This window comes from Actinomadura harenae, assembly GCF_003696215.1.
Taxonomy (GTDB): domain Bacteria; phylum Actinomycetota; class Actinomycetes; order Streptosporangiales; family Streptosporangiaceae; genus Spirillospora; species Spirillospora harenae.
In genome coordinates, this window is sequence record NZ_RFFG01000062.1 from 1 (window position 1) to 48,346 (window position 48,346).

Below are 48,346 nucleotides of genomic sequence, written 5' to 3' on the forward strand. Positions count from 1 at the left end.
CGTGAGGCCGCCGCCGCCCCGGCTCCGGCCGCCGCGCCGTCCGTCGCGGGCCAGGCCCGTCCGGCGGCCCCGGCCCCGGTGTCGTTCGCGGCTCCGGCCGAGCAGCTCGCGCTGCGCGGCAAGACCGAGAAGATGTCCCGGATCCGGCAGACCATCGCCCGCCGCATGGTCGAGTCGCTCCAGGTGTCGGCGCAGCTCACCACGGTCGTCGAGGTCGACGTCACGAAGGTCGCGCGGCTGCGCGCGCTCGCGAAGGCCGACTTCGAGTCGCGCGAGGGCGTGAAGCTCACCTTCATGCCGTTCTTCGCGCTGGCCGCCATCGAGGCGCTCAAGCAGCACCCGAAGGTGAACGCCGTCATCAACGGCGACGAGGTCACCTACCACGACGTGGAGAACCTCGGCTTCGCCGTGGACGTCCCGGAGCGCGGCCTGATGGTCCCGGTCATCCACAACGCGGGCCAGCTGAACCTGGGCGGCCTCGCGCAGCGGATCGCCGACCTGGCCGACCGCACCCGCACCAACCGGGTGAGCCCGGACGAGCTGTCCGGCGGCACGTTCACGCTGACCAACACCGGCAGCCGGGGCGCGCTGTTCGACACGCCGATCCTGAACCAGCCGCAGGTCGGCATGCTCGGCACCGGCGCCGTCGTGAAGCGCCCGGCCGTCATCGACGACCCGGAGCTGGGCGAGGTCATCGCCGTCCGGTCCATCGCCTACCTGGCGCTGACCTACGACCACCGCCTCATCGACGGCGCGGACGCGGCCCGCTTCCTGGGCACCGTCAAGCACCGTCTGGAGGAGGGCAACTTCGAGGCCGAGCTCGGTCTCTGACGCCCCTCTCCCGCCTCACGGCGGGTGCGAAGCCCGCCGTCCCGCTCCCCGGGACGGCGGGCTTCGCCGTTTCCCGGACCCTCGGAACGCCATATAGGTTGCGATCCTAACTAGGTGGCCATATCGTCTAGGTGGCATCGACGACCCCCAGGGAGCGACCATGAACCGACCGTCCGCCGGAAACCGGCCCCCGAACGCCGCGAGCGCGGCCCTGCTGCCGCTGCTGGGCTTCTGGATCGTCCTCGGCGCCACGCTGTTCCACGGCCCGGTCGCCGCGGTGGTCACGGGCGGGGGGACGCTGGCGGCGGCGGTCGTCCTCCACCGGACGGTCCGGAGCGCGCACGAGCCGCTGCGGGGGAGCGTCCGGCGCGGCGCCCTCCGCGCGTCCATGGCGGGCCTCGCGGCGCTCGCGGCCGCCGGGATCGTCTACGCGGCCGGGAGGGCGACCGGCGGGGGCGACGGGTCCGCGACCGCCTCCGGCGTGCTCGCCGGGATCGGCGCGGCCGTGAGCGTCGTCGCCGCCACGCTCGTCGCGGCGACCCGGACCGGACGCCGCTGATGGCGGCCGACCGGCGCGCGAACTGGCTGAAGGGCGTGCTCGACCTGGCCGTCCTGGCGTGCCTGCGGTCCGGCGAGAGCTACGGCTACGAGCTCGCCAAGGCCCTGGACGGGGCGGGGCTGGGCCAGATCAAGGGGGGCACCCTCTACCCGGTCCTGAACCGGCTGGAGGAGGCCGGTCTGGTCGAGGCCGAGTACAGAGCGGCCGAACGGGGCCCCGGACGCCGCTACTACCGCCTGACGGACGCGGGGCGGGCGGCCCTCGCCGAGCAGGGCGAGTCCTGGCTGGACTTCCACCGTGCCGTCCGGACGCTGATCACGGGAGGCGGGGCATGACGTACTTCGAGGAGCTGGCGGACGCCCTGCGGAGTCACGGCGTCGCCGCGGACCGGATCGGCCCGCTGGTCGACGAGCTGTCCGGGCACGCCGCCGAGTCGGGCGCGGACCCGGAGGACGAGTTCGGCCCGGCCGCGCGCTTCGCGGCCGAGTTCGCCGAGGGCACGGGAGCGGAAGCGTCACATGATGGCCCGCCGGCGGACGCCGAGCACTGGGTCTGGTCCGCGGACGCGTCGGTCGACGAGGCGATGATGAACCGCTTCGGGGCGCAGGGCTGGGAGATCGAGCGCGTCGACCACCTCGGACGCTTCGTGAGCCGCCGCGACCTGGCGTCCCCCACGCAGTGGCGGTACCGCCGGGACGTCGTGGGACGCCGCGAACGCGCCGCGCACGCCGAGGCGCTCGCGCCGGACGGCTGGGAGCCCTGCGGCCACTGGCTGTTCCTGGCCTACTCCAAGCGCCCGCTCGCCGCCGTCGCCGGGCCCGCCGCCGACATCGGCGCCCCGGCCGGGCGTCCCGGGCGCAGCTACTACTTCACCCGCGAGCTGTGGATCCCGCTGGCCGTCCTCGTCGCGTCCCTGGTCGTCGCGGGGGTCCTCCTGATCGCCGGGTTCGCCGGCGGCCATGGGGGCGGCGCGCTCCGGGGCCTCCTGTTCGGCCTGCCCGTGGGACTGCTTCTGGGCGCCATCGGAGCGTTCATGGCGTACCGGAAGAAGCGCGCACAGTTCGCGCGCGCTCCCCAGCCCCCGTCCGACGGCGCCTGACCCACGCGAGGGCCGTGGCGCCGGGTGGGGTCAGTGCTTGCGGTCGGAGAGGGCGTAGGCGGACCCGGCCGATACCGCGGCGACGGTCAGGACGGACGGCCACGCGCCGATCTTCTTGGCCAGCGGGTGGGAGCCGCCGAAGCCCGCCAGGTAGACGGTGAGGAGCGCCGCCGTGCCCTTGGGACCGGCGGTCTTGTGCCACTCGCGCGCGCAGTAGGCGCCCGCGGCGGCGAGGACGGCGCCACCGAGCGGACGGCGGTGGGTGAAGCGGGCGGCGGCGTAACCGCCGACGAGACCGGTGGCGGCCACGGCCGCGGTGGGGATCTTTGCCATGGCACGGAGGCTATCGCCGTCCGGAGCGCGCCGGAGACCTAGGGTGGGGACATGAAGATCGCGGTGACGGGCTCTTCGGGATTCGTGGGCTCCGCCCTCGTCCGCTCGCTGGCGGACGACGGGCACGCGGTGGTCCGGCTGGTGCGGCGCGCGCCGTCCGGCCCGGACGAGCGGCGATGGGACCCGTCCGGCGGGCCCGTGGACCTGGCGGGCGTCGACGCGGTCGTCCACCTCGCGGGCGCGGGCGTCGGAGACCGGCCCTGGACGCCGCGCTACCGCCGCACGCTGCTGCTGAGCCGCGTGCAGGGCACCTCGACGATCGCCCAGGCCGTCGCCGCCGCCGAGGTCCCCGTCCTGGTGTCGGGGTCGGCGATCGGGTTCTACGGCGACACGGGCGACCGCGAGGTGGACGAGAACACGCCCAGCGGCACGGGCTTCCTCGCCGGGCTCGCCCGGTCCTGGGAGGACGCCACGTCCCCCGCCTCCCGCGCGGGCGCGCGAGTGGCCATCGCGCGCACGGCGCACGTCCTGGGCGCGGGCGGCGGACTGCTCGGCAAGCTCCTGCCGCTCTACCGGCTCGGCCTGGGCGGACGCCTCGGATCGGGCCGCCAGTACTGGAGCTGGATCTCCCTCACGGACGAGGTTGCCGCGCTCCGCTTCCTGGTCGACGGGGACCTGTCCGGGCCGGTGAACCTGGCGTCGCCGAACCCGGTCACCAACGCCGAGTTCACCCGGACGCTCGGGCGGGCCCTGCACCGGCCCACTCCCCTGCCCGTCCCTGCGTTCGCCCTGCGCGCGGTGCTGCCGGGCTTCGCGGACGAGGCGATCCTCCCCGGGCAGCGGGTCGTGCCGCGGCGGCTGGCCGACGCCGGTTTCCGTCACACCGACCCCGAACTGGGCGCGGCCTTCTCAAGAATCTTCAAAAACACGTCCCGCGACGATCGCGGGCCTTACGGTGATCGTTGACGCGCGTCCATTTGGGAGGGGCAGCAGATGAGCACCGACGGCCAGCCGCACATCCTCGCGATCGGCGGAGGAAGCTTCGTCCGGGACGACCGGGGCGGCATCACGCCGAGCCCGCTGCTCCGCTACGCCTGTGACCTCACCGGGCAGGACCGGCCGCGGCTGTGCTTCCTGACCACCGCGATGGGCGACTCGGCGGAGATCGTCTCCCGGTTCTACGCGGCGTTCTCGACACTGGACGCCGAGGTCAGCCACCTGGCCGTGTTCCCGATGCCCAACGTCGCGGACATGCGCGAGCACCTGCTCTCCCAGGACCTGATCTACGTCAGCGGCGGCAGCGTGGCGAACCTCATGGCCCTGTGGCAGGTCCACGGCATCGGCGAGATCATGCGCGAGGCGTGGCACGAGGGCGTGGTGCTGTCCGGGCAGAGCGCCGGGGCGCTGTGCTGGCACATGGGCGGCAACACCGACTCCTACGGGCCCGAGCTCCAGGCGTTCACGGGCGGGCTCGGCCTGCTCCCGTACTCCTGCGGCGTCCACTACGACAGCGAGCCGCAGCGCCGTCCCCTGCTCCAGCGGCTCGTCGGGGAGGGCGCCCTGCCCGGCGGCTACGCGGCGGACGAGGACACGGCGCTGCACTACGTCGGCACCGAGTTCGTCCAGGCCGTCACCTTCACCGACGGCAAGGGCGCCTACCGGATCGACGCGGACGGCCCGGGCCGGGTCAAGGAGACCCCGATCGACCCCCGGCTCCTCACCCGCGACTGAGGACGTAGGCTGGCCGTCGTGAGCGATGTTGACGTACGTGGCGCGACCCATGACCGTCCCGCCGGAGAGCGTCCCGCCGACGACGCCGCCAGGGAGCGTCCCGCGCCGCCCCTCCCCGCCTTCGACATCGACGCGCTGACCGTCGTCCACGCCGGGTTCGGCACCGCGGCCGTGGACTACGAGGCGGGCTGGGACCTCCAGCGCCGCACCCACGCGCGCCGCGCGGACGACGAGATCGGCGACACCGTCCTGCTGCTCGAGCACACGCCGGTGTACACCGCCGGGAAGCGCACCGAGCCCCTGGACCGCCCGCTCGGCGACCCCGGCGCGCCGGTCGTCGAGGTCGACCGCGGCGGCAAGATCACCTGGCACGGGCCGGGGCAGCTGACCGGGTACCCGATCCTGCGGCTGCCCGACCCGGTGGACGTCGTCGCCTACGTCCGGCTGCTCGAGCGCATGATGATGGACGTCTGCGCCGAGTTCGGCCTGGCCACCACCACCGTCGAGGGACGCAGCGGGCTGTGGGTCCGCGGCGTCCCGGACCGCAAGATCGGCTCGATCGGGATCCGGGTGTCGCGCGGCGTCACCATGCACGGCTTCATGCTCAACTGCGAGAACGACCTGTCCTGGTTCGACCGGATCGTCGCGTGCGGGATCCGGGACGTCGGCTCCACCAGCCTCAGCGCCGAACTCGGCCGCCCGGTCACCGTCGCCGAGGTCGTCCCGCTGGTCGAACGGCACCTGGGCGCCCTGCTCGGCGCGGACGAGGTGCTCCACCGCACCACCGCCCAGCTCGCGATCCAGAACGCCTGAGCCGCCGGGCCGCGACGGTCGCCAGGGCCCGGACGGTCGTTAGGGTCCGGACGGTCGCTAGGGCCGGTTCCGCAGGACCTTGAAGACCGCCTGGCCCTCGCCCGCCGCCGCCCGGAAGAAATCGGACAGGTGGGCGCAGGCGGGCCGCAACCTCGCCGCGGGGTCCGGGACGTCGGCGTCCTGGACGCCCGCCGCCCGCATCGCCGCGACGTCCAACCGGCCCTGCAGGGCCGCGAACCCGAGGTCGTCCAGGTACGCGGCCGCCGCCTTCACCCGCTCCGGCGCGAGATAGATCACGTCCGCGCCGGTCGCGTCGGCGCCGTCCTCGGTGAGCAGCCGTCCGCCGCACACCACGTCCGCCTCCGGCTGCTGGCCCTCCCAGGCGTCGCCGGTCAGAGCCCAGTGCAATACCTGCCAGTCGCCACCGAGATCGAGGGCGTGAACGTTCCGGCCGCCCGGCGCGCCGAACAGCGCGGCCGCGATCCGCGCGGGGTCGCTCTCCCCTTCGACCACGGGCGGCACCCTCAGATACGACAACGCGAGACCCACGGCGGTCCTACTCTCTCCACGTGCGATTCGTGCGACAACAGGCAGTCACCTTAAGAGATCCACAGCTACACAGGGTGGAAACACGGAGAATCCGCTTGAGGTGAGCCCACGCGCCCTTCTCCGCCGTTCCACCGCCCCGGCGCGGCCCCGGGGCGGGTGGCCAGGGTGCGGGTCCTGGAGATCGGCACGTACCCTGTGGGGGTGACGACGGCGACTCCCGAGGGGCGCAAGCTCCTCCGCATCGAGGTACGGAACAGCCAGACGCCCATCGAGCGCAAGCCGGACTGGATCAAGACCCGGCTGAAGATGGGCCCGCAGTACCGTGAGCTGACCCAGCTGGTGAAATCCGAGGGCCTGCACACGGTCTGCCAGGAGGCGGGCTGTCCCAACATCTTCGAATGCTGGGAGGACCGCGAGGCCACCTTCCTCATCGGCGGCGACCAGTGCACGCGGCGCTGCGACTTCTGCCAGATCGACACCGGCAAGCCCGCCGAGTTCGACCGGGACGAGCCGCGCCGGGTCGCCGAGTCCGTGGCGACCATGGAGCTGCGGTACGCGACCGTCACCGGCGTCGCCCGGGACGACCTCGAGGACGGCGGGGCCTGGCTGTACGCCGAGACCGTCCGGCAGATCCACGCGGCCGTCCCCGGCTGCGGCGTCGAGCTGCTGATCCCCGACTTCAACGCCGACCCGGACCAGCTCGCCGAGGTGTTCTCGTCGCGGCCCGAGGTGCTGGCCCACAACGTCGAGACCGTCCCGCGGATCTTCAAGCGGATCCGCCCCGGGTTCCGGTACGAGCGGTCGCTCGAGGTCATCACGCGGGCGCGCGAGGCGGGCCTGGTGACCAAGTCCAACCTCATCCTCGGCATGGGCGAGACCCGCGAGGAGGTCTCCGAGGCCCTGCGCGACCTGCACGCGGCGGGTTGCGAGCTGATCACGATCACGCAGTACCTGCGTCCGTCGCCGCGGCACCACCCGGTCGAGCGCTGGGTCAAGCCGGAGGAGTTCGTCGAGCTGTCCGCCGAGGCGGAGGAGATCGGGTTCGCCGGAGTCATGTCCGGCCCGCTCGTCCGGTCGAGCTACCGGGCCGGCCGGCTGTACAAGCAGGCCATCGAGGCGCGAGAGCGCTGACGGCGACCATTATCCTTAGGAACATGTCGAAGAAGCCCACGGACGGGGCGCAGGAGCGTCCGGGCCGCCTCAAGCAGATCCGCATGGTCGCCCAGGTCCTCCACCAGGCGAACCCCAAGGCCCTCCCGATCGTGTTCGCCTCGGCGCTCGGGACGCTGGTCGTCGTCATCGCCATCGGGTGGGTCGTCGGCAGCCTGTGGTTCTTCATCCCGCTGGCCGTCCTGGCGGCGGTCGCGGTCGGCATGATCGTGTTCGGCCAGCTCGCGCAGCGCGCCCAGTACTCGGTGATCGCCGGGCAGCCGGGCGCGGCCGCGGCGGTGCTGAAGAACGTGCGCGGCGGCTGGACGGTCACCGAGGCCGTGTCCGGCAACCGCAACCTGGACATGGTGCACCGGGCGGTCGGCCGCCCGGGCGTCGTGATCGTCTCGGAGGGCCCGCGCAGCCGCGTCGGCCAGCTGCTCGGCGCGGAGAAGAAGCGCATCTCGCGCGCCGTGCCGTCCGTGCCGATCTATGACATCCAGGTCGGGGACGAAGAGGGCCAGATCCCGGTGGACAAGCTCCAGCGGCACCTGATGAAGCTGCCCCGCAACCTGACCAAGGCGCAGGTCAACGACGTGAACAGCCGTCTGGCGGCGCTCCCCCGCGCGATGCAGATGCCGAAGGGCCCGATGCCCAAGGGCGCCCGCATGCCGCGCGGCCCGAAGCCGAAGACGCGCTGACCCGAAGACGCGCTGACCCTCCGCCGGCCGTCCTGCCCACGGCCGCGGAAACGTGACGGGAGGGCTCCCCAGCCGGGGAGCCCTCCCGTTTTCCGTGTTCGTTCCGTGCTGCCCGCCGTCACGTCCGGCGTGGAGCCGTGCGGTCAGGCGCGGACGACGACGGTGTTGGAGGCGCGGTCGTGGAGGCCGCGGTGGTCGCGGTCCCAGATCAGGGCGGGGATGACCAGGACGAGCAGCAGCGTCCGGGCCAGGGACCAGCCGAAACCGATCGGGCGGCCGTCGATCCGGACGACGCGCAGCCCCGCCAGGCGCTTGCCGATGGTGGTGCCGAGCGTGGCGGTCAGCAGCCACACCATGACCGCGAAGACGGCGGTGTTGGCGAGCGACCGGGTCGCGGGGCTCCAGTGCAGGGCCGAGGCGAGCGCGGCGCCGACCAGGGCTCCGACGAGCAGGTCCAGCAGGAGGGCGACGATGCGCCGTCCGTACGTCGCGACCGAACCGGGACCGTCCTTGGGCAGCCCCAGCCGGGCCCCCGGCGTGCCGAGGTCGACCCCGGCGGACGCCGCGCCGCCGAGCCACGTCTGCGTCCACCTGGGGCCGGTGGACTCCCGCTGCTCACCACTTGCCATGGCTCTACGCTATCCGGTTCCCGGACCCGCCCGGATGCGGGTCGGAGTGGGCGTTCTAGAGTGACGTGACGGACATCACCCAGTGATGCGTAACACAGTCGAAACACATGGGACACGGCCGGGAAACGGCCCCCTGAGACCCTTCCGGAAGCTCGAGAGCACCCCCAAGGAGGCTGGATGTTCGGCAGCGCCAAAGAGGTCCTGGACTTCATCGACAGCGAGGGCGTCCGCTTCGTGGACTGCCGGTTCGTCGACCTGCCCGGCAAGATGCAGCACTTCACCTTCCCGGTGGAGAGCTTCGGCGAGAACGTCTTCACCGACGGGCTGATGTTCGACGGTTCGTCGGTGCGGGGCTTCCAGGAGATCCACGAGTCCGACATGCTGCTGCTCCCGGACCCGGGCACGGCCGTCCTCGACCCGTTCCGGCAGCACAAGACCCTCGTCCTCAACTTCTTCGTGCACGACCCGCTGACCGGCGAGCCGTACAGCCGCGACCCGCGCAACGTGGCGCGGAAGGCGCAGGACTACCTGCGCGGCACCGGCATCGCCGACACCTGCTACTTCGGGCCCGAGGCCGAGTTCTACATCTTCGACGACGTCCGGTTCGAGACCAGGCCGAACGCGGGCTACTACTACCTCGACTCGATCGAGGGCGCCTGGAACACGGGGCGCGAGGAGCCGGCGGGCAACCTGGGCGCCAAACCCCCCTACAAGGGCGGCTACTTCCCCGTCCCGCCGATGGACCACTACACCGACCTGCGGTCGGAGATGGTGGAGCAGCTGCTGGGGTCGGGCATCCACGTGGAGATGCAGCACCACGAGGTCGGCACGGCGGGCCAGGCGGAGATCGACTTCCGCTTCGACACGCTGCTGAAGACCGCCGACAACCTGATGCTCTACAAGTACATCGTGAAGAGCGTCGCGCGGGCGGCGGGCAAGACCGTCACGTTCATGCCGAAGCCCATCTTCGGCGACAACGGCTCGGGCATGCACTGCCACCAGTCGCTGTGGAAGGACGGGGCGCCGCTGTTCTACGACGAGGTCGGCTACGCGGGACTGTCCGACAACGCCCGGCACTACATCGGCGGCCTGCTCCGGCACGCGCCGTCCCTGCTGGCCTTCACCAACCCGACGGTGAACTCCTTCCACCGGCTGGTGCCGGGGTTCGAGGCCCCGGTGAACCTGGTGTACTCCCAGCGCAACCGGTCCGCGTGCATCCGCATCCCGATCACCGGGTCGAACCCGAAGGCCAAGCGCGTCGAGTTCCGCGTGCCCGACCCGTCCTGCAACCCGTACCTGGCGTTCTCCGCGATGCTCATGGCGGGGCTGGACGGCATCAAGAACAAGATCGAGCCGCCCGAGCCGGTGGACAAGGACCTCTACGAGCTCCCGCCGGAGGAGGCCCGCGCGATCCCGCAGGTCCCGGGCTCGCTGGAGGACGTCCTGGCCGCACTGGAGGCCGACCACGAGTACCTCCTGGAGGGCGGCGTCTTCACGCCGGACCTCATCGAGACCTACGTCGCGATGAAGCACGAGCACGAGATCGACCCGATCCGGCTCCGCCCCCACCCGCACGAGTTCGAGCTGTACTACGACGTGTAGCCGGATGAGCGCGCCCGGTGCCGGAGAGTGCGGCGAGCTCGACATCGGCGTCTGATTCGTCATAGTTCTTCCGTACGGAGCGCCCCCGGGAACTTCTCGGGGGCGCTCCGTGTTGGGATGGACGAACGGTGAGACGATCAAGGAGAACGCCATGGCCGAGGTGCGGGTCGAGCGGACGGCGGACGGCGGCTTCGCCGGGACGAACGGGCGCGGCGCGTCCGTGCCGATCGGGAGCGCCGACCAGGACGGGGTGTTCACGCCGGTCGAGCTGCTGCTGACGGCGCTGGCCGGGTGCGAGCTCGTCACGGTCGAGCCGCTGACCGCCAAGCGGGGCCACCAGATGGTGAGGCTGGCCGCGGACGTGAAGGCCGACAAGATCGAGACCAGCCGGCTCGGCACGATCACGATCACCTATGACGTCGAGCTGCCCGAGGGCGACGACGAGGCCGCCGAGGTGCTGCGGGCCGTCGCCAAGCGGGTGCACGAGAAGTACTGCACGGTCGGCAACGCGCTCAAGGAGCCGATGACCGTGGAGCAGATCGTCCCGGTCGAATAGCCACCCGGGATGAGTGAACGCCCATGGGCGGGCGGCGCGAGCCACCGTCCATGGGCGTTCCTCATTCCAGGTGGGGTCGGAGCGGGCGGGTTCCCGTCAGGTGCAGCGGGTGCCGTTCTCGGGGACCTTGCCGTCCAGGAGGTAGGCGTTCACGGTGTCCACGATGCAGCGGTTTCCGGTGAGATACGCGGTGTGTCCCTGCCCGTGGAGGCTGAGGAGGACGGCCTTGCCGCCGATCTCGCGGGTGAGCGCGGGGGCCCACGCGTACGGGGTGGCCGGGTCGCCCTCGTTGCCGACGACGACGATGGGCGCGGCGGACGGCGCCGACACCTCCTTCCCCGCGTCGTCGCCCTTGAACGGCCAGCCGGTGCAGGTGAGCAGGCCCCACGCGAGCTCCGGGCCGAAGAGCGGCGAGGCGTTCCGGAACCGGGGCAGCTCGCGCCGGACGTCCGCCTCGGTCGGGCGCTCGGTGGTGTCGGCGCAGCTGATGGCGGTGTTGGCGGCGAGGAAGTTGGAGTAGTGGCCCTGCTCGTCGCGGCCGTTCTGGATGTCGGCGAGGGCGAGCAGCAGCGTGCCGTCGCCCTTGCCGGCGTCGGCGAGCCCCAGCACGAGCGTCTTCCAGGTGGCCTGGTCGTAGAGGGCGGCGGCGATGCCGGTCAGGCCGAGGCTCTGGGTGAGCGGCCGGCCCTGCTGGTCGGTCTTGACAGGGTGCGCGTCCAGGCCGTCGGCGAACTTCTGGACGGACGCGACGACCGCGTCCTTGCTGCGGCCCATCGGGCACTGGGCGGCCCCGAGTCCGGCGCAGTACGCGGCGAAGTTCCCGAGGGCGCGCTGGAACCCTGCGGCCTGCTGGAGCGAGAGGTCCACGGTGCTGATCTTGGTGTCCACGGCTCCGTCCAGGACGGACCGCCCGACGTTCCCGGGGAGCTGGTGGGCGTTGTTCGCGCCGAGCTGGGTTCCGTAGGAGAGGCCGAAGTAGTGCAGCTTGGAGTCGCCGAGGGCGCTCCGGATGACGTCCATGTCGCGGGCGGCCGAGACCGTCCCGACGTGCGGCAGGAGGTCGCCGCTGTTCTGCCGGCACGCGCGCACGTAGGCGGCGTCCGCGTCCGCGACGGCCTTCTCCTCGGCGGCGTTGTCGGGCGTGGAGTCGAGCGCGAGGTACTTGTCGAGCGCGGCGCCGTCCAGGCAGGTCACGGCCGTGCTCTCGCCGACGCCGCGCGGGTCGAACCCGATCAGGTCGTAGCGCTTGGCGAGGCCCTGGAACTCCCCGGCGAACCCGGACAGCCCCTCGGTGCCGCTGGCGCCGGGGCCGCCGAAGTTGAACAGCAGCGACCCGATGCGGTGCGCGGGGTCGGTCGCGGGGAAGCGGAGGAGGGCGAGGTCGATGGTCCTGCCGTCCGGTTTCGCGTAGTCGAGCGGCACCTTGATGCGCGTGCACTCCGGGGTGCCGGTCTGGCCGGTGGTGACGGCCGGGTTCGCGGGCAGGCCGGTGCATGGTCCCCAAGAGGGATGCTGGCGGGTGATCGAGGCGGGCAGCCCCGGGACGGACGTCGCACCGGACGTCATACCTGAGTCCGTCCTGGAGGACGTTCCAGGCGGCGTTCCGGACGAGCCGCCACCACCGCACGCGACAGGTCCGGAAACGGTCAGAGTCAGGGCGATTGCCACCCTGGCATGCCCCAGTCGACCCTTCTGCAACATTCGTCCCCCCTGCGGATGCGCGGGGGGCGATCCATGATCTACCCGGGGCCTCCTATGCTGACTCCCGATCACGCCGAGTTCACGCCATCTCCGGGTGCCACGGGTTCTCACCCTGAAGTCCGGATTTCCCCGCCGGGGCGTACTACTCAAGGCTGAGATGAAGACCATTCGTCGCGGTGATCTCAAACAGGTGGCCGCGCGGCAAAGATAGGTAGCATGGCCCAAACCGCCCCAGCAGCTCCCCGCGGCCAGACCGAGGAGACCGCCGCCCCCACCGGGCACGTCCCCCTGCCCCGACAGGGATCGGCGGACGACGACCACCGTCCCTCCGGCCTCGCCCCCCGGTTCGCACGCCTCGCACGGGTCGCGCGCGCCGTCCGAACGTACTCCGGCTCCGTCCACGCTCCGCCGCTCTGGCGCGAGCTCGCGCTGATCGCCCTGTTCTACACGGCCTACACCCTGACCCGGATCATCCTGGTCCAGGACGGCACGGGCCCGGCGTTCCAGCACGCGAAGGACATCCTGTCACTCGAGCGGACGCTCGGCGTCGACGTGGAGCTGGACCTCAACCGGTGGCTGCTGGACGTCACGTGGCTGGCCAAGGCCGCGAACATCTTCTACGCGAGCATGCACTTCGTGGTGACCACCGCCCTGGTGGTGTGGCTGTACCGGTACCGGCCGCAGGAGTACCGGTGGCTGCGCGCGGCGGTGATGATCGCGACCGGGCTGGCGCTGATCGGGTTCTGGCTGTACCCGCTGGCGCCGCCGCGCTTCCTCGGCAGCGCCGGGTTCGTCGACCCGGTGACCGCGCTGCACTCCTGGGGCCTGTACTCCGGCGACTCGACCGGGACCATGACCAACCAGTACGCGGCGATGCCGTCGATGCACGCGGGCTGGTCGCTGTGGTGCGGGTTCGTCCTGGTCCGGCTGGGCACGCAGAGGTGGGTCAAGGCGCTGGGCGTCGCCTACCCCGTGACCACCGTCCTGGTGATCCTCTCCACCGCGAACCACTACATCCTGGACGCGGTGATCGGAATCGGGCTGATCATCGGATCGCTGGCGCTGTCGTGGCTCTTCTACCGGCGCACCCCGCAGCCCCTCCAGCGGGCGCGGGAACGGGTGGGGAGCAGGGTGCGGACGGGTCGCACGAAAGTAATGGTTCGTATTCGGACCGTGGCCGGTACCAGGTCCGCGGAGCGCGTCTGAGATGCTCGGTCCATGGCCAGGACTGCGGACCTCTCCGGAACCGGTCCCGGCCCGGCCGGAGCCCCCGGCCCGGGCGCCGGGGCCGACCGGCCGCGCCTGTGGTCCGAGCTCGCGATCGTCCTGATCTGCTACTTCGCCTACGAGTTCATCCGCAACCTGGTCCCCACCGAGCGCGCGCTGGCCCTCCAGCACGGCCATGAGCTGCTGAACGCCGAGTCCAAGGGCGGCGTGGACGTCGAGTACTCGCTGAACCGGCTGTTCGTCGACCACGCCTGGCTCGCCGTCCCGGCGAACTACTTCTACTCGACCATGATCTTCGTCATGACGATCGGGGTGCTGGTCTGGCTCTACTGGCGCCGCCCGGCCGCCTACCGCGTGTACCGCACGGCGCTGTTCTTCCTGACCCTGATCGGGCTGCTCGGGTTCTGGCTCTACCCGCTGGCGCCGCCGCGGATGCTCGCGGGCTTCACCGACACCGTGATCACCTTCGGCACCTGGGGCATCTACACCACCGGCCCGACGGCCTCGGTCTCCAACCAGTACGCGGCGATGCCGTCCATGCACACCGCCTGGTCCCTGTGGTGCGCCGCCGCGATCATCGCCGTCGCCCGCCGCCGCTGGGTGGTCGTCCTCGCCGCGCTCTACCCGGTCGCCACCATCCTCGTGATCATGGGCACCGCGAACCACTACCTGCTGGACGCCGTCGGCGGCGTCACGGTGGCGGCCCTCGGCCTCGTCCTGGCCTACGGCGGCGCCCGCGTCCTGGTCCCCTGGTTCCGGCGCTCCCCCGCCCGGGAGAGCCCCTACGGCTGGCCCGGCCCCCGCCTCTGAGGCCGCACGCCCTCTGGCCTTCGGCGGGCGCGGGGTCAGGACGCGCCGTAGAAGGCGCGTTCCACGACGGCGCGGGCCCGGCGGGCGTGGCGGTGGTAGTCCTCCAGGAGGTCCCCCGCCGCCGGGTAGCCGAGGACCTGTGCGACGGCGCTGCGCTCGAGATGGTGGTCGGTCGGCAGCAGGTCGGACGGACGGCCCCTGACCAGCACGATCGCGGCGCGGATCCGGGTCGCCAGGCGCCACGCCTCGGCCAGCTCGGTGGCGTCCGACGGGTCGAGGAGGCGGGCGCCGACGGCGGCGTCCAGCGCGGCGAGGGTGCGGGTGGTGCGCAGGGCCGGGATCTCGTGGGCGTGCCGCAGCTGGATCAGCTGGGCCACCCACTCCACGTCGGAGAGGCCGCCGGGGCCGAGCTTGAGGTGGAGGCGGCGGTCCACGCCGCGCGGCAGCCGCTCGGACTCCATCCGGGCCTTGAGCCGCCGGATCTGCCGGACGGCGTCCTCGTGCACGCCGTCCTCGGGCCACCGGACGGGGTCGATCACCTCGCGGAACCGGTCCCGCAGGGCGGGGTCGCCGACGAGCGGGTCGGCGCGCAGCAGGGCCTGGCTCTCCCAGGGCTCCGACCAGCGCGCGTAGTAGGCGGCGTAGGACGCGAGGCTGCGGACGAGCGGCCCGGCCTTGCCCTCGGGACGCAGGTCCGGGTCGACCGCGAGGGGCGGGTCGGCGGCGGGCAGGGCGAGCAGCCGCCGGAGTTCCTCGGCGACGGCCGACGCGGCGGACGCGGCGTCCCGCTCGTCCGCGCCGGGCAGCGGGTCGTGCACGAACATCACGTCCGCGTCGCTGCCGTAGCCGAGCTCGTGCCCGCCGAACCGTCCCATCGCGACGATCGCCATCGCCGTCGGCAGCGGGCCGCGCCGCTCCGCCTCGACCTTCCCGGCCGCCGCGTCCAGGGCGGCCTCGATGGTCACGGCGGTGATGTCGGTGAGCGCCTCCCCGACCGCGCCCGGGTCGAGCGTGCCGAGCAGGTCGGCGACCGACACGCGGAACAGCTCCCGCCGCCGGACGGCGCGGACCGCCGACACCGCGTCCTCCGCCGACACCCCGCCGGTGCGGCGGCGGACGGCGGCCAGCGCCTCGGTGCGCAGCGCCTCCACCGGACGCGGCCGCAGCTCGCTGTCGCGGCCGAGCATCGCGACGGCCTCCGGGGCGCGGAGCAGCAGGTCGGTGGCGTACCGGCTGGCCCCGAGGACGTGCGCCATGCGGTCGGCGACGGTCACGTCGTCGCGGAGCAGCCGCAGGTACCAGGGGGTGGTGCCGAGGGCGTCGCTGACCTGGCGGAAGCCGAGCAGGCCGCCGTCCGGGTCGGGGGCGTCGGCGAACCAGCCGAGCATGACCGGGAGCAGCGTCCGCTGGATCGCGGCGCGGCGGGACATCCCGGCGGTCAGGGCCTGGAGGTGCCGGAGCGCGCCCGCCGGGTCGCGGTAGCCGAGCGCCACCAGGCGCGCGCGGGCGGCGTCCGGGGTGAGGCGGGCCTCCTCCTCGGGCAGCCGGGCGACGGCGCGCAGCAGCGGCCGGTAGAACAGCTTCTCGTGGATGCGGCGGACCTCCCGGGCATGCCGCCGCCACAGCGCGGTGAACTCCCCCACCGGGTCGGTGCGCAGGCCGAGGGCCCGGCCGAGACGGCGCAGGTCGGCGGGGTCGTCCGGGACCAGGTGCGTGCGGCGCAGCCGGTGCAGCTGGACGAGGTGCTCGACGCGGCGCAGGAACCGGTAGGCGGACGCGAGCGCGGCGGCGTCGTCGCGTCCGACGTAGCCGCCGTGGGAGAGGGCGGCGAGCGCGTCCAGGGTGCCGCGGGCGCGCAGCGACTCGTCCGACCGGCCGTGGACGAGCTGGAGCAGCTGGACGGCGAACTCGACGTCCCGCAGCCCGCCCGGGCCGAGCTTGAGCTGCCGTCCGGCCTCGGCGGTGCGGCGGTTCAGGTCCGCCTCGACGCGGCGGCGCATGGCCTGGACGTCCTCGACGAAGCTCACGCCCTCGGCGGCGTGCCACACGATCGGCCCCATCGATGCGGTGTACCGGGTGCCGAGCTCGGCGTCCCCGGCGACCGGACGGGCCTTCAGCAGCGCCTGGTACTCCCAGGTCTTGGCCCAGCGCTCGTAGTAGGCGCGGTGGCTGGCGAGGGTGCGGACCAGCGGCCCGGCCTTGCCCTCGGGACGGAGCGCCGCGTCCACCTCCCACAGCGCGCCCTCGGGGGTGCTCGCCGAGCACGCCCGCATGGTCGCGGCGGCGAGCCGGGTGGCGGCGCGCAGCGCGGCGTCCTCCGGGCGGCCGTCGCGCGCCTCGGCCACGAAGATCACGTCGACGTCGCTGACGTAGTTCAGTTCGCGTCCGCCGCACTTGCCCATGCCGATCACGGCCAGGCGGCACGTCTCGTGGCCCGGGACCTCGGCGCGGGCCACGGCCAGCCCGGCCGTGAGCGCCGCGGACGCCAGGTCGGCGAGGGTGGCCGCGACCTCGGCGACGTCCAGTTCGCCGGTGAGGTCGCGTCCGGCGAGCATGAGCACCCGCCTGCGGTAGGCGACCCGCAGCGCCACCAGGGTGGCCGTCGACGCGTCCCGGGCCACCGGTTCGTCCGCGTCCGGATCCGCGCCCACCGCCCGCAGCAGCTCGCCCCGCGCCGCGTCCCCGGCCCCACCCGGCACGGCGTCCGTCAGCGCGGCGTCCGCCAGCGCCGCGTCCGTCAGCGCCGCGTCCGTCAGCGCCGCGTCCGTCAGCGCCGCGTCCGGCCCCGCAGGGGGCCTCGCCTCCGTGTTCGCGGTCTTCACGTCGGCGGGTTCCGTGCCCGACGCGACCCGTGGTGCGGGGGCGGCGTCGGGCGGGGTATCGGGGGGCGGTTTCGGGTCGTCCGACTCGGCGCGGAGGGCCCGCCAGTGGGACGGGTGGCGGGCGAGGTGGTCGGCGAGCGCGGACGAGACGCCGAGGACGGCGAGCAGGCGTTCGCGGACGGTCGGATCCGTGGCCAGCGCGGTGGCGAGGGCGGCGGCCTCGCCCTCGTGCTCGGCGCCGGTGATGAGCGCGAGCAGGCCGCGGAGCGCGAGGCCCGGATCGGCGGTGGTGCCCAGGTCGTCCAGGAGCTCGGCGGTGACGGCGGGACCGGCCTCGGCGAGCAGGCGCTCGGCGCCGGCGGGGTCGTCGAACCCCAGCCTGGCCAGCCTCGTCGGCAGCGAGGGTGAGGGACGGCGGTCGCGTGCGCTCGGCGTGCTCACCCGACCACCGTAATCCGCCGGGGCCGCCTGGGCACGGAGAGCGATCCGAGATCACGAAACGGCCACGGCCCGAACCCGAGTCGATCTTGCGTCGACTCACGGTACGGGGGAGGAGTGCCGCTCCCCCGCGATCCCCCCGCATTCAGGAGTCTCCGCGTATGAGAAGACGCACTCTGGCAGCGATCGGTTCGGTCGCCGCGGGAGCCGTGGCGGCGGGTTCCGCCGTGGCCCTCACCCTGGCGGACGACCTCCATGTCACCGCGGCGCGGGTCACGGGCGCCACGGCGCGGGTCACGGACGCCACGGCGCGCAGGCCCGCCGGGCCCGGAGACTTCAACGGCGACGGACGCCGCGACCTCGTCCTGCCCAACCCGGACGAACGCGACGCCGACCACCATCACGGACGCGTCGTCATCGTGCCCGGTTCGCCGCGGGGACCGGTCGCCGGCCGCCGGGACGTCGTGACCCGCGGTCGTGCGGGGCTGCCCGTCCAGGAGGTCGAGCACTTCGGCGACCACGAGGCCGGCGCCGACTTCGACGGCGACGGCTACGCCGACCTCGCCCTCACCGACGACGCCGGGAGTTCGAGCACCATCATGGTGCTCTACGGCGGGCCGCAGGGCCTCACCGGACGGCACGTCCTGCTTCCGGGCTCCCCGCGCGGCGTCATGGCGATCGTCGCGGCCGACTTCGACGGCGACGGCAGGCCGGACCTGGTCACCGTCGACAGTGTGTCCTCCAAGGACCACTACCTCTACTTCCGGAGGTACTCCAACTTCGGGGCGTCCCCGGTGAAGCCGACGGCCACGAGGATCACCCGGTCGGTGGGCGACGAGGAGTGGGTCAAGGCGGCGGCGGCCGACTTCGACGGGGACGGCAAGGCCGACCTCGCGCTGACCTTCACCTCGACCATGGCCGGCAAGAAGGTGCGCAAGACCGGGTTCGGCGAGGTCCGGTACGGCGGCGCCAAGGGGTTCGGCGCTCCGCGGCGCTTCGGCACCTGGGCGGACCGGCCGATGGCCGCCGGGGACATCAACGGCGACGGACGCGCGGACCTGGTCGTCCGGCGCTACCGGCCCGGGAAGGTCGGGCAGGTCAGCGTCCTCTACGGCGGCAAGGCGGGGCTCGGCGAGCCCGTCACCTTCTCCAAGGACACCCCGGGCGTGCCGGGGACGGGCGCGGCGGCGGACCGGTTCGGCGAGTCGATCGCGGTCGGCGACCTCAACGGCGACGGCCTCGCGGACGTGGCCGTCGGCGCCCCCGGCACCAAGATCGGCACCACGGTGAAGGCCGGCGCGGTCACCGTCCTGTTCGGGACGCACAAGGGCCTGACCGCCAAGGGCTCCCGCTCGGTCAACCTCTCCCTCACGGGTTCTCCGGCCCGTCCGCAGAAGAACGCGATGTTCGGCGGGCCCGTCGTCATCCAGGACCTGAACGGCGACGGGAAGGGCGACCTGGTCGTCGGCGAGTACGACCGCGCGTACCCCGGCAGGCCGGTCCCCTTCGGGGCGGTCTACTCCTACCCCGGGAGCGGGGGCGGCCCGCTGGTCAAGGGGGCCGTCATGATCACCCCGTCGGCCCTGAAGGTCCCGCACTTCTGGCGGATCGCCGAGCAGATCATGCCGTGACCCGGCCCTGAGACCACGACGGCCGGGAGCCCGGACGGGGCTCCCGGCCATCGCGCGGTCCACGGCCCGGCGTCCTACAGGACGGGCATCAGGCGTTTGCGTTCGAACTCGGTGACCTGGCGGCGGTACTCCTCCCACTCCTGGCGCTTGTTGCGCAGGAAGAAGTCGAAGACGTGCTCGCCGAGGACGTCCGCCATCAGCTCGCTGCGCTCCATCGCGCGGACGGCCTCGTCCAGGCTCTGCGGGAGCGGCTCGATGCCCATCGCGCGGCGCTCGGCCGAGGTCAGGGCCCACACGTCGTCCTCGGCGCCGGGGGGAAGCTCGTACCCCTCCTCGATGCCCTTGAGGCCCGCGCCGAGGATCGCCGCGAACGCCAGGTAGGGGTTGGCGGCGGTGTCGAGGGAGCGGAACTCGATGCGGGTCGAGTGGCCCTTGGCGGGCTTGTACATCGGGACGCGGATCAGCGCGGACCGGTTGTTGTGGCCCCAGCAGATGTAGGACGGGGCCTCGCCGCCCGCGCCCGCCGAGAACCCGACGCCGCCCCACAGCCGCTTGTAGGAGTTCACCCACTGGTTGCAGACGGCGGTGATCTCGGCCGAGTGCCGCAGGACGCCCGCGATGAACGCCCGCCCGACCTTGGAGAGCTGGAACTCGGCGCCGGGCTCGTAGAAGGCGTTCCTGTCGCCCTCGAACAGCGACATGTGGGTGTGCATGCCGGAGCCGGGGTGCTCGGTGAACGGCTTGGGCATGAACGAGGCGTACACCCCCTGTTCGAGGGCGACCTCCTTCATGACCAGGCGGAACGTCATGATGTTGTCGGCGGTGGTGAGCGCGTCGGCGTACCGCAGGTCGATCTCCTGCTGGCCGGGGGCGCCCTCGTGGTGGCTGAACTCCACCGAGATGCCCATCGACTCCAGCATCATGATCGCGTTGCGGCGGAAGTCGTGCGCGGCGCTGTGCGGGGTGTGGTCGAAGTAGCCGCCCTGGTCGACCGGCACGGGCTCCCGGCCGTCCTCCGGACGGTTCTGGAGCAGGAAGAACTCGATCTCGGGGTGGGTGTAGAAGGTGAACCCGAGGTCGGCGGCGCGGGCCAGCGCCCGCTTGAGGACGAAGCGCGGGTCGGCGAAGCTCGGCGTGCCGTCCGGCATGAGGATGTCGCAGAACATGCGCCCGGCGCCGGGCGTCTCGCTGCGCCAGGGCAGCACCTGGAAGGTGGACGGATCGGGCTTGGCGATCATGTCCGCCTCGTAGACCCGCGCGAAGCCCTCGATCGCCGACCCGTCGAAGCCGATGCCCTCGCCGAAGGCGCCCTCCAGTTCGGCGGGCGCGACGGCGACGGACTTCAGGAAGCCGAGCACGTCGGTGAACCACAGCCGGATGAAGCGGATGTCCCGCTCCTCCAGGGTGCGGAGCACGAACTCCTGCTGTCGGTCCAAAGCCCTCTCCCTCGTGCGACGCCGTCCCGGCGGGCGCGGCGTTCCGCCGTCCCCGGCACGTCGTGGCGCCGGGTCCGGCATTTGCAGTATGACCGGCCGCTGTTACCGCGACGTTACGTCGCGGGTGCGCGCCCCGGTGGCGGTTTGTCCAGCGGAAACGCCACCGATGCGAGCATTCTCGAGCGTCACGGACATGGTTCCCCGCGTCGCCAACTCTGCCACATCGGGGACGAACAGGACACGATGACGTCTCCGCACCCCAGGCTTACCCGCGCTTACCTGACGCTTACCCTAGGTCCCCGGCCGATGCCCAGGTCGGGGGCCCTTTTCGCAGGGGTTCGTCCGCCGAACGCCGGATCCGCCGACCTCGTTATCCGTCGACCTCGCCGACCCGGGCGGCCGCCGGGTCCAGGACGCGGGCGAGGAACGTCCGGGTGCGCTCGTGCTCCGGGTTCGCGATCACGCGGTCCGGCGCGCCCTGCTCGACGACGACGCCGCCGTCCATGAACACCACCCGGTCGGCGACCTCGCGGGCGAAGCTCATCTCGTGCGTCACCACGACCATGGTCATGCCCTCGTCGGCGAGGCCGCGCATGACCCCGAGGACGTCCCCGACCAGCTCGGGGTCCAGCGCGGACGTCGGCTCGTCGAACAGCATGACGCGCGGGTCCATGGCGAGCGCGCGGGCGATCGCCACGCGCTGCTGCTGGCCGCCCGACAGCTTCTCCGGGTAGGAGTCCACCTTGTCGGCCAGGCCGACCCGCTCCAGGTTCGCGCGGGCGACCCGCTCGGCCTCGGCCTTGTCGCGCTTCAGGACCTTGCGCTGCGCGACCGTGACGTTCCCGAGGACGGTCAGGTGCGGGAACAGGTTGAACGACTGGAACACCATGCCGATGCGCCGACGCGCGGCGTCGATGTCGACGTCCGGGTCGGTGAGCTCGACGCCGTCCACCGTGACCGTCCCGCCGGACGGCTCCTCCAGCAGGTTCACGCAGCGCAGCAGGGTGGACTTGCCCGAGCCGGACGGCCCGATCACGCACACCACCTCGCCGGACTCGACGTCCAGGTCGATCCCGCTGAGCACCTCCAGCGTCCCGAAGGTCTTGCGGAGTCCCCGGATCTCGATCGCGCTCATCGCCGTCCCCGCTTCTGCCGTGCCTCCAGCCGCCGGGCCAGGTAGCCGAGCGGGATCGTGATCAGCAGGTAGCACAGGCCCGCGACCAGGATCGGGGTCGTGTTGCCCTGCTGGCTGGCCAGGTCCCGGCCGAACTTGGTGAGCTCCCGCTGGGTCAGGGACACGCCGATGAACAGCGCCAGCGACGAGTCCTTGAACAGCAGCACCAGCTCGTTGGTGAGCGGCGGGATGACGACCCGGAACGCCTGCGGGACGACGATCGTCCGCATCGCCCGGAACCGCGACATGCCGAGCGAGCGCGCCGCCTCGGCCTGCCCGGGCGGCACGGCCTCGAGGCCCGCCCGGATCGTCTCGGCCATGTACGCCGCCGACACCAGGCCGAGCGCGGCCGCCGCCTGCCCGTACACGCCGCCGGGAAGCTCGGTGCCCGGGAACGCGAGCGGGATGCCGGTCCCGACGAAGATGAAGATCAGCAGCGCGGGCAGGCCGCGGAAGACCTCGATGTAGGCCATCGCGAACCAGCGGTACGGCAGCACCGACGACAGGCGCATCAGCGCCAGCAGCAGCCCGCCGACCAGGCCGAGCGCGAAACCGGTCACCGTGTAGATGACGGTGTTGCGCAGCCCGACCGTGATGATGTCCGGGAACAGGCCCTTCGCGACCGACCAGTTGAAGAAGTTGACGTGCAGCGAGTGCCAGTCGGCCAGCGCGACCACGAGGACGACGGCCGCGACGAAGATCCCGTACTCGCCGCCGAGCACGAGCCGCCTGCGCCGCCGGCGCGTCAGTCCCCTGCCGCCCGTGGTGGCGGCGGGCCCTGGCGTGGCGGGCCCTGGCGTGGCGGGCCCTGGCGTGGCGGGCCCTGGCGTGGCGGGCCCTGGCGTGGCGGGTCCTGGAGTGGCGGACTCTGAGGTGGACGCCACGTCAGTGTCCCTCGGGCATGGGACCGATCCACTTCTCGTAGATCGTCTTGTAGGAGCCGTCCGTGCGGGCCTGGGCGATGACGGCGTCGATCACGTCCTTCAGCCCGGCGTTCTTGTCCTTGCGGACGGCGAATCCGTACTGCTCGCCGGTGTTGTACTGGCCGCCGACGGCGTAGGCGGAGTTCGCCGGGTCCTTCAGCCAGCCCTGGACGACCGGGTAGTCCTCGACGATGACGTCGACCTTGCCGGTGCGCAGGCCGTTGAGCAGCGCCGCCGAGTCGTCGAACGACACCGAGTCGATCTTCGCGCCGTGCACGAAGTCCTCGCCGGTCGTGGACGCCTGGGTGCCGACCTTGGCCTTCTTCAGGTCGTCGGCCGAGGCGAACGCGGCGCCCTTCTTCGACATCGCGGCCTGGGTGGCGTCGAAGTACGGCTTGGTGAAGTCGATGAACTTCGCGCGGTCGGCGCGGATGGTCATGCCCGCCGCGGCGACGTCGCACTTGCCAGCGTTCAGGGCGGCGCCGGTCTTGATGGTCTCGAACGGGGTGTCCACGACCTTCTGGGTGACGCCGAGCTTCTTGGCGACCAGGTCCATCAGGTCGACGTCGAAGCCGACGACCTTGCCGTCCTTCTCGAACTGGAACGGCGGGTAGGGCAGGTGCGTGCAGGTCGTGAGCTGGCCCTTCTTGACCAGCTTGGCGCCCTGCACGGTGACCTGCGCGTCACCGCCGCCGCAGGCCGAGGCCGCGCCGAGCACCAGCGCGGCGGCGGCTGCGAGCGCCGAAAGTCGGGAAATGCGTCCGGACACGTGATCCTCCAGGGGGTCAGTGATTCACGTGGAGACGATTTCTACCATGGTCATCACCGCCGGACGGACGGTGACAGGCCGATCCACTTCGCGTAGATGCGCTGGTAGGAGCCGTCCGCGCGGGCGGCGTCAAGGGTCTGGTCGACCGCCTGGAGGAGCGCGGGGTCGCCGTCCCGGCTCATCATGAAGCCGTACTGCTCGCCGGTTCCGAACCGTCCGCGGATCTTGAACGCGGCGTTGGCGGGGTCGCGGAGCCAGCCCCAGGCGACCGGGTGGTCCTCGACGACGACGTCCACCCTGCGGGTGCGCAGGCCTTCGAGCAGGGCCTCCGGGGTCTTGAACGAGACGGTGTCGAGCTCGGCGTCGCGCAGGTACTGCTCGCCCTGCGTGGCCTGCTGCGTGCCGATCCGGACGTGCGCGGCCCGGAGCGCGGCGGGGCTCGCGAGGGCGGGTCCCTTGCGTCCGACGACCGTCTGGGTGACGTCGAAGTACGGCTTGGAGAAGCCGACCGTGGTGGCGCGGTCCTGGGTGATCGTGAGTCCGGCCGCGATGATGTCGCAGCGGCCCGCGGTCAGCGCCGAACCCGACTGCATGGGGTCGTAGGCGGTGTCCCGGACGTTCAGCGGGACGCCGAGGCGCTTGCCGACGAGCGCCAGCAGGTCCATGTCGAAGCCGGTGACCTTGCCGTCCTTCCCGCGCGCCTCGAACGGCGCGTTCGGAAGGTGCGTGCAGACGGTGAGCCGGGTCCGGTCGATCAGGGCCACGCCCTTCACCTCGCCCTCGCGCACGCCGCACCCGGCGGCGAGGGACGCCGCGAGGACCACGGCGGCGACCGGAGAGAGGCGGGAGAGGGGACGTCGGATCACGCTCTGCTCCTTGTGCGCAAGGGGTTTCGATCGACTATCCCACGCCCGCGGCCCGGCTCCGGACGGCCGGGAACCGGCGATCCCGTTTCCCGAGATTTGACGTGGCGGTCGTCCGGCCGCGCCGCCGATGATCACTAGCGTGGGACGGGTCGTGGACGTCTCAACGCTGCTGTCGCTGACCGACCGGGTGGACTCGCTGGCCGCCCCGTCCGGCATGCATCCGGGCGCGTGGCCGCTCGCCGGGCGGCTGGACGGCTGGACCCGCGCGCGCGGCCTGGTGATCGGCGACCCGGACACCTCGCCGCTCGGCCGCGCCCGCTGCGACCGGCTCGCCGCGCGGCTGCTGCGGGCCGCGCCCCTCGACCGGGTCGAGCTGTTCGCGCACTGGCTGACCTGGACGTTCGCGCTCGACGACACGCTCGACCGGCGGCCGCTGTCGGCGAGCGCGACCGCCGTCTGCGACCTGTACGACGACCTGCTGCGCGCGCTGCGGCGCGGGTCCGCCCGGCCCGGCGCCCGCCCGCTGGAGAGCACGCTCGCGGAGCTGTGGCGCGCGACGTCGGCGGGCATGAGCGCGGGGTGGCGGCGCCGGTTCCTGGTGCACCTGGAGGAGCACCGGGCGTGCTGCGCCGAGGAGGCGGTGAACCGGCGCACCGGCGTGGTCCCGACGTTGCAGCGGTACGCGGCGCTGCGCCGCGGCGCCTGCGGCCCGCACCTGTTCGACCTGGTCGAGCCGGTGCTGGGCGTGGAGCTGCCGGGCCGGGTCCTGTCCTGCCCGCCGTGGACGGCGCTCACCGAGGCCACCGCCGACATGATCGCCTGGTGCAACGACCTGGCGTCCTTCCGGCGCGAGCGGGCGGACGGCGACGCGCACGACCTGGTCGCCGTGCTGGCCGCCGCGCACGGCTTCAGCGACGGGCAGGCCGTCCACTGGACGCTCGACCGGATCGTCCACCGCGCCGCCGACGTGGCCGCCGCCGCACGGGTCCTGCCGGACGCGCTCGACCGGCTCCTGCTGCCGGACGACGACCGGATCGCCGTCGCCCGCGTCGTGCCGGTGCTGCTGGACGCCCCGCGGGCGCACCTGGACTGGCTCGTCGAGTCGGGACGCTACGACCTCGCCCGTCCCGAGGAGGCCCGGCCGCCCCGCCGGCAGCTCGGCCTCCAGGACATCCTCGCGGCGCGCTGACCCGCGAGGACGCCGGTCAGACGATGCGGGCCAGGTCGTCGCCCGTCGGCGTCCGGACGTAGACGACGCGGCGGCCCATGCGGTGCCCGGTGACCAGGTCGCAGGAGCGCAGGACGGCGAGGTGCTGGCTGACCGCGCCCGGGGTGACGCCGAGGCGGCGCGCCAGCTCGGTGGTGGAGGACGGCGCGTCCAGGAGGTGCAGGATCTCCGCGCGGGCGCGTCCGACCAGCGCCCCGAGCGCCCCCGCGCGCGGCCCCGGACGGCTCTCCCACACCGTCGCGACGCCGGACACCGGGTAGCTGAGCATCGCCTGGTAGGGCGGCGGGACGACCTGGACGCGCGGCCAGGTGAACACGCTCGGGACGAGCAGCAGTCCCCGCCCGGCCAGGCCGCCGTGGTACGTCCATGGCCGGTTGATGCGCAGGGCGCCGTCGCCCCAGGTCACGGTCTCGTGCAGGTCCGCGAAGACGCCCGCCGCGCCGCGCTCGGTGAGGGCGCGGGTGCGGCGCAGGACGTCGCCCTCCAGCAGTTCGCGGATGCGGCCCCAGTACGGCCGGACGGCCACCCGCCAGAACACCTCGAGCTGCTCGGCGAGCGCGTCGAGGATGGCGTCGGGGTCGGCGTCGAGGCGCGCGAGGGGCGGGTGGTCCGAGCCGCACGGGTTCGGGGGCATGCCCTGGGATCCCGTCCACAGCAGTTCCTCGACGACGACGTTGCGCGGGGTGGCCCGGACGGTCTCCAGCTCGGCCGCGAAGTCCGGCAGCGGGGTGCTGGGCGGCGGGGTGAGGAAGTCGGGGACGTACCCGGTGGCGGGCACGAAGGCGCGCAGCAGGTCCAGGTCGAGGCCGTCGAGCCGGGGCCGGACGGCGCGCAGCCAGGGAAGGTGCAGCGCGCGCAGGGACGGCCCGGCGAGCACCCGCAGCGCGCCGACCGCCTCCCACACCGGCGAGAACACGAACCGGACGCGGGCCGCGTCGTCCGGGGTGAACACGAACTCGATCATCGCTCCCCCGATCGTTTAGCTCAGACTAAATGAATGTCGGGACCGGTCCGGCGGCCCGAGCATCGTCTCCGTGACCACGCTCGACGATCGCCTCGAAGACCCTGTCCTGCCCACTCCCCCGAACCGCCTGACCTCCTTCTTCGCCACCCACCTCGGCGGCTTCCCGCGCGCCTTCTGGGCGCTCTGGACGGGCACGCTGGTCAACCGGCTCGGCACCATGGTCGAGCCGTTCCTCGGCCTCTACCTGACCAGCGCGCGGGGGCTGTCGCTCGGGCAGGCGGGCGGCGTGATGGCCGTCCACGGGGCGGGGTCGCTCGTCGGCCAGTTCATCGGAGGGCTGCTCGCGGACCGCTTCGGACGGCGCCGGACGCTGCTGCTGTCCACGTTCGGCACGGGCACGGCGATGCTCGTCCTCGGGTACTCGCAGGGCATCGTCATGCTGATCGCGGCGGCGGCGCTGCTCGGCCTCATGGCCGACATGTTCCGCCCGGCCGCCCAGGCGATGGTCGCGGACATGGTCCCCGCCGAGGACCGGGCGCGCGCGTTCGGCCTGAACTTCTGGGCCGTGAACCTCGGCTGGGCGGTCGCGATGGTGTCGGCGGGGGCGCTGGCCCGCACCGGGTTCCACACCCTGTTCTGGATCAACGCCGCGGCCTGCGCGGGGTTCGGCATCCTGGTCTGGCGGGCGGTGCCGGAGACGCGGCCGTCCGTCCCGGTGAACAGCGCGGACAGCGCGGACAGCGCGGACAGCGCGGACGCCGAGGCGGTCGCCGTCGCGGCGCCGCGCGGCAGCTTCCTGGACGTCCTGCGCGACCGGGTCATGGTCGGCTACACGTTCGCGGCGATGGCCTACGTGTTCGTGCTGATGCAGTCCATGACGACGATGCCGCTGGCGATGCGCGAGCACGGCCTCGGCCCGGGCACCTACGGCTGGGTCATCGGGCTCAACGGCCTGGTGATCATCACCGTCCAGCCGGTGGTGATCGCGTGGCTGACGCGGCGGGACCACTCGCTGGTGCTGGTCGCGGGCATGACGATCGTGGGGATCGGCGTCGGCTGCACCGCGCTGGCGTCCACGGCGTGGCAGTACGCGGTCGTCGTGGTCTTCTGGACGTTCGGCGAGATCATGGTCGCGTCCGTCCTGCAGGCGGTCGTCGCCGGGCTGTCCCCCGACCACCTGCGCGGACGCTACAGCGGGCTGTACGGGCTCGCGTGGTCCGGCGGCTTCATGCTGGCGCCGCTCGGCGGGACGCAGCTGCTCGGCCTCGGCGGGTCGGCGCTGATGTGGCCCGTGTGCGGGGCGATCGGACTCGTCGCGGCGGGCGCCCAGCTGGCCCTCGCCCCGGCGATCCGGCGGCGGACGGGCCCCTCCGCCGCTTGACCCCGGACGCCAATTATCGTCATAGTGACGATACCCGGTCCGAGGCCGGGGAACGGCGACCTTCTAGGGTGGAGACGTGGCACAGCTCAGGATCGCGCTCGCACAGGTGAACCCGACCGTCGGCGACCTCGGCGGCAACGCCGGGCTGGTCGCCGCCTGGGCCCGCCGGGCCCGGGACGCGGGCGCCCACCTGGTCGTCTTCCCGGAGATGGTCCTCACCGGCTACCCGGTCGAGGACCTCGCGCTCCGCTCGTCGTTCGTCGACGCGTCCCGCGACGCGCTCGAGCGGCTGGCCCGGCGGCTCGCGGACGAGGGCCTCGGCGACCTGCCCGTCGTCGTCGGCCACCTCGACCGCCGGACGGTCGCCCTCGTCCGGCCGGGGCAGCCCGCCGGGTCCCCGCTGGACGGCGCCGCCTGGCTGCACGGCGGCGAGGTGATCGTCCGCTCGGCCAAGCACCACCTGCCGAACTACGGCGTGTTCGACGAGTACCGCGTGTTCGTCCGCGGCGACACGCTGCCGGTCGTCCGGGTGCACGGCGTGGACGTCGCGACCGTCGTCTGCGAGGACCTCTGGCAGGACGGCGGCCCGGTCGGCGTCACCGGAACGGCGGGCGCGGGCCTGCTACTGGCCCTCAACGCGTCCCCCTACGAGCGCGACAAGCAGGACACCCGGCTGGAGCTGTGCGCCCGCCGCGCCCGCGAGGCCGGCTGCGCGCTCGTCTACGTCAACATGGTCGGCGGCCAGGACGAACTGGTCTTCGACGGCGACTCGATCGTCGTCGGCGCGGACGGCGCGATGCTCGCCCGCGCCCCGCAGTTCACCGAGTACCTGCTGGTCTCCGACCTCACCCTGCCCGCCGCGGGCCCGGCGGCGCGGCCCGCGCGCGAGCCCGTCGCCGCCTCCGACGGCACGACCATCACGATCGAGCGGCATGTGCTGTCCGGCGACCCCGTCCCCGCCTACCCGGCCCGCCCGCAGCAGGTCGCCGAGCGGCTGGACGACCTCGGCGAGGTGTACGCGGCGCTGGTCACCGGCACCCGCGACTACGTCCGCAAGAACGGCTTCCGCTCGGTCCTGCTCGGGCTGTCCGGCGGCATCGACTCGGCGCTGGTCACGACCCTGGCGTCCGACGCCATCGGCCCGGAGAACGTCCACGTCGTGATGCTGCCGAGCCGCTACTCGTCCGAGCACTCGGTCACCGACGCCGAGGAGCTGGTGAAGCGGCAGGGCGTGCACGCCCGGATCGTCCCGATCGGCGGCATGGTGGACGCGTTCGAGGCCGAGCTCGACCTGCACGGCCTGGCGTCGGAGAACCTCCAGGCACGGATCCGCGCCAACGTCTGGATGGGCCTGTCGAACGAGCACGGCCACCTGGTGCTGACCGGCGGCAACAAGAGCGAGCTCGCGACCGGCTACTCCACCCTCTACGGCGACTCGGCGGGCGGGTTCGGCCCCATCAAGGACCTGGTGAAGACCATGGTCTGGGCGCTGGCCCGGTGGCGGAACGCGCAGGTCGGCTCCGACCTGCCGTTCCTCCACCCGTTCGAGGGGCCGCCGATCCCCGAGGCGATCATCGTCAAGGAGCCGTCCGCCGAGCTGCGCCCGGACCAGAAGGACTCCGACTCCCTGCCGCCCTACGACGTCCTCGACCCGCTCCTCGTCGACTACGTCGAGCACGACATGGGACGCGACCGGCTGATCGCGGCCGGCCACGACCCGGACCTGGTCGACCGCGTCATCCGCCTCACCGACCTCGCCGAGTACAAGCGCCGCCAGTACCCGCCGGGCCCCAAGGTCACCCCGAAGAACTTCGGCCGCGACCGCCGCCTGCCCATCACCGACCGCTGGCGCGAGAACCCCTGACCCGCCGGGGCGCCGGCGCTACCGGTGGTGGTTCTCGCCGGGCCAGTTGGGGATGGGCTCCTCCGGCTCGGGCGGGACGCCGGGGACGACCTGCTCGCACCAGACGACCTTGCCGGCCGTGGTGCGGCGGGTGCCCCAGCGGTGCGCGAGCTGGCTGACGACCAGCAGGCCGCGCCCGTTCTCGTCGTCGTCGAGGGCGTGCCGCAGGCGCGGCAGGGCGGCCGAGCGGTCCAGCACCTCCAGCGTGAGGGTGCGCTCGAACAGCAGCCGCAGCTCGATGCCGCCCGGCGCGTACCGCAGGGCGTTGGTGACCAGCTCGGACGCCAGGAGCTCGGTGGTGTAGACGAGGTCGCCCAGGCCCCACTCGGTGAGCTTGCTGCACACCAGGCCGCGGGCCCGCCGGACGGACGCCGGGTCGGTCGGCAGCGGCCAGGACGCCATCCGGTCGGCGGGCATCCGGTGCAGCCGCGCCAGCAGGACGGCGATGTCGTCGCGGTGCTGGTCGGCGTACACGCCGGCGAGGGTGGCCTTGGCCAGGTCCTCCATCGGGCGGCCGACGGTCTCGGCGGTGAACAGCGAGCGCAGCCGGGCCAGGCCGTCGTCGATGTCGCGGCCCCGGTTCTCCACCAGGCCGTCGGTGTAGATGACGAAGACCGAGCCGTCCTCGACGGTGAACTCGCGGCTCTCGATGGCCGCGCCGCCGGTCACGCCGAGCGGCGGCGCGGGCGGCACCTCCAGGTAGGCGTTCGCGCCGTCCGGGGCGGCGAGCAGCGGCGGCAGGTGCCCGGCGGACGCGACCTCCAGCGTGCCGGTGGTCGCGTCGTACACGGCGTACACGCAGGTGGCGAAGTGCGGCTCCTGCTCGCCGAGCTCGATCATCAGCTCGTGCATGACGTGCAGCGCGTCGGCGGGCGGGAGCTCCAGGTTCGCGAGGGTGTGGAGCGCGGTGCGCAGCCGTCCCATGGTGACCGCGGCGCGGACGCCGTGCCCGGCGACGTCCCCGACGATGAGGGCGACGCGGGCGCCGGGCAGCGCGATCGACTCGTACCAGTCGCCGCCGACCTCGACGAGCTTGCTGCCGGGCAGGTAGCGGTGCCGGACCTCGACGGTCGCGGGCGCCGACAGCCGGTTCGGCAGCAGGCTGCGCTGGAGCGCGAGAGCGGTGGCGCGCTCGCGGCTGAACAGCCGGGCGTTGTCGATGACGATCGCGGCGCGGGCGGCGAACTCCATGCCGATCTCGACGTCGTAGGGGTCGAAGCGGCGGTGCCCCTGGACGCGGGTGCAGGCGATGAAGCCGAGCAGCGTGTCGCGGGCGATCATCGGCAGCAGCACCATCGAGACGTCCGACAGCAGGTGGCCGACCGGGTTGCGCCGCCACTTCTCGGCGATGTCGCCGGCGTCGCCGCGCTCGACGTGCGCCAGGTGGACGGGCCGCGCGGTGGCGAGGACCTCGCGGTAGGGCGTGCCCTCGGGGAACACCAGCACCTCGCCGACCGGGAACGTCGCGGTCCAGGCGGGGTCCTCGTCCTCGGAGGTGACCGCGATCCGGCGCATGACCGCCGAGCCGGTCTCCTCGTGCACCTCGTCCGCCGCGATCAGGCTCTCCAGGATCAGCACGGACGACACGTTGCAGTAGTGCGGGACGACGACGTCGACGATGCCCTTCGCGGTCTGGTCCAGGTCGAGGGACTGGCCGAACCGGGTGAGCGCGTCGTCCATCAGCGCGCGGCGCATGAGGGACGGGTCCTGGAAGCGCTCGCTCGGCGGCAGCGCGACCCGGACGTACAGCAGCCCCACGGTGCCGTCGCCGACCATGGGCTGCGCCGTGACGACCGCGTCGACGCCGCGGCCGTCGGCGTGCCGCGCGGAGAGCACGGCCGTGCGCTCCTGCCCGGCGGCTGCCGCCTCGAGCAGCGCCTCGAGCTCGGCCTTGGCGTCGTCGGCGACCAGATCGGCCGCGGGGCGCCCGATCAGGCCGGCCGGATCATGGCCGAGGACGGCGAGGCAGTTGGGCCCGCACTGGACGATCGCGCGATCGGCGTCGAAGCCGAGCACGAGTGTGCGGGACGGGGAATCGCCGACGGGCCCATCGCCCCGTGGCGCCATGACGGATCTCACCTGACGCTCCAGTCAGCCGGTCCTGCATCCACTCCCCCAGCCCAGTATGGAGCATGCCCGGCGGGCTGGGGGAGAAGATCACGGCCGACGAGGCGAAAACGGCATGGAAAAACAGACGTCACGGTCAATCCGTCGAAATACCCCGGAGGATCGTGTCCACGAGCTGCTCGCCGAAGCCGTCCGGCAAGGGGTCCGGAGGCTTGTGGTAGGCGAACGCGCCGACCAGCATCGCCACCGCCACGTTCACGTCGACGTCGCGCCGCACCTCGCCGCGCTCGACGCCGCGGCGCAGCACGTCCAGGTACACCTCGCGGCGCGGGAGCATGACGTCCTGCCGGTAGCGCTCGTACAGCTCGGGGTACTTCTCCGCGCCGCCGACCACGTTCCAGAAGCAGCGGGACGCCTTGAGCCCCCGCTCGACCGACATGTACCGGGCGAGGGTGAGCAGGTCGTCCCGGACGCCGGTGCCGGGCAGCTCGGGCAGCGGCCCCTTGAGCGCGCCCAGCGCGTCGACGATCAGCGCCTCCTTGTTGGGCCAGCGCCGGTAGATGGTCGTCTTGGCGACGCCCGCGCGGGCGGCCACGGCCTCCATCGACACCCCGTCGACGCCGGACTCCTCGGCCAGCAGGTCGACGGTGGCGTCCAGGATCGCCTTCTCGGCGCGCTCGCTGCGGGGCCGCCCCGGGCGCGCGGCGCCCGGGCGGCTCTCGTCGGTCTCCGCCGTCCGCCGCGCGGTCGGCTTACTCTCGGTCATCGCGGTTCACATTCTCACACGGTCGCCGTCTCCTGGCTCCCCTGCGCCGGTTCGGCCTCCCCGTCCCCGGACGCGGCGGGCGAACCGGCGGCGGGTTCGTCCTCGACGGCGGAGCGGCCCGGCATCCAGCGTAGGACCACCAGCGCGCTGAACAGCGCGATCAGGGCCGCGGCGCCCGCCGCGACGTGCACCGCGTGGACGAACGCCTCGTCCGCGGGGGCGATCAGGGCCCTCGCCTCCGAGGACACCGCGCCCGCCTGGTGCGCGCCCGCGATCGACTGGCCGACCACGTCACGCGCGGCCGCGGGCAGCCCGGCGAGCTTCTCGCGCAGGTCCGAGCGGTAGATCGAGGAGATCACCGAGCCGAGGACGGCCACGCCCAGCGCGACCGCGACCTGGCGGGCGGTGTTGTTGAGCGCGGAGCCCGCGCCCGCCTTCTCGCGCGGCAGGGCCGACATGACGGCCTCGGTCGCGGGCGGCATGACGTTCGCCATGCCCGCGCCCTGCACGAAGAAGATCACGCCGAGCACCCACAGCGGGGTGTGGACGTCCAGGAACTGGTAGCCGACCAGGGCGCCGGTCACCGCGAGGAGGCCGACGGTGCAGACCGCCTTGGCGCCGAACCGGCGCACCATGGACGCGCTGCGCGGCGAGAACACCAGCTGAGCGACCGCGAACGGCATGACCATCGCGCCCGACTGGAGCGGGCTCAGGCCGCGCACGGACTGCATGTAGAAGTTGGAGAAGAAGAACACGCCGCCCGCGGCGAAGAAGCACAGCGCGATCGCGGCGACGGACGCCGACAGGCGCGGGTCGCGGAACAGCCGGACGTCGAACGCCGGGTGCTCGGTGCGGGCCTCGTGCCAGACGAACGCGGCCAGCACCAGCGCGCCGAGGCCGATCGGCACCAGCACGTCCACCGCGCCCCAGGCGCCCTTGTCGCCGCCGCGGATGATGCCGTAGGACACCGCGACCAGGCCGATGATCGACAGCAGGACGCCGACCGGGTCGAGGCCGCCGCGCTCGGGGTTGCGGGACTCGGGGACCAGGAACACGATCGCCGCGGCGCCCGCGATGATGACGGGGACGTTGATCAGGAAGACCGAGCCCCACCAGAAGTGGGCCAGCAGCAGGCCGCCGGTGATCGGGCCGATCGCGACGCCGAGGCCGACCGCGCCCGCCCACAGGGCGATGGCGCGCGGCCGCTCCTTCGGCTCGAACACGTTGGTGATGATGGACAGCGTCTGCGGCATGACCGCCGCGCCGCCGAGGCCCATCAGCGCGCGGGCCCAGATCAGCTGGGCCGGCGACTGCGCGTAGGCCGAGGCGAGCGAGGCGATCGCGAAGATCACCATGCCGCCGAGCAGCACCCGCTTGCGGCCGAGCCGGTCGCCGAGCACCCCGAAGGTGAACAGCAGTCCGGCGAACACCAGCGTGTAGGAGTTGATCGACCACTCGAGCTGGCTCTGCGTCGCGCCGAGCCCCTCGTGCGGGTCGGCGATGGTCTTCAGGGCGACGTTGAGGATGGTGTTGTCCAGGACCACGACGAGCAGGCTGACCGTCAGCACGCCGAGGACGTACCAGCGTCGCCGCTGGATGGTCTGGGGATCCACGGAACTCCTTCGAGGGTTCGTGTCGGGTTCGTGGCGGGTGGTTCGCGGCGGGAGGTTCGTCGCGGGTGATGCGTGGCGGGGGGCTCGCGGCACGGGAAGAGATTGCGCTACGGAGGCGTTGCGGAATGAGCGTACGCCGCGGAGTTCAGATACGCAACCGTAGCGTTTCGAAACCCTCCAGAATGCTCGAAGCGCCCGGGCGCGGGGAGGTCCGCGTCACGCCGGAGAGGGACCGGCGGGGGAATCGCGGGGGGTTCCATGGCCGTTGTTCTGGTGGGATCATCGGTCCCGTCCGGGTACGCCACCGTGGCGCCTCGAGACTGGAGGTACACCGTGTCTTCTGACGTGTCCGCTTCCACGCCGAACTCCCCCGCACAGCCGCAGGGACCCGCCCAGCCGACCGCCCTCTACGGCGGCCAGGGCACCCGCCGGGTGACGGTGAGGGACATCGCCGCCGCCAAGGGTCGGCACGAGAAGTGGCCCATGCTCACCGCCTACGACGCCCTCAGCGCGCGCGTCTTCGACGAGGCGGGCATCCCCGTCCTGCTCGTCGGCGACTCGGCCGCGATGGTCGTCTACGGCTACGACTCCACCATCCCCGTCACCGTGGACGACCTCGTCCCGCTCGCCGCCGCCGTCGTGCGCGGCGCCAAGCGCGCGATGGTCGTCGCCGACCTCCCCTTCGGGTCGTACCAGGCGAGCGTCCCCGAGGCGCTCGCGAGCGCGACCCGGTTCATGAAGGAGGCGAACGTCCAGGCGATCAAGGTCGAGGGCGGCCGCCGGATCCTCCCGCAGGTCGAGGCGATGGTCGCCGCCGGCATCCCCGTGATGGGGCACCTCGGCCTCACCCCCCAGTCGGTGAACGCCTTCGGCGGCTACCGGGTCCAGGGACGCGGCGAGGACGGCGAGCGGCTGCTCGCCGACGCCAAGGCGCTGGAGGCCGCGGGCGCGTTCTCCGTCGTCCTGGAGTGCGTCCCGGACGAGCTGGCCCGCCGGGTCACCGCCGCGCTGTCGGTCCCGACGATCGGGATCGGCGCGGGCGAGGGCACCGACGCGCAGGTCCTGGTCTGGCAGGACATGGCCGGGCTCACCCCCCACACCGCCAAGTTCGTGAAGAAGTACGCCGACCTGTACTCCGTCCTCGGCGACGCGGCGCGCGAGTACGCCGAAGAGGTCGTCGCGGGCACCTTCCCGACCCCCGAGTACAGCTACCGGTAGAGCACCGGATCAGGCCCTGCCGGAGCCCGTGCCAGCGCGGGCCCCGGCGGGGTCCTGCCCGTTCCCGGGCGTCCGCTGCGCGGGGAGCCCGGGCCGCTCCTCCCCGTCCGCGCCGTCCGCGCCGTCGACGTCGCGGATCTCCTTGTGAAGGGTGCGGACGGCGGCCTCCAGGACGTCCGGGCCCGCGACGTTCATCAGCAGCAGGCCCAGGTTGAGCGTCTTCTGACCGTCCGACATGTCGCTTCCGGCGAGGGCGTCGACGGCGGTGCGCAGGTCGGCCTGGTCCTCGGCGGAGACGTTCTGCAGGAGGCCCAGGCAGTAGGTGGGCAGCGCCAGCCTCGCCCGGGGGAACGAGACGCCCTCCATGATGCGGCCGACGTCCTGCGCGCGGCTGCGCGCCTGCACGCGGTCGACGCCCCGGTCCGCGGCGGCGAGCAGCGAGGTCAGCAGGGTGGACGGGCCGACCGCGACGTCCTCGTCCCCGACGCGGACGGTGAACACCGCGCTGCGGAAGATCATCATCGAGCCGAGGCTGGCGGCCAGCACCTGCGCGGCGCCCAGCATCTGCGGCGACTTCACCCCGAACTCCCAGTGGAACGTCCGCAGGAGTAACAGCGACCCGGCGCCCGCGGCCCCGTTGATCAGCACGTACGCCCAGGTGCTCGGCACCCGGACCAGCGTGATCGGACGGTCCCGGTACCGGCTCACCAGCTCCGCGACGCCCACCAGGCAGGCGAGCGCGACCGTGACCAGATAGCCCGTCACCGGCCGCTCCCGGCCACCGGTGCGCCGGAGGTCACCGGTCCGCCGGAGGTCACCGGTCCGCCGGGGGCGCGAGGCGCACGATCTCGTCGATCTCGCGTTCCACCGTCACCAGCCCCCGGTCGCGGAGGGTCTCCACGGCGTCCGCGATCTCCAGCAGCCCGAGGCCGGTGCCGTGCTGCAACTGCTCGAGCGACTGGGGACGTCCCGCGGCGCCGAGCCGCGCCAGAACGCGCCGGCACACGTCGGGCAGGTCGGAGCCGCCGTCCGGGTCGCCGGCGCCTCGTCCGGTGACGGGACCGCCGCCGCTCCCGGGATCCGGGGTCGCGCGCGTCGCGGTCCCCCCGTGACCGGTGTCGAAGGAGCGTCCGGGCGGACGCAGGAAGGCGCTCCACGGGTCGGCCGACCGGATCTGCCTCATCCTCACCTGCCCTGTAGTACGGCGATCATAGGACGCGTCCCGGCCGCGGCGGAACCGCCGCGGCACCTCCCAGGATGCCCGCGCCGCACCGTCTTCCGCGCCGTTTCCGGCACGGCGCGGAAGATGCTGCGGATCAGAGTCGGCCACCCGTCCACGTCAGCACTTGGACGTCCGCACGTCACCTACCGCTCCGGTGACTCTTCCCGATTTCAGAGGGTTCGGTCGTCGAAGTCATCGGCGTCCGGGTCGGGGGTCGTGGAGCGGGCGACGATGAGCCGGTCGCCGTCGCGCAGGACGGAGCAGCCCGGGTCGTCGTAGGCGAGCGTCCGGTCGTCGCGGACGACGGCGACCACCGGCTGCGCGACCGTCCCGGCCGGGATCCCGACCTCGTCGGGCCGGACCTCCCGTTCGACCAGGTCGAGACCGCTGCCGCGCTGGAGCAGGTCCTCCATGACGGCGCTGAGGTGCGGGTGCAGCGCGGCGACGCCGAGGAGCCTCCCGGCCGTCTCGGACGACACGACCACGTGGTCCGCGCCGCTCTGCCGGAGCAGCGGGATGTTCTCCGCCTCGCGGACCGTCGCCTGGATGCCCGCGTCCGGGTTCAGCTCCCGGGAGGTCAGGGTGACCATCACGGCGGTGTCGTCACGGGCGCACGCGACGACGATCTCGCGGGCCCGCTCGACCGCCGCCTGCCGCAGCACCGACCGGCGCGTCGCGTCCCCGACGACCCCGGTCACCCCGGCGTGGGTCGCCTCGGAGATCACCGCCGGGTCCGGGTCCACCACGACGATCTCCTGCGGCGGCACGCCGTTGCGCAGCAGCGTCCGGACCGCGCTGCGGCCCTTGGTGCCGAACCCGGCCACCACGAAGTGGTCACGCACCCTGGACCTCCAGCGCGCTCTCCGCCAGTCCTCGCGGGTGCGTTCGGCGAGCACCTCCAGCGTCGTCCCGACCAGGACGATGAGGAAGAGCACCCGGACCGGCGTGATGATGACGGTGTTGACCAGCCGCGCCCCGGCGCTCACCGGGACGATGTCGCCGTAGCCGGTCGTGGAGACGGTCACCGTGGCGTAGTAGAGGCAGTCGAGCAGCGACATCCGCGCGCGGGCCCCGTCGTGGTAGCCGTCCCGTCCCACGTAGACCAGGACGACCACGATCAGCAGCAGCGCGACGGCGAGCCCGACGCGGCGGAGCACCGCGCGCATCGGCCCGGGCCGCCGTGAGGGCAGCATGACCTGCGCGGTCCGTGCCGCCCCCTCCCCCATCTCCACGGAACGCAACCGTAGCAGCGCGGACGGTCACGTTCCGTGAGCGTCTCGCCGGGGCCCCGCGAGGGCCGGGCGCCCGGGGATCAGACGTCGGTGACGCGGAGGCCGGCGTGGGCCTTGTAGCGGCGGTTGATGGAGATCAGGTTCGCGGTGAACGCCTCGACCTGGTGGGCGTTGCGGAGGCGCCCGCCGTACACGCCGCGCATCCCGGGGATGCGCCCGGCGAGGGCCTGGACGGTGTCGGTGGCGTCGCGGTCGTCGCCGAGGACCAGGACGTCCAGCTCCGTCTCGTCCACCTCGGGGTCGAGCAGCAGGACGGCCGACACGTGGTGGAAGGCGGCCACGACGCGGACGCCCTCGGTGTCCTGGAGCACGGCGGCGGCCTGCTCGGCGGCGCTGCCCTCCTCGACCGGGAGCGCGTGGGCGCCCTTCTTGTCGAAGCCGAGGGGGTTCACGCAGTCCACCACGATCTTGCCCGTGAGGGCCTCGCGCAGCGACTCCAGCAGCGCCTTGTGGCCCTCGTAGGGGACGGCGACGATCACGACGTCCGACCCGGACGCGGCCTCGGCGTTCGCCGCGCCCTGGATCCCCAGGTCCGCGCCGAGGTCGGCGGCGGCCTGCGCGGCCCGCTCCGCGCTGCGCGAGCCGAGGGTGACCTTGTGCCCGGCGAGCGCGAACCGGCGGGCCAGGCCCTTCCCCTGGTCCCCGGTGCCGCCGAGGATCCCGATGCTCAGGCCGGAGACGTCGGGCAGGTCGTGGGGGTTCTTCTTCGGCTGGTCTGTCATGGCGTCGAGTCTGCCAAACCGGGCGGAGTGCGCCGCGCGCGGGCCCTTCCCGTCCGGAAGGGCAGGGACCCGTCCCGTCGAAACGGCGCGCCCCGGGGCGTGCCTGGGCCACGATGGAACGCATGGACGCCGAGCACGTCATGATGCTGCGCGAGGTCCTCGCCGCCACCGGCTGGCTGGAGCGCACCGGGGAGTTCGGCCGGGCGCTGCGGGTCAGCGCCCGGACCCCCGGCGGGCTGCTGCTGGTCGGCACCCCCGGCGGCGAGCCGTGGCACCTCGCCGCCCACCTGGACGACGAGAGCGGCCTGAACGGGCTGCCGGGGCTCTCCCCCACCCTCGTCCGCTGGTCGCCCCCGCCGGACGCGCCCGCGCACCTCGCGATCGGCCTGGACCGGCTCGAGGACGCCGGACGCGGCGAGACCCTCCTCGTCGTCGCCGAGGACGAGGCGCCCGTCCCGCTGCTGGAACGGGTCGACGACGCGCGCCGCGTCGGCGCGACGATCCTCGCCCTGGACGGCGGCGACCGGGAGCTCCAGGGCCTCGCCCACGAGGCGCTGACCGTCCCGGCCGCCGAACCCCTGGTCACCTTCGACGGTGCCCAGCACCTGGTCAGCGCGGCCGCCGGGCAGGACCTCGCCCGGTCGCGCCGGGGCCTGCGCGACCGCCTCGCCCGCCTCCTCGACGCCGTCACCGGCCCCGTCGTCGACTGACGCGCCGCCGACCGACGCGCCGCCGGCCGCCCGGTCCGGGCGGGCTCGCCGCCCGGACCTGGTGGAGAGTCAGTCGTCGTCCTGGGCGTCCCATGCCTTGTTGCGGGCGCGGGCCTCGGCCAGGGCGTTGGCCGCCTCGGCCTCGGTCGCGTAGGGGCCCATGCGGTCCTTGTCGGGGCAGCCCGCGCCGTGCTCGACGCGCAGGTGCTTCAGGCAGAACCACCACGCGTCGTCGATGTCCTTGTTCGGGTCCATGTCCCCCTCCTTCTCGATCACGCCTCTGGAGTCGTCCCCCGCCGGGGCTGACTACACTCGCTGACCATGACGACCCACCTCCTCCGGCCCGGCCGTGTCTCGCCCATGCGCAAGGTACCCGCGAACATCCGACGTCCGGAGTACGTGGGGAAGAAGACGCCGAAGACCGGCGAGCGGGACGTCAAGACGCCGGAGATCATCGAGCGGATGCGGGTGGCGTCGACGATCGCCGCGCAGGCGCTGGAGGAGGTCGGCAGGCACGTCCGGCCCGGGATCACCACCGACGAGCTGGACGTCATCGGGCACGAGTACATGCTCGCCCGCGGCGCCTACCCCTCCACCCTCGGCTACCGCGGGTACCCCAAGTCGCTGTGCACCTCGATCAACGAGGTCATCTGCCACGGCATCCCGGACGACACCGAGCTGCGCGACGGCGACATCGTCAACGTGGACATCACCGCGTTCGTCGACGGCGTCCACGGCGACACCGACGCGACGTTCCTGGTCGGCGAGGTGGACGAGGAGTCGCGGCTGCTGGTCGAGCGCACCCACGAGGCCATGATGCGCGGCATCCGCGCCGTCCGGCCGGGGCGCGCGATCAACGTGATCGGGCGGGTGATCGAGTCCTACGCCAAGCGGTTCGGGTACGGCGTCGTCCGCGACTTCACCGGGCACGGCATCGGCACCACGTTCCACTCGGGGCTGGTCGTCCCGCACTACGACGACCAGGCGGCGACGACGGTGATGCAGGCCGGCATGACGTTCACGATCGAGCCCATGCTCACCCTCGGCACGCACGAGTGGGACATGTGGCCGGACGGCTGGACCGTCCTCACCAAGGACCGCAAGCGGACGGCGCAGTTCGAGCACACCATCCTGGTGACCGACGACGGACATGAGATCCTGACGCTTCCGTAGCCGGATTCCCGGGAAGCACGCCACAGAGGACGCTCCACCGCGGAGGCATCCGCCGCCGGGCGTCCGGGAAGAGCTCCCTCATGAACGCTCCCGCACCGTACGAACCGCCACGAGTGCCCTCGGACAGCATGCCCCCCGGGAGAGCGGCGCTGAGCGTGACGTGGGCGGCGCTGCCGTTCCTGACCCTGGGCTACGCGACCCCCTTCACGTTCGCGGCGGCCGCGCTGTGGCGGCGGCGGATGCACCTGGTGTGGGCGACCGCCGTGTACAGCGCGTTGTTCGCGGGCCTGCTGCTGATCGCGCCGAACCTCGCGACCGACAGCGGGGCCCAGCGGGCCGCGGGCGTCCTGATGTTCCTGCTGGCGATCGTCGGGTGCGGGCACGCGTTCCTGGTGCGGCGCCAGGTGTTCGACCCGGACGGGCTGTCCGGCGTCGGGAACGACGCGGTGGTGGAGCGGGTCCGGCAGCAGCGGCTGCTGCGCGCCAAGGCCCGCGACCTGGCCGCGAACGACCCGGGCCTCGCGCGTGAGCTGCGGATCGGCCGTCCCGACCTGCACCGCCAGTTCAACGACGGCGGCCTGGTGGACGTCAACCACGCCCCGCCCGAGGCCCTGACCATGCTGCCCGGGGTCACCCCCGAGCTGGCCGGGCGGATCGAGCGGGCACGCGCCGAGACCGGCGGTTTCGTCTCCGCCGAGGAGCTCTCCGCGATCGCCGGCCTCCCCCCGGCGATCACCGGCGAGCTCTCCGAGTTCGCCATCTTCATCCGCTGACGCCGGGTCGGAGGCGGGAGGCGCTCACCCCGTCGTCACCGTCAGTAGGCGACGGTGATCCGGCGGCCGACGGCCTTGGGGTCCTCGAGCTCGTTCACCAGGGCGACGGCGTAGTCCTCGGCGCTGATCCGGCTGTTGCCGTCGGCGTCGGTGAGGAGCCGGTCGCCGCCGAGGCGGAAGGTGCCGGTGCGGTCGCCGGGGCCGATCTCGGCGGCCGGGGAGATGTAGGTCCAGTCGAGGCCGGAGCCCTCGGCGCGGACGGCGTCGAGGAGCGCGCCGTGCGCGAGGGCCTCGTTCTTGTAGAGGTCCGGGAAGCCGGGACTGTCCACGAGGCGCTGTCCTGGCGCGACCTCGAGGCTGCCGGCGCCGCCGACGATCACGACGCGCCTCACCCCGGCCTCGCGGGCGGCGGCGAGGACGCCGCGTCCGTCCGCGAGGAGCGGGGCGACCGGGTCCGAGCCGTCGCGCGGCGGGGCGATCGCGAGGACGATCGCGTCCTGGCCCTGGGCGAGCCGGGCGACGGCGGCGGCGTCGTTCGCGTCGGCCTTGGCGGTGCCGTCCTTGCCGCTGCGGGTCACGCCGGTGACCTCGTGGCCCCGGGCGCGCGCCTCGGCGGCGACGCGCGAGCCGACCATGCCGGTGGAACCGATGAGCAGGATCTTCATGGGTGTCTCCCTTTCGTCGAACCGCACGGTATCCATCGGATACTGGTTACTACAACGAACCATAGGTACCCTTGGGAAACCATGGAGGACATCATGCGTCCCGGGGACGCCTTCGACCCGGCCTGCCCGACCCGGACGGTGCTCGACCGGATCGGCGACAAGTGGTCGGTGCTGATCGTCCTGAGCCTGCTGGACGGACCGCTGCGGTTCACCCGCCTGCGCGACCGGATCGGCGGCGTCACCCCCAAGGTCCTTACCCACACGCTGCGCGGAATGGAACATGACGGCCTTCTCGCCCGCCGGGTGTTCGCCGAGGTCCCGCCCCGGGTCGAGTACGAGCTGACCCCGCTCGGGCACTCCCTGCGGGGACCGATCCAGGCCGTGACCGACTGGGCCGAGGCCAACGTCCGGCGGGTGATGGCGGCCCGCGACGCGCATGACGTCCCCGATGCCGGGAACGAGGGGGGCGTGGCGGACGGAACGGGCGGTCACGACCTTCGGCGCGCCGTCCGCGAAAACGATCACTAACGGGATAGGGTCCCGCCGTACCTGGCAAGACGGGACGGACGGGGCGGGGATGCGCGCATGATGGGGCACACGCACGCGCTGAGCGGGGCACTGGTATGGCTGGCGGCCGTCCCCCTGCTCGGGCGGACGGACCTGATGCACCAGTACGCGTTCCATCTCGACACCAAGCAGCTCGCCGCCGGGACGGTCGTGTCCGCGGGGGCGGCGCTGCTGCCGGACATCGACCACCACAACGGGCGCATCGCCAACACGCTCGGCCCGCCGTCGCAGCACTTCTGCAAGTGGGTCGGGAAGATCTCCGGCGGGCACCGGCACGGAACCCACTCGATCCTGTTCGCGGTCGCGATGGGCTGGGGCGTCGACTGGCTCGCGACCCACCAGCGCTACGCGTGGTGGGCGGTGCTGTTCATCATCGTGGGCTTCGGGCTGCGGGGCATCGGCCTGGACTTCGAGGGCAAGGAGCCGCAGTCCGCGCTGGCCGACTGCGCGCTGGCCGCCATCGCCGTCTGGTGGATGCACGACCTGGACATGAGCTTCGTCGGGTGGGCGATCACGGTCGGGTGCCTCGCGCACATCATCGGCGACTGCCTGACACCCCAGGGGTGTCCGGTGCTGTGGCCGATACCGTGGCGGCTCGCGATCCCGGTCGTCCCGAGGACGAACGGCAAGGTCGAGCACATGGTGATCGTCCCGCTGCTGATCCTGGGGACGGTGATCCTGGCCGTCCGGTCGGCGCTCGGGACGACGGCGACACACTGGCTCGACAAGGGTTAGCGGGCCATGGTGACGGGGCCGGTGCGGGTCAGGGCGGGGTCGGTGCGGGTCAGGGCGGGGTCAGTGCGGGGTCAGTGCGGGTCGGTGCGGGGGGCAGCGCGGGGTCAGTTCGCGGTCAGGTCGGCGAACTCGGCGCACGTGTAGCGGATCGCCATCCGCCTGAACAGGTTGTCCAGCATCTTCGACTCCTCGGGGCCGCCGCCCTTCCCGCGGACGGCCACGGAGATGGGGTAGTCGAGCCTGACCTGCTTGACGTTGGGCGCGGCGTTGGCGGTGCAGACCACCTCGCCGAGGAGCAGCCGCGGCCAGTCGACGTTCGCCCGGTTGACGCGGACGGTCAGCAGGCCGCCGGGGTCGAGGTCGGTGGCCTCGGCCGTCAGCACGACGCCGTCCGGCAGGAGCGACCGGTAGCCCTGCCGCGTCTCGGTGACCGACGGCTTGACGGTGAGCTGCTGGAGGCCGAGGTACGGCTCGTTCAGCAGGCCCGGACGCGGCACCCGCTCCAGCTTGCCGTTCCTGACCAGGTAGACCGCGACCTGGTTGGGCTGCGCCGTCAGGCGCGGCAGGTCGCCCGCCCCGACGGGGCCCGTCGCGCGGACGCCGCATCCGGTCGGCGCGAGCACGGCGGCCAACCCCGCCAGCGCCGCCAGCGCGGCCCGGACGGGCGGGGTGCCGGTGATCGGTCTCACTTCTCGTCCTCCTCGTCCGCCGAGGGCAGCCACAGGGTGAAGACGGCGCCGCCGTCCGGAGCGTTGGCGACCGCGAGCGAGCCGCCGTGCAGGCGGGCGTTCTCCAGGGCGATCGACAGGCCGAGGCCGCTGCCGTCGCTGCGGGACCGGGCGGCCTCCGCCTTGACGAACCGGTTGAAGATGAGGGGCAGCAGGTCCTGGGGGATGCCGGGCCCGGTGTCGGCGACGGTCAGCTCCACACCGTCCCGCTCGGGGACGAACGTGACGCGGACCGGCGTCCCGCCGTGCCGCAGCGCGTTGCCGACGAGGTTCGCGACGATGACGTCCAGCCGCCGGGGGTCGAGCCGGACGACCAGGTCCGGCGGGCCGTCGACGGCGGCCTCGTCGGTCCAGCCGCGCGCGTCGAGGGTCGCGGCGACGGCGTCGGCGACCACCACGTCGTCCAGGACGAGCGCCGCGGCCCCGGCGTCGAACCGGCTGATCTCGATGAGGTGCCCGACGAGCGCGCCCAGCCGCCGGGTCTCGACCGCGACCAGCCGGGCGGCCTCGCCGCCGTCCTCGGCGAGCACCTCGGCCATCGCGACCATCGAGGTCAGCGGGGTGCGCAGCTCGTGCGAGACGTCCGCGACGAACCGGCGGGACGCGGCGTCCTTGGCGCGCAGCTCGCCGACCATCCGCTCCAGCTGGTCGGCCGTCCGGTTGAAGGTGCGGGCGAGGTCGGTCAGCTCGTCCCGGCCGCGCTCGCCGACGCGGGCGGACAGGTCGCCGTCCCCGAGGGCGCGCGCGGCCCGTCCGAGGACGCGGACCGGGCGCAGGACGCCGCGCGTCGCGGCCAGGGCCATCACGAGCGCCATCAGCACCGCGAGCCCGTCGGCGATCAGGAGCGCGCGGGTGAGCGAGGCGAGCTCCTGCTCCTCGTGCCGGAGGCTGACCGCCACGATCACGAGCGGGCGCGGGTCCAGCCAGGTGGCGCCGTCGGGCGGGCCCGGCCACATCCCGATCAGAAGGTAGGCGTGGCCGTGCGACCGCACCCGCTGGAAGACCGTGATCCGCACCGCCTGCTCGAGGAAGTCCTGGCTGACCGGGACGCCGAGCGCCCGCCCGGCGAGTCCCCGGAGGTTCCTCGCGGGCGAGACCCCCGCCACCGGGTCGGGGACGTCGGTCACCCACGCCTGCCGGTCCCCGTTGTTCAGCGCCACCCGGAGCTGCTGCCGGACGATCTCGCCGACCCCCGGCGGGGCCGTGGCCGGGACGTACCGGGCGACGGTCTGGCGGGCGTCGCTGATCTCGGTGTCCTGGACGCGCTGCAGCACGGCGCGGCGGACGAGCACGTAGGAGATCCCGGACGCCAGCAGCGCGGCGAGCAGCGCCACGGCGACGAACGCGGCGGTGAGCCGGGTGCGCAGGCCCATCGGGCGGAGCCGTGGCGCGGACGGCAGGACGTACCGCGCCACCGGGCGGAGGGGCCGCATCCGGACGGGCCACGGGCGGACCGGCCACGGGCGGGCCAGCCACGAACGGAGCCGGGCGCCGCCGCTCACGGGGCGGTGAAGCGGTAGCCGAAGCCGCGGACGGTCTGGATGAGGCGCGGATCGGCGGGCTCGTCCTCGATCTTGGCGCGGACGCGCTGGACGCAGGCGTCGACGAGCCGGGAGTCGCCCGGGTAGGTGTGCTCCCAGACGGCGGCGAGCAGGTGCTGGCGGGTCATCGCCTGACCCGGGCGGCGGGTCAGCTCCAGCAGCAGCCGCAGCTCGGTCGGGGTGAGCCGGACGTCGCGCCCGGCCTTGGTGACCTTGAGCGCGGAGCGGTCGACGACGAGGTCGCCGTAGGCGGACCGGTCGGTGTGGGACTGCTCGGCGCGCCGCAGGACGGCGCGGATCCGGGCGTCCAGGACGCGCGGCTCGACCGGCTTGATGACGTAGTCGTCCGCGCCCGCCTCGAGGCCGAGGACGACGTCCAGGTCGTCGCCGCGCGCGGTGAGCAGGATGACCGGGAGGGTGTCGTCGCGGCGGACGCGGCGGCAGACCTCGATGCCGTCGATGCCGGGGAGCATGACGTCCAGGACGGCGATCTCGGGCCGACGGGCGCGCAGCGCGTCGAGGCCGTCCTCGCCGGTCGCGCGGGCGGTGACCCGGTGCCCGAGGCGGGTGAGGGCCAGCTCGAGGGCGGCGCGGGCGGACGGGTCGTCTTCCACGAAGAGGATGCTCGCCACCCGACCATTATCCGGGTATGGCGATCTTTGTCCTCCCTGTGTCACGAAATCCGGACATCGTGCGAACGTGATCGCGACGGACCGCCGGGACGGTGGAACTCATGTCCCAGGTCATCGCTCCGCCGGTTCCGTCCGCACCGCCCGCCGCGCGCCGCCGCGACCCGGTGCCGTGGCTGCTGCTGCTCGGCACGGTCGCGCAGGTCGCGCTGCGGCTGTGGCTGGCCCGCGCCCGCACCGCCCCGGTCGCGGACCCGGACGACACCAGCTATCTCGCGGGTGCCCGCTGGCTGGCCGGCGGGCCCGGCGCGGACCTCACCGGTCACACCTTCTACCAGGCCGGATACCCGCTGCTGATCAGCCCGCTGCACTGGTTCACCGACGACCCCGCGACCGTCTACACCGGCGTGATGGCCATCAACGCGCTCGTCGGGGCCGCGCTGTTCCCGATGGGGGTCGCGGCGCTGCGCCGGCTCGGGCTCGGGCGGCGCGCGGCGCTTCCCCTGGCGTTCGCCGCCGCGCTGCTGCCCGCGTCGACGTTCTTCGGGATGTTCGCGCTCACGGACGCGATCCTGCCCACGCTGGTGCTCGGCTGGCTGCTGCTGCTCGACCGGTTCGTCCGGACGGGCCGGGCCGTGGACGGCACGCTGGCGAGCCTGGTCGCCGCGTACGCGTGCTTCACGCACTCGCGCGGCGAGGTGGTGCTCGCCGTCCACGTGCTCGCGCTGCTCGCGACGCGGCGGCGCGAGATGTCGGCGGGGCTGGTCATGGCGGCGGGCGGCTACCTGGCGGCGTCCGCGGTCAACGACGCGCTGCGGCGTTCGCTCTACCCGGGCGGCGCCCGCGACATGGCCGGGCTGCTCCAGGAGCGGCTGACCAGCGTGTCCGGGCAGGCGTGGTCGCTGTCGGGGATGGCGGGCCAGGTCTGGTACCTGGTCGTCGGGACGTGGGGCCTGGCGGGGATCGGGCTCGTCGCGACGTTCGCCGCGCTCGGCCGCCGGGAGACGCGGCTGATGGCCGGGGTGCTGCTGACGACGACGTTCGGCATCGCGTACGCGTCGGAGGCGGCGCTGGCCGACGAGCACCGCGTCGGGAACTTCGCCTACGGCCGGTACCTGGCGCTGCTGGCGCTCGTGTACGTCCTCATCGCGGTCGCGGTGCTGTTCCGGGCTACGGCGCGGAACGTGCTGCGGGCGTCCCTGGCCGGGATCCTCATCGCCGCCGGGACGGGCGCGACCGTGCTCCTGTACGCGGGGACGCGGCTGCGCACGCACCAGTTCATCGGGTTCGACTTCCCCGAGACGAACTTCCTCACCCAGGACCGGACGCAGTTCCGGCTCGTCCTCGCGACGGTCGTCGCGACCGGGCTGCTCACGGTGCTGGTCGCGGCCGGGTTGCTCGCGGGTCGCCGGTCCGGCGGCGTGTGGGCGGTCGCGCTCGTCCTCCTCGTGGTGAACGCGACGGCGATGGTGGACATCATGGGCGACGGGAAGCGCGTGGCGCCGACGCCGCCGCTGCCCGCCGCGTCCGAGCGCGGGGGCGTCGTCGTCGACCGGTCGCTGCACTGGGTGGCGCGGATCAAGCTGACCGACCCGGTGTGGTGGACGCGGATCGGCTGGATCGACGCGGCCCACCGGGCTCCGGCGCGGGGCGTCTGCACGGTCGTCGTCCCGGCCGCGACGGACGGGACGCCGCCCACGGGGACCTGGCCCGGTCACCCGGCGGGTTGGCTGACCCGCACGGGCGGCGCAGGCGTGGCCGCGTGGGTCGCCTGGTACGACCCCCACTGCGGAGCCGCCACGGCCGCCACAGGGCCCGCGGCGGGCCGTCCCGGAGGCCACTGAGGCCCGGCGGCAGGGTGTCCCGGGGGCGGCCGAGGCCCGCGGCAGGGCGTCCCGGGGCGGCCGAGGCCCGCGGAGACGGCTCGGGCCCGCCCCGGAACCTCCCGGAGCGGGCCCGCACCCGTTCTTCGGCTAGTGGCTCGTTACGCAACCTTGCTGGGGTAACTGGTCCATGATCGGATCGGGGAGCTGGCGGCGAAGTTGGTTTTCGGGTGGGTGTTGTGGTTGTGCCAGCGGATGTAGGCGGCGATGGCGCGGT

The 48,346-nt window shown here is 73.2% G+C and carries 47 protein-coding genes; 24 read left to right on the forward strand and 23 right to left on the reverse strand.

Annotation, left to right across the window (positions count from 1 at the left end; genetic code table 11):
- The 4 genes from EBO15_RS28490 to EBO15_RS28505 all read left to right on the forward strand — a co-directional run.
- Positions 1–831 (forward strand): 2-oxo acid dehydrogenase subunit E2 (locus EBO15_RS28490; protein ID WP_199744865.1); only part of this gene is annotated, 831 nt, incomplete at its 5' end.
- A gap of 160 nt (positions 832–991) precedes the next feature.
- A complete protein-coding gene (locus tag EBO15_RS28495; protein WP_122197544.1) occupies positions 992–1,390 on the forward strand; it encodes a hypothetical protein in 399 nt (132 codons plus the stop codon).
- Positions 1,390–1,725 carry a PadR family transcriptional regulator gene (locus EBO15_RS28500; RefSeq protein WP_122197545.1) on the forward strand — a complete coding sequence of 112 codons (336 nt, stop codon included), beginning with the start codon at positions 1,390–1,392 and terminating at the stop codon, positions 1,723–1,725. The genes EBO15_RS28495 and EBO15_RS28500 overlap by 1 nt, the downstream gene beginning before the upstream one ends.
- Positions 1,722–2,489 (forward strand): hypothetical protein, encoded by a 768-nt coding sequence (locus EBO15_RS28505; protein WP_122197546.1) that lies wholly within the window; start codon positions 1,722–1,724, stop codon positions 2,487–2,489. Before EBO15_RS28500 ends, EBO15_RS28505 begins: the two co-directional genes overlap by 4 nt.
- Positions 2,490–2,519: 30 nt before the next feature.
- Here EBO15_RS28505 and EBO15_RS28510 read toward each other — a convergent pair whose 3' ends face one another.
- Complete coding sequence (locus EBO15_RS28510; protein ID WP_122197547.1) at positions 2,520–2,822, reverse strand: hypothetical protein; 303 nt, start codon at positions 2,820–2,822, stop codon at positions 2,520–2,522.
- A gap of 51 nt (positions 2,823–2,873) precedes the next feature.
- Here EBO15_RS28510 and EBO15_RS28515 point away from each other — a divergent pair, with 51 nt between their 5' ends.
- From EBO15_RS28515 to lipB, 3 genes are all read left to right on the forward strand, one after another.
- Positions 2,874–3,788 (forward strand): TIGR01777 family oxidoreductase, encoded by a 915-nt coding sequence (locus tag EBO15_RS28515; RefSeq protein WP_122197548.1) that lies wholly within the window; start codon positions 2,874–2,876, stop codon positions 3,786–3,788.
- Between the two features lie 27 nt (positions 3,789–3,815).
- Positions 3,816–4,553 (forward strand): Type 1 glutamine amidotransferase-like domain-containing protein, encoded by a 738-nt coding sequence (locus EBO15_RS28520; protein WP_122197549.1) that lies wholly within the window; start codon positions 3,816–3,818, stop codon positions 4,551–4,553.
- Positions 4,554–4,688: 135 nt separating this feature from the next.
- Positions 4,689–5,366, forward strand: a complete 678-nt coding sequence (gene lipB, locus EBO15_RS28525; protein WP_122197579.1) for a lipoyl(octanoyl) transferase LipB — start codon at positions 4,689–4,691, stop codon at positions 5,364–5,366.
- Positions 5,367–5,423: 57 nt separating this feature from the next.
- Here lipB and EBO15_RS28530 read toward each other — a convergent pair whose 3' ends face one another.
- Positions 5,424–5,879 (reverse strand): DUF1877 family protein, encoded by a 456-nt coding sequence (locus EBO15_RS28530; RefSeq protein WP_233616484.1) that lies wholly within the window; start codon positions 5,877–5,879, stop codon positions 5,424–5,426.
- 237 nt (positions 5,880–6,116) lie between these two features.
- On the opposite strand from EBO15_RS28530, the gene lipA reads away from it, so the two are divergent.
- Complete coding sequence (lipA, locus tag EBO15_RS28535; protein ID WP_122197580.1) at positions 6,117–7,046, forward strand: lipoyl synthase; 930 nt, start codon at positions 6,117–6,119, stop codon at positions 7,044–7,046.
- A gap of 23 nt (positions 7,047–7,069) precedes the next feature.
- On the forward strand, positions 7,070–7,765 hold the full coding sequence (locus EBO15_RS28540) for a DUF4191 domain-containing protein (protein ID WP_122197551.1): 696 nt from the start codon (positions 7,070–7,072) through the stop codon (positions 7,763–7,765).
- Between the two features lie 143 nt (positions 7,766–7,908).
- Here the strand turns inward: EBO15_RS28540 and EBO15_RS28545 are convergent, their stop codons facing one another.
- The gene (locus EBO15_RS28545; protein ID WP_122197552.1) at positions 7,909–8,394 is read right to left on the reverse strand and encodes an RDD family protein; all 486 of its coding nucleotides are present in this window, start codon (positions 8,392–8,394) and stop codon (positions 7,909–7,911) included.
- Positions 8,395–8,571: 177 nt separating this feature from the next.
- Between EBO15_RS28545 and glnA the strand changes: the two genes are divergently transcribed.
- Both glnA and EBO15_RS28555 read left to right on the forward strand, forming a co-directional pair.
- Entirely contained in the window at positions 8,572–9,996 is a 1,425-nt protein-coding gene (gene glnA, locus EBO15_RS28550) for a type I glutamate--ammonia ligase (protein WP_122197553.1), read from the forward strand.
- Positions 9,997–10,147: 151 nt separating this feature from the next.
- Complete coding sequence (locus EBO15_RS28555; RefSeq protein ID WP_122197581.1) at positions 10,148–10,552, forward strand: OsmC family protein; 405 nt, start codon at positions 10,148–10,150, stop codon at positions 10,550–10,552.
- Positions 10,553–10,648: 96 nt separating this feature from the next.
- On the opposite strand, the gene EBO15_RS28560 is transcribed toward EBO15_RS28555, so the two are convergent.
- Complete coding sequence (locus EBO15_RS28560) at positions 10,649–12,118, reverse strand: alpha/beta hydrolase (protein WP_199744866.1); 1,470 nt, start codon at positions 12,116–12,118, stop codon at positions 10,649–10,651.
- Positions 12,119–12,469: 351 nt separating this feature from the next.
- On the opposite strand from EBO15_RS28560, the gene EBO15_RS28565 reads away from it, so the two are divergent.
- Together EBO15_RS28565 and EBO15_RS28570 are read left to right on the forward strand one after the other, a co-directional pair.
- Positions 12,470–13,459 carry a phosphatase PAP2 family protein gene (locus tag EBO15_RS28565; RefSeq protein WP_122197555.1) on the forward strand — a complete coding sequence of 330 codons (990 nt, stop codon included), beginning with the start codon at positions 12,470–12,472 and terminating at the stop codon, positions 13,457–13,459.
- A gap of 12 nt (positions 13,460–13,471) precedes the next feature.
- Positions 13,472–14,290: a phosphatase PAP2 family protein gene (locus tag EBO15_RS28570; RefSeq protein ID WP_122197556.1), complete on the forward strand. Its 819-nt coding sequence runs from the start codon at positions 13,472–13,474 to the stop codon at positions 14,288–14,290.
- Between the two features lie 35 nt (positions 14,291–14,325).
- Here the strand turns inward: EBO15_RS28570 and EBO15_RS28575 are convergent, their stop codons facing one another.
- Positions 14,326–17,553: a bifunctional [glutamine synthetase] adenylyltransferase/[glutamine synthetase]-adenylyl-L-tyrosine phosphorylase gene (locus tag EBO15_RS28575; RefSeq protein WP_233616485.1), complete on the reverse strand. Its 3,228-nt coding sequence runs from the start codon at positions 17,551–17,553 to the stop codon at positions 14,326–14,328.
- 158 nt (positions 17,554–17,711) lie between these two features.
- Here EBO15_RS28575 and EBO15_RS28580 point away from each other — a divergent pair, with 158 nt between their 5' ends.
- Positions 17,712–19,181, forward strand: a complete 1,470-nt coding sequence (locus EBO15_RS28580; protein WP_122197557.1) for an FG-GAP-like repeat-containing protein — start codon at positions 17,712–17,714, stop codon at positions 19,179–19,181.
- 74 nt (positions 19,182–19,255) lie between these two features.
- On the opposite strand, the gene EBO15_RS28585 is transcribed toward EBO15_RS28580, so the two are convergent.
- From EBO15_RS28585 to EBO15_RS28605, 5 genes are all read right to left on the reverse strand, one after another.
- Positions 19,256–20,617: a glutamine synthetase family protein gene (locus tag EBO15_RS28585; RefSeq protein ID WP_122197558.1), complete on the reverse strand. Its 1,362-nt coding sequence runs from the start codon at positions 20,615–20,617 to the stop codon at positions 19,256–19,258.
- 370 nt (positions 20,618–20,987) lie between these two features.
- On the reverse strand, positions 20,988–21,752 hold the full coding sequence (locus EBO15_RS28590) for an amino acid ABC transporter ATP-binding protein (RefSeq protein WP_122197559.1): 765 nt from the start codon (positions 21,750–21,752) through the stop codon (positions 20,988–20,990).
- Positions 21,749–22,513, reverse strand: coding sequence for an amino acid ABC transporter permease (locus tag EBO15_RS28595; RefSeq protein ID WP_233616486.1), 765 nt, complete (start codon positions 22,511–22,513; stop codon positions 21,749–21,751). The genes EBO15_RS28590 and EBO15_RS28595 overlap by 4 nt, the downstream gene beginning before the upstream one ends.
- A gap of 163 nt (positions 22,514–22,676) precedes the next feature.
- Positions 22,677–23,483, reverse strand: a complete 807-nt coding sequence (locus tag EBO15_RS28600; protein WP_122197560.1) for an ABC transporter substrate-binding protein — start codon at positions 23,481–23,483, stop codon at positions 22,677–22,679.
- Between the two features lie 53 nt (positions 23,484–23,536).
- The gene (locus EBO15_RS28605) at positions 23,537–24,349 is read right to left on the reverse strand and encodes a substrate-binding periplasmic protein (RefSeq protein WP_158628373.1); all 813 of its coding nucleotides are present in this window, start codon (positions 24,347–24,349) and stop codon (positions 23,537–23,539) included.
- A gap of 139 nt (positions 24,350–24,488) precedes the next feature.
- Here EBO15_RS28605 and EBO15_RS28610 point away from each other — a divergent pair, with 139 nt between their 5' ends.
- Positions 24,489–25,538: a terpene synthase family protein gene (locus EBO15_RS28610; RefSeq protein ID WP_233616487.1), complete on the forward strand. Its 1,050-nt coding sequence runs from the start codon at positions 24,489–24,491 to the stop codon at positions 25,536–25,538.
- 16 nt (positions 25,539–25,554) lie between these two features.
- Here EBO15_RS28610 and EBO15_RS28615 read toward each other — a convergent pair whose 3' ends face one another.
- Entirely contained in the window at positions 25,555–26,541 is a 987-nt protein-coding gene (locus tag EBO15_RS28615; RefSeq protein ID WP_122197562.1) for an ArsR/SmtB family transcription factor, read from the reverse strand.
- Positions 26,542–26,611: 70 nt separating this feature from the next.
- Here EBO15_RS28615 and EBO15_RS28620 point away from each other — a divergent pair, with 70 nt between their 5' ends.
- The gene (locus EBO15_RS28620) at positions 26,612–27,922 is read left to right on the forward strand and encodes an MDR family MFS transporter (protein ID WP_233616488.1); all 1,311 of its coding nucleotides are present in this window, start codon (positions 26,612–26,614) and stop codon (positions 27,920–27,922) included.
- A 76-nt stretch (positions 27,923–27,998) separates the two neighbouring features.
- Positions 27,999–29,786 carry an NAD+ synthase gene (locus EBO15_RS28625; RefSeq protein WP_122197563.1) on the forward strand — a complete coding sequence of 596 codons (1,788 nt, stop codon included), beginning with the start codon at positions 27,999–28,001 and terminating at the stop codon, positions 29,784–29,786.
- A gap of 18 nt (positions 29,787–29,804) precedes the next feature.
- Here EBO15_RS28625 and EBO15_RS28630 read toward each other — a convergent pair whose 3' ends face one another.
- The 3 genes from EBO15_RS28630 to EBO15_RS28640 form a co-directional block, all read right to left on the reverse strand.
- Positions 29,805–31,892 (reverse strand): SpoIIE family protein phosphatase, encoded by a 2,088-nt coding sequence (locus EBO15_RS28630; protein WP_122197564.1) that lies wholly within the window; start codon positions 31,890–31,892, stop codon positions 29,805–29,807.
- Positions 31,893–32,028: 136 nt separating this feature from the next.
- A complete protein-coding gene (locus tag EBO15_RS28635; RefSeq protein WP_122197565.1) occupies positions 32,029–32,658 on the reverse strand; it encodes a TetR/AcrR family transcriptional regulator in 630 nt (209 codons plus the stop codon).
- Positions 32,659–32,672: 14 nt separating this feature from the next.
- A complete protein-coding gene (locus tag EBO15_RS28640; protein ID WP_122197566.1) occupies positions 32,673–34,271 on the reverse strand; it encodes an MFS transporter in 1,599 nt (532 codons plus the stop codon).
- A 345-nt stretch (positions 34,272–34,616) separates the two neighbouring features.
- On the opposite strand from EBO15_RS28640, the gene panB reads away from it, so the two are divergent.
- Positions 34,617–35,489: a 3-methyl-2-oxobutanoate hydroxymethyltransferase gene (panB, locus tag EBO15_RS28645; protein ID WP_233616492.1), complete on the forward strand. Its 873-nt coding sequence runs from the start codon at positions 34,617–34,619 to the stop codon at positions 35,487–35,489.
- 9 nt (positions 35,490–35,498) lie between these two features.
- On the opposite strand, the gene EBO15_RS28650 is transcribed toward panB, so the two are convergent.
- The 4 genes from EBO15_RS28650 to npdG all read right to left on the reverse strand — a co-directional run bounded on the left by EBO15_RS28650 (position 35,499) and on the right by npdG (position 38,725).
- On the reverse strand, positions 35,499–36,254 hold the full coding sequence (locus EBO15_RS28650; protein WP_233616489.1) for a hypothetical protein: 756 nt from the start codon (positions 36,252–36,254) through the stop codon (positions 35,499–35,501).
- Between the two features lie 49 nt (positions 36,255–36,303).
- Positions 36,304–36,672 carry a hypothetical protein gene (locus EBO15_RS28655; RefSeq protein ID WP_122197568.1) on the reverse strand — a complete coding sequence of 123 codons (369 nt, stop codon included), beginning with the start codon at positions 36,670–36,672 and terminating at the stop codon, positions 36,304–36,306.
- A gap of 209 nt (positions 36,673–36,881) precedes the next feature.
- Positions 36,882–37,937: a potassium channel family protein gene (locus EBO15_RS28660; RefSeq protein ID WP_233616493.1), complete on the reverse strand. Its 1,056-nt coding sequence runs from the start codon at positions 37,935–37,937 to the stop codon at positions 36,882–36,884.
- An 86-nt stretch (positions 37,938–38,023) separates the two neighbouring features.
- On the reverse strand, positions 38,024–38,725 hold the full coding sequence (gene npdG, locus EBO15_RS28665) for an NADPH-dependent F420 reductase (RefSeq protein WP_122197570.1): 702 nt from the start codon (positions 38,723–38,725) through the stop codon (positions 38,024–38,026).
- Positions 38,726–38,847: 122 nt separating this feature from the next.
- Between npdG and EBO15_RS28670 the strand changes: the two genes are divergently transcribed.
- On the forward strand, positions 38,848–39,435 hold the full coding sequence (locus tag EBO15_RS28670) for a hypothetical protein (RefSeq protein ID WP_199744867.1): 588 nt from the start codon (positions 38,848–38,850) through the stop codon (positions 39,433–39,435).
- 69 nt (positions 39,436–39,504) lie between these two features.
- Here the strand turns inward: EBO15_RS28670 and EBO15_RS28675 are convergent, their stop codons facing one another.
- Complete coding sequence (locus EBO15_RS28675; RefSeq protein ID WP_122197586.1) at positions 39,505–39,690, reverse strand: hypothetical protein; 186 nt, start codon at positions 39,688–39,690, stop codon at positions 39,505–39,507.
- A 66-nt stretch (positions 39,691–39,756) separates the two neighbouring features.
- Here EBO15_RS28675 and map point away from each other — a divergent pair, with 66 nt between their 5' ends.
- On the forward strand, positions 39,757–40,608 hold the full coding sequence (gene map / locus EBO15_RS28680) for a type I methionyl aminopeptidase (protein ID WP_122197572.1): 852 nt from the start codon (positions 39,757–39,759) through the stop codon (positions 40,606–40,608).
- A 128-nt stretch (positions 40,609–40,736) separates the two neighbouring features.
- Positions 40,737–41,381 carry a ComEA family DNA-binding protein gene (locus tag EBO15_RS28685; RefSeq protein ID WP_233616490.1) on the forward strand — a complete coding sequence of 215 codons (645 nt, stop codon included), beginning with the start codon at positions 40,737–40,739 and terminating at the stop codon, positions 41,379–41,381.
- 41 nt (positions 41,382–41,422) lie between these two features.
- Here the strand turns inward: EBO15_RS28685 and EBO15_RS28690 are convergent, their stop codons facing one another.
- Positions 41,423–42,046 (reverse strand): NAD(P)-dependent oxidoreductase, encoded by a 624-nt coding sequence (locus tag EBO15_RS28690; protein ID WP_122197574.1) that lies wholly within the window; start codon positions 42,044–42,046, stop codon positions 41,423–41,425.
- Positions 42,047–42,127: 81 nt separating this feature from the next.
- Here EBO15_RS28690 and EBO15_RS28695 point away from each other — a divergent pair, with 81 nt between their 5' ends.
- Positions 42,128–42,574 carry a winged helix-turn-helix transcriptional regulator gene (locus EBO15_RS28695; protein ID WP_122197575.1) on the forward strand — a complete coding sequence of 149 codons (447 nt, stop codon included), beginning with the start codon at positions 42,128–42,130 and terminating at the stop codon, positions 42,572–42,574.
- Between the two features lie 57 nt (positions 42,575–42,631).
- On the forward strand, positions 42,632–43,348 hold the full coding sequence (locus EBO15_RS28700) for a metal-dependent hydrolase (RefSeq protein WP_199744868.1): 717 nt from the start codon (positions 42,632–42,634) through the stop codon (positions 43,346–43,348).
- Between the two features lie 104 nt (positions 43,349–43,452).
- Here EBO15_RS28700 and EBO15_RS28705 read toward each other — a convergent pair whose 3' ends face one another.
- The 3 genes from EBO15_RS28705 to EBO15_RS28715 all read right to left on the reverse strand — a co-directional run bounded on the left by EBO15_RS28705 (position 43,453) and on the right by EBO15_RS28715 (position 46,249).
- Entirely contained in the window at positions 43,453–44,037 is a 585-nt protein-coding gene (locus EBO15_RS28705) for a hypothetical protein (RefSeq protein ID WP_122197576.1), read from the reverse strand.
- Positions 44,034–45,491, reverse strand: coding sequence for a sensor histidine kinase (locus EBO15_RS28710; RefSeq protein WP_233616491.1), 1,458 nt, complete (start codon positions 45,489–45,491; stop codon positions 44,034–44,036). Before EBO15_RS28710 ends, EBO15_RS28705 begins: the two co-directional genes overlap by 4 nt.
- 83 nt (positions 45,492–45,574) lie before the next feature.
- Entirely contained in the window at positions 45,575–46,249 is a 675-nt protein-coding gene (locus tag EBO15_RS28715) for a response regulator transcription factor (protein WP_122197577.1), read from the reverse strand.
- 101 nt (positions 46,250–46,350) lie between these two features.
- Between EBO15_RS28715 and EBO15_RS28720 the strand changes: the two genes are divergently transcribed.
- Positions 46,351–48,090 (forward strand): hypothetical protein, encoded by a 1,740-nt coding sequence (locus EBO15_RS28720; protein WP_122197578.1) that lies wholly within the window; start codon positions 46,351–46,353, stop codon positions 48,088–48,090.
- Positions 48,091–48,346 lie beyond the last annotated feature (256 nt).

Coding starts and splice junctions, on each gene's coding strand:
- EBO15_RS28495 (WP_122197544.1), top strand. CDS start 992: ATGAACCGACCGTCCGCCGGAAACCGGCCCCCGAACGCCGCGAGCGCG.
- EBO15_RS28500 (WP_122197545.1), top strand. CDS start 1,390: ATGGCGGCCGACCGGCGCGCGAACTGGCTGAAGGGCGTGCTCGACCTG.
- EBO15_RS28505 (WP_122197546.1), top strand. CDS start 1,722: ATGACGTACTTCGAGGAGCTGGCGGACGCCCTGCGGAGTCACGGCGTC.
- EBO15_RS28510 (WP_122197547.1), bottom strand. CDS start 2,822: ATGGCAAAGATCCCCACCGCGGCCGTGGCCGCCACCGGTCTCGTCGGC.
- EBO15_RS28515 (WP_122197548.1), top strand. CDS start 2,874: ATGAAGATCGCGGTGACGGGCTCTTCGGGATTCGTGGGCTCCGCCCTC.
- EBO15_RS28520 (WP_122197549.1), top strand. CDS start 3,816: ATGAGCACCGACGGCCAGCCGCACATCCTCGCGATCGGCGGAGGAAGC.
- EBO15_RS28540 (WP_122197551.1), top strand. CDS start 7,070: ATGTCGAAGAAGCCCACGGACGGGGCGCAGGAGCGTCCGGGCCGCCTC.
- EBO15_RS28545 (WP_122197552.1), bottom strand. CDS start 8,394: ATGGCAAGTGGTGAGCAGCGGGAGTCCACCGGCCCCAGGTGGACGCAG.
- glnA (WP_122197553.1), top strand. CDS start 8,572: ATGTTCGGCAGCGCCAAAGAGGTCCTGGACTTCATCGACAGCGAGGGC.
- EBO15_RS28555 (WP_122197581.1), top strand. CDS start 10,148: ATGGCCGAGGTGCGGGTCGAGCGGACGGCGGACGGCGGCTTCGCCGGG.
- EBO15_RS28560 (WP_199744866.1), bottom strand. CDS start 12,118: ATGACGTCCGGTGCGACGTCCGTCCCGGGGCTGCCCGCCTCGATCACC.
- EBO15_RS28565 (WP_122197555.1), top strand. CDS start 12,470: ATGGCCCAAACCGCCCCAGCAGCTCCCCGCGGCCAGACCGAGGAGACC.
- EBO15_RS28570 (WP_122197556.1), top strand. CDS start 13,472: ATGGCCAGGACTGCGGACCTCTCCGGAACCGGTCCCGGCCCGGCCGGA.
- EBO15_RS28580 (WP_122197557.1), top strand. CDS start 17,712: ATGAGAAGACGCACTCTGGCAGCGATCGGTTCGGTCGCCGCGGGAGCC.
- EBO15_RS28590 (WP_122197559.1), bottom strand. CDS start 21,752: ATGAGCGCGATCGAGATCCGGGGACTCCGCAAGACCTTCGGGACGCTG.
- EBO15_RS28615 (WP_122197562.1), bottom strand. CDS start 26,541: ATGATCGAGTTCGTGTTCACCCCGGACGACGCGGCCCGCGTCCGGTTC.
- EBO15_RS28630 (WP_122197564.1), bottom strand. CDS start 31,892: ATGGCGCCACGGGGCGATGGGCCCGTCGGCGATTCCCCGTCCCGCACA.
- EBO15_RS28635 (WP_122197565.1), bottom strand. CDS start 32,658: ATGACCGAGAGTAAGCCGACCGCGCGGCGGACGGCGGAGACCGACGAG.
- EBO15_RS28655 (WP_122197568.1), bottom strand. CDS start 36,672: ATGAGGCAGATCCGGTCGGCCGACCCGTGGAGCGCCTTCCTGCGTCCG.
- EBO15_RS28660 (WP_233616493.1), bottom strand. CDS start 37,937: ATGGGGGAGGGGGCGGCACGGACCGCGCAGGTCATGCTGCCCTCACGG.
- npdG (WP_122197570.1), bottom strand. CDS start 38,725: ATGACAGACCAGCCGAAGAAGAACCCCCACGACCTGCCCGACGTCTCC.
- EBO15_RS28670 (WP_199744867.1), top strand. CDS start 38,848: ATGGACGCCGAGCACGTCATGATGCTGCGCGAGGTCCTCGCCGCCACC.
- EBO15_RS28675 (WP_122197586.1), bottom strand. CDS start 39,690: ATGGACCCGAACAAGGACATCGACGACGCGTGGTGGTTCTGCCTGAAG.
- map (WP_122197572.1), top strand. CDS start 39,757: ATGACGACCCACCTCCTCCGGCCCGGCCGTGTCTCGCCCATGCGCAAG.
- EBO15_RS28685 (WP_233616490.1), top strand. CDS start 40,737: ATGCCCCCCGGGAGAGCGGCGCTGAGCGTGACGTGGGCGGCGCTGCCG.
- EBO15_RS28690 (WP_122197574.1), bottom strand. CDS start 42,046: ATGAAGATCCTGCTCATCGGTTCCACCGGCATGGTCGGCTCGCGCGTC.
- EBO15_RS28695 (WP_122197575.1), top strand. CDS start 42,128: ATGGAGGACATCATGCGTCCCGGGGACGCCTTCGACCCGGCCTGCCCG.
- EBO15_RS28700 (WP_199744868.1), top strand. CDS start 42,632: ATGATGGGGCACACGCACGCGCTGAGCGGGGCACTGGTATGGCTGGCG.
- EBO15_RS28720 (WP_122197578.1), top strand. CDS start 46,351: ATGTCCCAGGTCATCGCTCCGCCGGTTCCGTCCGCACCGCCCGCCGCG.